At 33.3% G+C, this 43,671-nt stretch carries 49 protein-coding genes and 1 riboswitch; of the genes, 45 read left to right on the top strand and 4 right to left on the bottom strand.

Translation table 11 applies throughout. From position 1 onward, the window contains the following. Positions 1 to 168: 168 nt before the first annotated feature. The 26 genes from RPL90_RS05050 (at position 169) to fabZ (ending at position 22,576) form a co-directional block, all read left to right on the top strand. Positions 169 to 1,428, top strand: a complete 1,260-nt coding sequence (locus tag RPL90_RS05050; protein ID WP_313546218.1) for a UDP-N-acetylglucosamine 1-carboxyvinyltransferase — start codon at positions 169 to 171, stop codon at positions 1,426 to 1,428. A gap of 80 nt (positions 1,429 to 1,508) precedes the next feature. Beyond that, complete coding sequence (locus RPL90_RS05045) at positions 1,509 to 1,832, top strand: winged helix-turn-helix transcriptional regulator (protein ID WP_313546215.1); 324 nt, start codon at positions 1,509 to 1,511, stop codon at positions 1,830 to 1,832. 191 nt (positions 1,833 to 2,023) lie between these two features. Next, entirely contained in the window at positions 2,024 to 3,451 is a 1,428-nt protein-coding gene (locus RPL90_RS05040) for an aldehyde dehydrogenase family protein (RefSeq protein WP_313546212.1), read from the top strand. A 164-nt stretch (positions 3,452 to 3,615) separates the two neighbouring features. Beyond that, a complete protein-coding gene (rho, locus tag RPL90_RS05035) occupies positions 3,616 to 4,932 on the top strand; it encodes a transcription termination factor Rho (RefSeq protein WP_313546209.1) in 1,317 nt (438 codons plus the stop codon). A gap of 152 nt (positions 4,933 to 5,084) precedes the next feature. Next, positions 5,085 to 5,342 (top strand): type B 50S ribosomal protein L31, encoded by a 258-nt coding sequence (locus RPL90_RS05030; protein WP_061855707.1) that lies wholly within the window; start codon positions 5,085 to 5,087, stop codon positions 5,340 to 5,342. 205 nt (positions 5,343 to 5,547) lie between these two features. After that, the gene (locus tag RPL90_RS05025) at positions 5,548 to 6,147 is read left to right on the top strand and encodes a thymidine kinase (RefSeq protein WP_313546204.1); all 600 of its coding nucleotides are present in this window, start codon (positions 5,548 to 5,550) and stop codon (positions 6,145 to 6,147) included. Next, positions 6,148 to 7,227, top strand: a complete 1,080-nt coding sequence (prfA, locus tag RPL90_RS05020; RefSeq protein ID WP_313546201.1) for a peptide chain release factor 1 — start codon at positions 6,148 to 6,150, stop codon at positions 7,225 to 7,227. It begins immediately after the preceding gene. Next, entirely contained in the window at positions 7,214 to 8,050 is an 837-nt protein-coding gene (prmC, locus tag RPL90_RS05015) for a peptide chain release factor N(5)-glutamine methyltransferase (RefSeq protein ID WP_313546198.1), read from the top strand. Before prfA ends, prmC begins: the two co-directional genes overlap by 14 nt. A gap of 80 nt (positions 8,051 to 8,130) precedes the next feature. After that, entirely contained in the window at positions 8,131 to 9,174 is a 1,044-nt protein-coding gene (locus tag RPL90_RS05010) for an L-threonylcarbamoyladenylate synthase (protein ID WP_398573854.1), read from the top strand. Further along, positions 9,171 to 9,596 (top strand): low molecular weight protein arginine phosphatase, encoded by a 426-nt coding sequence (locus RPL90_RS05005; RefSeq protein WP_313546195.1) that lies wholly within the window; start codon positions 9,171 to 9,173, stop codon positions 9,594 to 9,596. Before RPL90_RS05010 ends, RPL90_RS05005 begins: the two co-directional genes overlap by 4 nt. 132 nt (positions 9,597 to 9,728) lie before the next feature. After that, a complete protein-coding gene (locus RPL90_RS05000; protein ID WP_313546192.1) occupies positions 9,729 to 10,256 on the top strand; it encodes a TIGR01440 family protein in 528 nt (175 codons plus the stop codon). Between the two features lie 23 nt (positions 10,257 to 10,279). Then, positions 10,280 to 11,518 (top strand): serine hydroxymethyltransferase, encoded by a 1,239-nt coding sequence (locus RPL90_RS04995; protein ID WP_313546190.1) that lies wholly within the window; start codon positions 10,280 to 10,282, stop codon positions 11,516 to 11,518. A 21-nt stretch (positions 11,519 to 11,539) separates the two neighbouring features. Next, positions 11,540 to 12,169, top strand: coding sequence for a uracil phosphoribosyltransferase (upp, locus tag RPL90_RS04990; protein WP_061855699.1), 630 nt, complete (start codon positions 11,540 to 11,542; stop codon positions 12,167 to 12,169). A gap of 20 nt (positions 12,170 to 12,189) precedes the next feature. Then, complete coding sequence (gene wecB, locus RPL90_RS04985; RefSeq protein WP_313546185.1) at positions 12,190 to 13,320, top strand: non-hydrolyzing UDP-N-acetylglucosamine 2-epimerase; 1,131 nt, start codon at positions 12,190 to 12,192, stop codon at positions 13,318 to 13,320. Between the two features lie 163 nt (positions 13,321 to 13,483). Then, a complete protein-coding gene (locus RPL90_RS04980) occupies positions 13,484 to 13,840 on the top strand; it encodes an ATP synthase subunit I (protein ID WP_313546182.1) in 357 nt (118 codons plus the stop codon). Positions 13,841 to 13,862: 22 nt separating this feature from the next. Further along, positions 13,863 to 14,585 carry a F0F1 ATP synthase subunit A gene (gene atpB, locus RPL90_RS04975; RefSeq protein WP_313546179.1) on the top strand — a complete coding sequence of 241 codons (723 nt, stop codon included), beginning with the start codon at positions 13,863 to 13,865 and terminating at the stop codon, positions 14,583 to 14,585. Between the two features lie 44 nt (positions 14,586 to 14,629). Continuing rightward, the gene (atpE, locus tag RPL90_RS04970) at positions 14,630 to 14,842 is read left to right on the top strand and encodes a F0F1 ATP synthase subunit C (protein WP_002510315.1); all 213 of its coding nucleotides are present in this window, start codon (positions 14,630 to 14,632) and stop codon (positions 14,840 to 14,842) included. A gap of 91 nt (positions 14,843 to 14,933) precedes the next feature. Then, positions 14,934 to 15,461, top strand: a complete 528-nt coding sequence (locus tag RPL90_RS04965; RefSeq protein ID WP_061855695.1) for a F0F1 ATP synthase subunit B — start codon at positions 14,934 to 14,936, stop codon at positions 15,459 to 15,461. Further along, a complete protein-coding gene (locus RPL90_RS04960) occupies positions 15,461 to 16,000 on the top strand; it encodes a F0F1 ATP synthase subunit delta (RefSeq protein ID WP_313546154.1) in 540 nt (179 codons plus the stop codon). The genes RPL90_RS04965 and RPL90_RS04960 overlap by 1 nt, the downstream gene beginning before the upstream one ends. Before the next feature lie 23 nt (positions 16,001 to 16,023). Next, positions 16,024 to 17,532 (top strand): F0F1 ATP synthase subunit alpha, encoded by a 1,509-nt coding sequence (gene atpA, locus RPL90_RS04955; protein WP_313546151.1) that lies wholly within the window; start codon positions 16,024 to 16,026, stop codon positions 17,530 to 17,532. 31 nt (positions 17,533 to 17,563) lie between these two features. Next, positions 17,564 to 18,430 (top strand): ATP synthase F1 subunit gamma, encoded by an 867-nt coding sequence (atpG, locus tag RPL90_RS04950; RefSeq protein ID WP_313546148.1) that lies wholly within the window; start codon positions 17,564 to 17,566, stop codon positions 18,428 to 18,430. Between the two features lie 22 nt (positions 18,431 to 18,452). Beyond that, positions 18,453 to 19,865 carry a F0F1 ATP synthase subunit beta gene (atpD, locus tag RPL90_RS04945; protein WP_313546145.1) on the top strand — a complete coding sequence of 471 codons (1,413 nt, stop codon included), beginning with the start codon at positions 18,453 to 18,455 and terminating at the stop codon, positions 19,863 to 19,865. A 20-nt stretch (positions 19,866 to 19,885) separates the two neighbouring features. Beyond that, positions 19,886 to 20,290, top strand: coding sequence for a F0F1 ATP synthase subunit epsilon (locus tag RPL90_RS04940; RefSeq protein WP_313546142.1), 405 nt, complete (start codon positions 19,886 to 19,888; stop codon positions 20,288 to 20,290). A gap of 210 nt (positions 20,291 to 20,500) precedes the next feature. Continuing rightward, on the top strand, positions 20,501 to 20,734 hold the full coding sequence (locus RPL90_RS04935) for a DUF1146 family protein (RefSeq protein WP_048792848.1): 234 nt from the start codon (positions 20,501 to 20,503) through the stop codon (positions 20,732 to 20,734). 103 nt (positions 20,735 to 20,837) lie between these two features. Then, positions 20,838 to 22,103 (top strand): UDP-N-acetylglucosamine 1-carboxyvinyltransferase, encoded by a 1,266-nt coding sequence (gene murA / locus RPL90_RS04930; RefSeq protein ID WP_313546224.1) that lies wholly within the window; start codon positions 20,838 to 20,840, stop codon positions 22,101 to 22,103. A 32-nt stretch (positions 22,104 to 22,135) separates the two neighbouring features. Beyond that, complete coding sequence (fabZ, locus tag RPL90_RS04925; protein WP_313546137.1) at positions 22,136 to 22,576, top strand: 3-hydroxyacyl-ACP dehydratase FabZ; 441 nt, start codon at positions 22,136 to 22,138, stop codon at positions 22,574 to 22,576. 41 nt (positions 22,577 to 22,617) lie between these two features. On the opposite strand, the gene RPL90_RS04920 is transcribed toward fabZ, so the two are convergent. Continuing rightward, complete coding sequence (locus tag RPL90_RS04920; RefSeq protein WP_313546134.1) at positions 22,618 to 23,061, bottom strand: YwpF-like family protein; 444 nt, start codon at positions 23,059 to 23,061, stop codon at positions 22,618 to 22,620. A 189-nt stretch (positions 23,062 to 23,250) separates the two neighbouring features. Here RPL90_RS04920 and RPL90_RS04915 point away from each other — a divergent pair, with 189 nt between their 5' ends. The 7 genes from RPL90_RS04915 to yidC all read left to right on the top strand — a co-directional run bounded on the left by RPL90_RS04915 (position 23,251) and on the right by yidC (position 29,161). After that, positions 23,251 to 23,637 (top strand): single-stranded DNA-binding protein, encoded by a 387-nt coding sequence (locus RPL90_RS04915; RefSeq protein ID WP_313546131.1) that lies wholly within the window; start codon positions 23,251 to 23,253, stop codon positions 23,635 to 23,637. A 441-nt stretch (positions 23,638 to 24,078) separates the two neighbouring features. After that, positions 24,079 to 24,840 carry a transglycosylase family protein gene (locus tag RPL90_RS04910; RefSeq protein WP_313546128.1) on the top strand — a complete coding sequence of 254 codons (762 nt, stop codon included), beginning with the start codon at positions 24,079 to 24,081 and terminating at the stop codon, positions 24,838 to 24,840. 260 nt (positions 24,841 to 25,100) lie between these two features. Then, positions 25,101 to 25,198: riboswitch (TPP riboswitch) on the top strand. Between the two features lie 76 nt (positions 25,199 to 25,274). After that, on the top strand, positions 25,275 to 25,964 hold the full coding sequence (tenA, locus tag RPL90_RS04905) for a thiaminase II (protein WP_313546125.1): 690 nt from the start codon (positions 25,275 to 25,277) through the stop codon (positions 25,962 to 25,964). Next, positions 25,957 to 26,781, top strand: coding sequence for a bifunctional hydroxymethylpyrimidine kinase/phosphomethylpyrimidine kinase (gene thiD, locus RPL90_RS04900; RefSeq protein WP_313546122.1), 825 nt, complete (start codon positions 25,957 to 25,959; stop codon positions 26,779 to 26,781). The genes tenA and thiD overlap by 8 nt, the downstream gene beginning before the upstream one ends. After that, positions 26,774 to 27,562, top strand: coding sequence for a hydroxyethylthiazole kinase (gene thiM / locus RPL90_RS04895; protein ID WP_313546221.1), 789 nt, complete (start codon positions 26,774 to 26,776; stop codon positions 27,560 to 27,562). Before thiD ends, thiM begins: the two co-directional genes overlap by 8 nt. A gap of 3 nt (positions 27,563 to 27,565) precedes the next feature. Then, positions 27,566 to 28,195 (top strand): thiamine phosphate synthase, encoded by a 630-nt coding sequence (thiE, locus tag RPL90_RS04890; RefSeq protein ID WP_313546119.1) that lies wholly within the window; start codon positions 27,566 to 27,568, stop codon positions 28,193 to 28,195. Between the two features lie 96 nt (positions 28,196 to 28,291). Next, a complete protein-coding gene (gene yidC / locus RPL90_RS04885) occupies positions 28,292 to 29,161 on the top strand; it encodes a membrane protein insertase YidC (protein WP_313546116.1) in 870 nt (289 codons plus the stop codon). 569 nt (positions 29,162 to 29,730) lie between these two features. Here yidC and RPL90_RS04880 read toward each other — a convergent pair. Next, positions 29,731 to 30,372 (bottom strand): HD domain-containing protein, encoded by a 642-nt coding sequence (locus RPL90_RS04880; RefSeq protein ID WP_313546113.1) that lies wholly within the window; start codon positions 30,370 to 30,372, stop codon positions 29,731 to 29,733. A 19-nt stretch (positions 30,373 to 30,391) separates the two neighbouring features. After that, entirely contained in the window at positions 30,392 to 31,876 is a 1,485-nt protein-coding gene (cls, locus tag RPL90_RS04875; RefSeq protein WP_313546110.1) for a cardiolipin synthase, read from the bottom strand. A 139-nt stretch (positions 31,877 to 32,015) separates the two neighbouring features. Between cls and csoR the strand changes: the two genes are divergently transcribed. Together csoR and RPL90_RS04865 are read left to right on the top strand one after the other, a co-directional pair. Continuing rightward, on the top strand, positions 32,016 to 32,309 hold the full coding sequence (csoR, locus tag RPL90_RS04870) for a copper-sensing transcriptional repressor CsoR (RefSeq protein WP_313546107.1): 294 nt from the start codon (positions 32,016 to 32,018) through the stop codon (positions 32,307 to 32,309). A 354-nt stretch (positions 32,310 to 32,663) separates the two neighbouring features. Beyond that, a complete protein-coding gene (locus RPL90_RS04865; RefSeq protein WP_103295720.1) occupies positions 32,664 to 32,804 on the top strand; it encodes an Lmo0850 family protein in 141 nt (46 codons plus the stop codon). A 44-nt stretch (positions 32,805 to 32,848) separates the two neighbouring features. On the opposite strand, the gene RPL90_RS04860 is transcribed toward RPL90_RS04865, so the two are convergent. Then, positions 32,849 to 34,066 carry an FtsW/RodA/SpoVE family cell cycle protein gene (locus RPL90_RS04860; protein ID WP_313546100.1) on the bottom strand — a complete coding sequence of 406 codons (1,218 nt, stop codon included), beginning with the start codon at positions 34,064 to 34,066 and terminating at the stop codon, positions 32,849 to 32,851. Positions 34,067 to 34,320: 254 nt separating this feature from the next. Here RPL90_RS04860 and RPL90_RS04855 point away from each other — a divergent pair, with 254 nt between their 5' ends. From RPL90_RS04855 to RPL90_RS04810, 10 genes are all read left to right on the top strand, one after another. After that, entirely contained in the window at positions 34,321 to 35,391 is a 1,071-nt protein-coding gene (locus RPL90_RS04855; protein WP_313546097.1) for a D-alanine--D-alanine ligase, read from the top strand. A 12-nt stretch (positions 35,392 to 35,403) separates the two neighbouring features. Continuing rightward, the gene (locus RPL90_RS04850) at positions 35,404 to 36,759 is read left to right on the top strand and encodes a UDP-N-acetylmuramoyl-tripeptide--D-alanyl-D-alanine ligase (protein ID WP_313546094.1); all 1,356 of its coding nucleotides are present in this window, start codon (positions 35,404 to 35,406) and stop codon (positions 36,757 to 36,759) included. A 303-nt stretch (positions 36,760 to 37,062) separates the two neighbouring features. Further along, complete coding sequence (gene cshA / locus RPL90_RS04845; protein WP_313546091.1) at positions 37,063 to 38,568, top strand: degradosome RNA helicase CshA; 1,506 nt, start codon at positions 37,063 to 37,065, stop codon at positions 38,566 to 38,568. Positions 38,569 to 38,730: 162 nt separating this feature from the next. Then, the gene (locus RPL90_RS04840; protein WP_313546088.1) at positions 38,731 to 39,210 is read left to right on the top strand and encodes a PH domain-containing protein; all 480 of its coding nucleotides are present in this window, start codon (positions 38,731 to 38,733) and stop codon (positions 39,208 to 39,210) included. Continuing rightward, positions 39,203 to 40,696 carry a PH domain-containing protein gene (locus RPL90_RS04835; RefSeq protein WP_313546085.1) on the top strand — a complete coding sequence of 498 codons (1,494 nt, stop codon included), beginning with the start codon at positions 39,203 to 39,205 and terminating at the stop codon, positions 40,694 to 40,696. Before RPL90_RS04840 ends, RPL90_RS04835 begins: the two co-directional genes overlap by 8 nt. Beyond that, positions 40,689 to 41,171, top strand: a complete 483-nt coding sequence (locus RPL90_RS04830; protein ID WP_313546082.1) for a PH domain-containing protein — start codon at positions 40,689 to 40,691, stop codon at positions 41,169 to 41,171. The genes RPL90_RS04835 and RPL90_RS04830 overlap by 8 nt, the downstream gene beginning before the upstream one ends. 28 nt (positions 41,172 to 41,199) lie before the next feature. Continuing rightward, the gene (gene acpS, locus RPL90_RS04825) at positions 41,200 to 41,553 is read left to right on the top strand and encodes a holo-ACP synthase (protein WP_313546079.1); all 354 of its coding nucleotides are present in this window, start codon (positions 41,200 to 41,202) and stop codon (positions 41,551 to 41,553) included. A 106-nt stretch (positions 41,554 to 41,659) separates the two neighbouring features. Continuing rightward, a complete protein-coding gene (alr, locus tag RPL90_RS04820; RefSeq protein WP_313546076.1) occupies positions 41,660 to 42,808 on the top strand; it encodes an alanine racemase in 1,149 nt (382 codons plus the stop codon). An 86-nt stretch (positions 42,809 to 42,894) separates the two neighbouring features. Further along, on the top strand, positions 42,895 to 43,065 hold the full coding sequence (mazE, locus tag RPL90_RS04815; RefSeq protein WP_048793379.1) for a type II toxin-antitoxin system antitoxin MazE: 171 nt from the start codon (positions 42,895 to 42,897) through the stop codon (positions 43,063 to 43,065). After that, positions 43,062 to 43,421, top strand: coding sequence for a type II toxin-antitoxin system PemK/MazF family toxin (locus RPL90_RS04810; protein ID WP_313546070.1), 360 nt, complete (start codon positions 43,062 to 43,064; stop codon positions 43,419 to 43,421). The genes mazE and RPL90_RS04810 overlap by 4 nt, the downstream gene beginning before the upstream one ends. The last annotated feature ends 250 nt before the right edge of the window (positions 43,422 to 43,671 follow it).

The following is a 43,671-nucleotide window of genomic DNA, read 5'->3' as shown; positions in this document are numbered from 1 at the left end:
AAGTTGCTTTGCAATGGGAATTATAATATTGAGTCAAATTAACAGAGACAGAATTTAAATTTGCTTACTATTTTAAAAGATGTTTTTGCATTGAACATCGATTTATTTTATAATTCTCGTATTGTGTAAAATTAGATTTCAAGTGATTGAAAAAAGGAGAAAGTGCGTATGGCTCAAGAAGTTATTAAAATTAGAGGTGGACAAACACTTAACGGTACTGTAAATAACCATGGTGCTAAAAACAGTGCGGTTGCTATCATACCTGCAGCAATTTTAGCTGAAGACAAAGTGACGATAAATGGTTTGCCTGAAATATCAGATGTAGAAACACTTGTAAGTTTGTTAGGCGATTTAAACATTAAAACTGAACTTGAAGGATCAATATTAAACGTAGACCCAACTGAAATTGAAAATGCTCCATTACCTAATAATAAAGTAGAATCATTAAGAGCTTCTTATTATATGATGGGCGCAATGTTAGGTAGATTTAATAAATGTGTGATTGGATTACCCGGGGGCTGTCCTTTAGGACCTAGACCTATTGACCAACATATTAAAGGATTTAAAGCGTTAGGTGCAGAAATAGATGAATCTAGTGAAACATCTATGCAATTAGTAGCGGATAAACTAGTTGGCGCGAATATTTTCTTAGATATGGTAAGTGTAGGCGCTACAATAAATATTATGCTAGCTGCCGTTCGTGCAGAAGGACAAACGGTTATCGAAAATGCGGCTAAAGAACCCGAAGTTGTCGATGTGGCATCATTTTTAACTTCTCTTGGTGCAAATATCAAAGGTGCTGGTACAAGTACAATTAAAATAATGGGTGTTCCACATTTGCATGGCTCTAATCATCATGTAATACCAGATAGAATCGAAGCGGGTACATATATGTGTATAGCAGCTGCTTGTGGGGAAAATGTTGAAATCAATAATATTATACCTACTCATTTAGAACCACTGGCAGTAAAAATGAAAGAATTAGGCGTCGAGTTAACGATGGAAGACGACAGCGTTAAAATTAAACGCAAACCTACATACAACAGTGTAGATATTAAAACACTTGTTTACCCTGGTTTTGCTACTGATTTACAACAGCCTATTACACCGTTATTATTTTTAACTGATGGCGTGTCATTTGTAACAGAAACAATTTATCCAGCACGTTTTAAACATGTAGAAGAATTACAAAAGATGAACGCAGACATTTACGTTGACAATGGTACAGCAACTGTAAAACCATCTACTTTAAAAGGTGCAGAAGTTTATGCTAGTGATTTAAGAGCGGGCGCTTGTCTTATCGTAGCGGGTCTTTTAGCTGAAGGTGTGACTACAATTTATAATGTTAAACATATCTATCGAGGATATACAAATATTGTTAAAACATTATCAGCTTTAGGCGCAGATATTTGGACTGAAGAAATATAAAAAATGTGGTATAATAATTATATCAAGAATTAGGAACTAACAATTAGTGAATTTAGCGAAGCTGATTAGAGGTGAATATAATGGAGGTTTGTCCTTATCTTGAAGAAACTTTTAAAATCGTCGGTAGAAGTTGGAATGGACTTATCATTAATTATTTATCTAGATGTTCAAGACGATCAGCACACTTTTCTAATATGAAGAAAGACTTAAAAACAATCACACCACGTGCTTTAAGTATAAAGTTAACCGATTTAAGTGAATGGGGACTTGTAGAAAAGAAAATTGTTTCGACAAGCCCGGTAAATATTGTATATGAGTTAACTGATAAAGGTTATGCGCTAGCTCAAGCATTAGTACCAATAGAAAAGTGGGCACAAGATTATATTGAACTTGAAAAGATGTAATAATATATATCGCATATTATAGCTGTTATTATAAGAATATACCGTAGGAATCGAGAAGATGCTTACGGTATTTTTTTATTATGACTTTTATGAAAATGATTGTTGCATATAACCTGTGAGCATTTTGGTTTTATAATTAAATAAACTTGTTAGAATATAACTACAGTAAAAATTTAAGGAGTGAATATATAATGAGAAACTTCACTAAGCAATATATTAACGGTGAATGGATAGACAGCACGAGCGGTGAAACAATTGAAGTTGTTAACCCTGCAACTGAAGAAGTTATCGGTTCAATTGCAAAAGGTAATAAAGAAGACGTTGACAAAGCAGTAGAAGCTGCTGAAAATGTATATATTGACTTCAGACATAGTTCTGTTAAAGAAAGACGCGATCTTTTAGATAAAATAGTACAAGAATATAAAAATAGAAAAGATGACATTGTAGCTGCAATTAGAGATGAACTAGGTTCTCCAGTTACAAATGCAGAAAAAGTACATTATCAAATGGGACTTGATCATTTTGAAGCTGCGCGCGACGCACTAGATAATTTTGAATTTGAAGAACGTCGTGGCAATGATTTAGTAGTTAAGGAAGCAATTGGTGTGGCAGGATTAATTACACCATGGAATTTCCCAACAAACCAAACTTCATTAAAATTAGCTGCTGCATTTGCTGCAGGTAGTCCAGTTGTATTAAAACCATCTGAAGAAACACCATTTGCTGCAATTATTTTAGCTGAAATTTTTGATGAAGTAGGCGTACCTAAAGGTGTATTCAACCTTGTAAATGGTGACGGTGAAGGCGTAGGTAATCCAATTAGCGAACACCCAAGTATTAGAATCGTATCGTTTACGGGTTCTGGTGGTACTGGTTCTAAGATTATGGAAAAAGCTGCTAAAGATTTCAAAAAAGTATCACTTGAATTAGGTGGTAAATCACCATATATTATTTTAGAAGATGCAGATATTGAAGACGCGGCCGCAGCTGCAGTTAAAAAAGTAATTGGCAATACTGGTCAAGTTTGTACTGCTGGTACAAGAACATTAGTACCAGAAAGTATTAAAGCTGATTTCTTAACTGCTGTTAAAGATAAAATTAGCCAAATTAAAGTAGGGGATCCTACTGATGCCTCAACTGAAATGGGTCCAATTATTAGTAAAAAACAATTCGACCAAGTTCAATCGTATATTGATAAAGGTATCAATGAAGGTGCAGAACTATTTTATGGTGGTCCAGGTAAACCAGAAGGCCTAGAAAAAGGATACTTTGCTAGACCTACTGTATTTAATAATGTTGATAATAAAATGACAATTGCACAAGAAGAAATTTTTGGACCTGTAATGTCTATTATTAGTTACAACAATTTAGACGAAGCAATTAAAATTGCTAATGATACTAAATATGGACTTGCAAGTTATATATTTGGTAAAGATAAAGAACAATTAGAAAAAGTTGCACGTTCATTGGAAGCTGGAACAGTTGAAATTAATGAAGCTGGCCGCAAACCAGATTTACCATTCGGTGGTTATAAACAATCAGGTATTGGCCGCGAATGGGGCGACTATGGTATTGAAGAATTCCTAGAAGTAAAATCTATTGCAGGGTTTTATAATTAATAAATAGTTTGAAATATTGGGTGGGTAACCACCCAATATTTTTTTATTTTTTCAATAACTGAAAATCATTTTGTATTTAAATAGAAAATTTGCTATAGTGATTAGATGAATAGTGAACTATTAGGCTATTTAAATAAACTTTTTTATGAAATGGGTGCAAGATAATGCCTGACAAAGTACGTACATCACCTCAGTACGAGTCATTCCACGAATTATATAAAAATTACACTACTAAAGAGCTCACTCAAAAAGCCAAATCCTTAAAATTAACAAATTATAGTAAACTGAATAAAAAAGAACTTGTTTTAGCCATTATGGAAGCGCAAATGGAAAAAGACGGCAATTACTATATGGAAGGGATACTAGATGACATCCAACAAGATGGCTATGGTTTCCTTAGAACCGTTAATTATTCAAAAGGTGAGAAAGATATTTATATATCCGCTAGCCAAATAAGACGATTTGAAATTAAACGCGGAGATAAGGTAACAGGTAAAGTAAGAAAGCCTAAAGATAATGAAAAATATTATGGCTTGTTACAAGTTGATTTTGTGAATGATGAAAATGCAGAAGAAGTTAAAAAGCGACCTCATTTCCAAGCGTTGACACCACTTTATCCAGAAGAACGCGTTGTGTTAGAAACTGAAAAAAATAAATATTCAACTAGAATTATGGATTTAATTACACCGATTGGTTTAGGGCAACGTGGACTGATTGTAGCACCACCTAAAGCGGGTAAAACTTCTTTACTTAAAGAGATTGCAAACGCGATTGCTGTTAATAAACCAGATGCAGAATTATTTATTTTACTTGTCGGTGAAAGACCGGAAGAGGTTACTGACATCGAACGTTCTGTAGAATCTGCTGAAGTCGTACATTCAACTTTTGATGAACCGCCACAACACCATGTTAAAGTTGCGGAGTTATTGTTAGAAAGAGCTAAAAGACTCGTCGAAATTGGTAAAGATGTCATAATTTTAATGGATTCAATTACAAGATTAGCACGTGCCTATAACTTGGTAATTCCACCAAGTGGGAGAACTTTATCAGGTGGTTTAGATCCTGCTTCATTACACAAACCAAAGGCATTCTTTGGTGCGGCACGTAATATTGAAGCTGGTGGCAGTTTGACTATATTAGCTACTACACTTGTGGACACAGGTTCACGTATGGATGATATGATTTACGAAGAATTTAAAGGTACAGGTAATATGGAACTGCATTTAGACCGCAAATTAGCAGAGCGTCGTATTTTCCCTGCGATAGATATTGGACGAAGCTCTACAAGAAAAGAAGAATTATTAATTTCACCAAAAGAATTAGAATCTTTATGGCAATTACGTAATATGTTTAGCGATTCATTAGACTTTACTGAAAGATTTATACGTAAATTGAAGCGAACTAATAACAATCATGAGTTTTTCTTACAGTTACAAAAATCAGCAGAAGAAAGTACTAAAACTGGAGAACCAATCATTTAATTTATTGACTTAAATATAAAGTCATGTTTAAAGCGAAACTTTATAAAGAGGGTTGCGTTTTATATGTATAACAATTATAATGACTTAGTATTGGGTAAAAAACTCACAAACAACTCTGTTCCAGATGGTTCAGGGCAAAGGAGCTGAAAACAATGAAACAAAATACTCATCCTGAGTACCACAAAGTTATATTTTTAGACACTACGACAGATTTTAAATTCTTAAGTGGTTCTACTAAAACATCTTCAGAAACTATGGAATGGGAAGATGGTAATGAATACCCAGTTATTCGTTTAGATATTTCTTCTGATTCTCATCCATTCTACACAGGACGTCAAAAATTCGCTGCTGCGGATGGTCGTGTTGAACGTTTCAACAAAAAATTCGGTTACAAATCAAGCAACCAATAATTGTTGTAATAAAGCATTCTCATATTTATATGAGAGTGCTTTTTTTGTTAGTCTTAAGTATAGATTAACTTTCACAGGTTACATAGCTAAATATTTGTACTATTGTTTTTTACAATTAATAAAAAAACAACTGTGAAAGTACAGATTTCTGTAATGTAAATATGCTATAATAAATCGATTATGTTTTGAAAAGGATGGACTCATTATGTATGAAACTTATCATTCTGGTTGGATAGAATGTATCACTGGCAGTATGTTTAGTGGTAAATCAGAGGAATTAATAAGACGTTTACGAAGAGGTTTATATGCTAAACAAAAGGTAGTAGTATTTAAACCAGCTATAGATGACCGATATCATAAAGATAAAATAGTCTCTCATAATGGGAATGCAATAGAAGCATTTAATATTTCAACAGCTTCTGAGATATTAAGACATGATTTAACAGATGTAGGTATTATTGGTATTGATGAGGTTCAATTTTTTGAAGACGAAGTAGTGAAAATTGCTGAACATTTAGCTTCTCAAGGCCATAGAGTTATAACTGCTGGTTTAGATATGGACTTTAGAGGGAAACCTTTCAAACCGATACCAGAATTACTATCTGTTAGTGAAATCGTTACTAAATTGCAAGCTGTATGTGCAGTTTGTGGCGCATCATCAAGCCGTACACAACGACTCATTGACGGCAATCCAGCTAAAATTGATGATCCAATCATTTTGGTAGGTGCAAATGAAAGCTATGAACCTAGATGTAGAGCACATCATGTTGTAGCGCCAAGTGATAATGACAAGGAGGAACTATAAGTGTTTGATCAATTAGATATAGTAGAAGAACGATACGAACAATTAAATGAATTATTAAGTGACCCTGATGTTGTAAATGATTCATCAAAATTGCGCGCTTATTCGAAAGAACAAGCGGATTTACAAAAAACTGTAGAAGTTTATCGTGATTACAAACAAGTTAACGAAGACATTGGCGAAATCGAAACAATGTTGAATGATACTAAAGATAAAGATGAAATTGAAATGCTAAAAGAAGAGTTACAAAACGCAAAAGAAAGAATTCCTCAATTAGAAGAAGAATTGAAATTCTTACTTATACCTAAAGATCCTAATGACGATAAGAACGTTATTTTAGAAATCAGAGCTGCTGCTGGTGGGGATGAAGCTGCAATTTTCGCAGGTGACTTATTTAGAATGTACTCTAGATACAGTGAAACACTCGGCTACAAAACAGATGTCGTAGAAATGAATGATAGCGATCATGGTGGTTATAAAGAAATCAGTGTCATGATTCAAGGTCAAGGTGCCTATTCAAAATTAAAATACGAAAATGGTGCCCACCGTGTACAACGTGTACCAGAAACTGAATCTGGTGGACGTATTCATACGTCAACAGCAACTGTTGCTGTCTTACCAGAGGCTGAAGATGTAGAAGTTGAAATACGAAATGAAGATATTAAAATTGATACTTATCGTTCAAGTGGTGCAGGTGGTCAGCACGTCAATACTACTGACTCAGCTGTGCGTATTACACATTTACCAACAGGTACTGTTGTAACATCACAAGATGAAAAGTCTCAAATTAAAAACCGTGAAAAAGCGATGAAAGTATTAAAAGCACGTGTATATGACATGAAAGTTCAAGAAGAAGAAGCTAAGTATGCGTCAGAACGTAAATCTGCAGTAGGGACTGGTGACCGTTCAGAACGAATTAGAACTTATAACTACCCTCAAAATAGAGTGACGGATCACCGTATAGGTTTAACTATTCAAAAACTAGATCAAGTTATGGAAGGTAAGTTACACGAAATTATCGATGCACTAACGATGTCTGAACAAACCGAAAAATTGAAAGAATTAAACAATGGTGAAATTTAAAGATTTTATTAGCAATGCAAAGTCAAAATGCGCTGCTAAAGCTATAGACACTTCGAGCGTCGATTGGTTGATTATGGATTTGTTTGACTGGAATCGGACAGATATGTTTATGAAACAAAATGAAATTCCAACTGAGATGGAACAAAACGTATTGAATAATGCTTTTGAACGTTTATATCAAGGCGAACCAGTACAATATATTGTTGGTTTTCAAAGTTTTTATGGTGAACTGTTTGATGTGAATCAACATTGCTTAATACCTAGACCTGAAACTGAAGAGGTTATGCTACACTTTTTGAATGAACTTTCTGATAATAGCAAAGTAGCGGATATAGGCACTGGTAGTGGCAATATACCGGTTATGTTAAAAAAGTTGAATCAATCATTAGCAGTTTATGCTACCGATATTAGTCTAGAAGCTTTAAAAGTAGCCAAAGGCAATGCTAAAAAGCATGAAGTTGATATTAACTTTTTACATGGTGATACGCTTAGACCCCTTATAGAACAGCAAATAACAGTTGATGGATTGATTTCTAATCCGCCTTATATAGATAGAAAAGAAATAGACATTATGACTACTTCTGTTGTTAATTATGAACCTGAGCATGCACTTTTTGCTGATGACAATGGCTTGGCAATTTACAAATCGATTTTAGAAGATTTACCTCATGTATTGAACGATAATGCTAAAGTCGTGTTTGAAATTGGTTTTAATCAGGGTGAAATATTAAAATCTATAATTGAGTCGATGTATGCTCATATAGATGTAAAAATTATTCAAGATATAAATAACAAAGACAGAATCATTTCATTTAATTGGTAAGAGTTATGTGTCTGCGTATTTTACGTAGATGCATAACTTTTTGTTTTATTTTAAAATAACTAAGAGAGGTTGTGATGATAGTGGATACAAAAACATGGGACTTTAGAAATATTAATGCACATTTACCTGCTAATGATGCTGTACAAGAAATAAAATGTATTTACCAACAGGGTGGGTTAATTGCATTACCTACAGAAACAGTTTATGGATTGGGTGGCAATGCCAAGGACGATGAGGCTGTAAAAGCCATATATGAAGCGAAGGGCAGACCTTCAGACAATCCATTAATCGTACATATCCATAGTATGAATCAGTTAGCTGACTTTACTCAAAATATTTCGGTTGAGACTATAACGTTAATGCAGCATTTTTGGCCTGGTCCAATTTCTTTTATTGTTCCACTGAAGTCAGGTTACTTATGTGAAAGAGTGTCCGGCGGATTGTCTTCTATAGCGGTTAGAATGCCTAGTCATAAAGTGGGACGTTATATTTTACAACAAGTTGATTTACCTATCGCTGCTCCGAGTGCCAATTTAAGTGGGAGACCTTCGCCTACATTGTTTGAGCATGTGTATCAAGATTTAAATGGACGTGTTGATGGAATAATAAATGGAGATCAGAGTGAAGAAGGATTAGAAAGTACTGTATTAGATTGCACCGTTTATCCGTTTAGAATAGCTAGACCAGGTGCTATAACGAAACAGATGATTGAAGACGTTATCCCTAATAGCGTCGAGACTTTTACAGACTTTAATAATGATAAACCTATCGCACCAGGCATGAAATACAAACATTATGCTCCTGATACACCATTAACTATTATTCGTAACTTTAATAAAATGCCAACCACGATACAGGAATGGCAAAATATAGCATTTATTGTGCCAGATAATAAAAAGCATTTAGTTCCCCAAAATGCGCAATTTATTTCACTATGTGCAGATACTGATGATTTAAAAGGTGCCAATCATAATTTATATACTATTTTGCATCGACTGGATAACGATACAAATATTAACTATGCTTATATTTATGGCTTTAAGGACACGGAGCAATCAAATGCATATATGAATCGCTTAATGAAAGCAGCTAATCAACAAATAATCGAGGGGGATGATATATGAGGATTATATTTGTTTGTACGGGAAATACTTGTCGCAGTCCTTTAGCAGAAAGTATTGCTAAAAATGTATTAGAAGAATGTATAGTTGAATCCAGAGGTCTTTTTGCTATAGATGGTAGCCCTATTTCTAAAAATAGCCAAGAGATTATAGTGGAAAAAAACTTGCCAGAAAGTAGTACTGCCAAAACATTTTCAACTGAAGATTTAGCGGCGGACTATATTTTTACAATGACGAAAACGCATAAACATTCATTATTTAAGCAATATGGTAAACAAAAAAATATATATACGATTAGAGAATTTATTGGTGAAAAAGGCGATATTTCTGACCCGTTTGGTGGGAATAAAAGCGATTATGAAGCAATTTTTGAAGAATTATCGTCTTTAATTGTAAAGCTCAAACAAAAAATTAAGGAAATATAAATTTACATAATTGGTATAAGTTATCTGAAAAATAAGTTATAATGTTTACGTGTAGCGAGTTTGCTATATATATTTTCTGAAATTGTCTGATTTGCGGAAATTATATAATAATTTTATAGGGGGTGGGTAAAAATGGAAAATGCTTTAGCGTTGTTACTTGAAGAATTGAAAAATCGTGATTTTTTCAAAGAAAACGAACTTTGTATTATCGGATGTTCTACCTCTGAAATCATCGGTGAAAGCATAGGTTCTGTTGGTTCTATGGATGTAGCTGAAAAGATATATAATCAGCTCAAGACAATTGAGCAAGACACGGGTGTGTCATTTGTATATCAAGGATGCGAACACATTAATAGAGCAGTAACAATAGATCGATCTCATTTTAACCCATTAACGATGGAAGAAGTTACAGTCGTTCCAGATATACATGCTGGTGGCAGTATGGCTACATATGCATATCAACAATTAGATAATCCAATGGTCGTTGAATATATTTCTGTACCTAAAGGTATTGATATAGGCCAAACGCTTATTGGGATGCATATAAATCATGTTGCCATACCAGAACGTACTGAGACAAAGAAAGTCGGTGAGGCTTTTGTAACTGTAGCATCATCTAGACCTAAAAAAATTGGTGGCGAACGAGCGAAATATAATTAATTAAAAGTGAGGGAACTATACCAATGTCATTTATCCAAAAGCAAGATAAAGAAATCTATGAAGTAATCCAAAATGAATTTAACCGTCAAAACAACAATATCGAACTTATTGCATCAGAAAATTTTGTTTCTGAAGCGGTTATGGAAGCTCAAGGTTCAGTATTAACTAATAAATATGCTGAAGGTTACCCTAATAGAAGATATTATGGTGGCTGTGAATTTGTCGATGTATCTGAAAGTATTGCTATCGAACGCGCGAAAAAACTTTTTGGTGCTGAACACGTGAATGTTCAACCACACTCTGGTTCACAAGCAAACATGGCTGTTTATTTAGTTGCTTTAGAATATGGTGATACTGTGCTTGGTATGAATTTAAGTCATGGTGGACATTTAACTCACGGTGCTCCTGTAAACTTTAGTGGGCAATTTTATAATTTCGTCGATTACGGTGTAGATAAAGACACTGAACAAATCGATTATGATGAAGTATTAAGTATTGCTAAAAAACACCAACCTAAATTAATCGTTGCTGGTGCTTCAGCATATTCACGCGAAATTGATTTTAAAAAATTCAAAGAAATCGCTGATGAAGTAGGCGCTAAACTAATGGTTGATATGGCTCATATCGCAGGATTAGTTGCTGTTGGTTTACATCAAAATCCAGTTGAATATGCAGATTTCGTTACGACAACGACGCATAAAACTTTACGTGGTCCACGTGGTGGCATGATTTTATGTAAAGAAGAATATAAAAAAGACATTGATAAAAAAATCTTCCCAGGCATCCAAGGTGGCCCTTTAGAGCACGTCATTGCGGCTAAAGCAATTGCTTTTGGTGAAGCATTACAAGATGATTTCAAAACATATCAACAACAAGTTATTAAAAATGCACAAACACTTGCAGATACTCTAAATAAAGAAGGTTTCCGTGTAGTTTCAGGCGGTACGGACAATCATTTAGTAGCGGTAGATGTTAAATCATCTGCAGGTATTACAGGTAAAGTGGCTGAAGAAACGCTTGATGCAATTGGTATCACTTGTAATAAAAATACAATCCCATTCGATCAAGAAAAACCATTCGTCACTAGCGGTATTAGACTAGGTACACCTGCTGCAACGACGCGTGGTTTTGACGATGAAGCTTTTGAAGAAGTAGGTAAAATTATGAGTTTAGTGCTTAAAAAACCAGAAGATGAAAAAGCACTAGCAGAAGGTAAAGAACGCGTAAAACAATTAACTACAAGATATCCTTTATATAATTAAAAATTAGGAGGAAAATGAATTATGGGCAAAGTACATGTTTTTGACCATCCATTAATACAACATAAATTAAGCTATATTAGAGATGTACACACGGGTACGAAAGAATTTAGAGAACTTGTAGATGAAGTAGGTATGCTAATGGCTTATGAAGTTACAAGAGATCTAGAATTACAAGATGTCAAAATTAAAACACCTGTTACTGAAATGGTTGCAAAACGATTAACAGGAAAAAAATTAGCATTCGTACCTATTTTAAGAGCAGGATTAGGAATGACTCAAGGGATTTTAAATCTTGTACCAGCTGCTAGAATTGGTCACATCGGTTTATATAGAGACCCAAATACTCTAGAGGCTGTGGAATACTTTGCTAAATTACCTCAAGATATTGAAGAAAGAGAAATCGTTGTAGTTGATCCTATGTTAGCTACTGGTTCTTCAGCCATTGAAGCAATTAACTCTCTTAAGAAAAGAGGAGCAAAACACATTCGTTTTATGTGCCTAATTGCAGCGCCAGAAGGTGTAGAAAAAATGAAAGCGGCTCATGAAGATGTTGATATTTACATTGCAGCACTAGACGAGAAGTTAGATGACCATGCATATATTATCCCTGGACTAGGCGATGCTGGTGACCGTTTATTCGGTACAAAATAGAACACCAGGAGTGTATTAATATGAAAAAAATTATGACTGTGTTTGGTACTAGGCCAGAGGCAGTGAAAATGGCACCTTTAGTACAAGCTTTAAAAGAAACTGAAGCATTACAGCCTGTAGTGGTCGTTTCTGCACAACACCGTGAAATGTTAGATGGTGTACTTGAAACTTTTCATATAAAACCAGATTATGATTTAGATATAATGCAACAAGGACAAACTTTGTCCGAAATTACATCTAGAGTATTAATGAAGCTAGAAAGTGTCATTAAAGAAGTACAACCAGATATGATTCTTGTTCATGGTGATACGATGACAACTTTTGCGGGTAGTTTAGCGGCATTGTATAATCAAATTCCAATTGGTCATGTTGAAGCAGGACTTAGAACTTGGAATAAATATGCGCCATTCCCTGAAGAGATGAATAGGCAAATGGTAGGAGTAATGGCTGACTTGAATTTTGCTCCTACCAATAATGCTGCTCGAAATTTAATTAACGAAAATAAAGATGAATCATCAATAGTCGTTACTGGTAATACAGCAATCGATGCAATGAGCACAACGATAGCAGATGACTATGACTCGGCAATTATCCAAAAGCATAAGGGAAAACGTGTCATTTTATTAACCGCACATAGAAGAGAGAACATAGGCGAGCCTATGAGGCACATCTTTAAAGCGGTCAGAAGAATCGTTGAACAATATGAAGATGTTGTCGTAGTTTATCCAATGCATAAAAATCCTAAGGTTAGGACGATTGCACAACAGTATTTAGGTGATCACGAACGTATTGAATTAATCGAACCACTAGGTGTTATAGATTTTCACAATTTTGCAAATAATGCTTATTTTATATTGACAGATTCTGGTGGTGTTCAAGAAGAGGCACCATCACTAGGTAAACCTGTGTTAGTTCTCCGTGATACAACAGAGAGACCTGAAGGTGTTGAAGCAGGTACGTTGGAAATTGTAGGGACTGATGAGCAAAATATTTTTAATGCATCCGTACAATTGTTAGATGATGAAAGTCATTACCAACAAATGAGTCAGGCACGAAATCCATATGGTGATGGACAAGCTTCAAAACGGATTTGTGACAGTGTTAAATATTATTTTGGTTTGAGAGATAAAAAAATTGAACCATTTATATAAAAGTATATATTTATTTTTATTTGTGACAATTTAATGACATAAATTAAGATTTTTTAATAACAATTTGAATAGAATTGACAGGCTTTAACCGCTATATTATTATTAAATTTATATGAGTGGAACGGTTTTCATAAATTAGGAATTAATGAAATGAGGCACAGAATTGAAACGTTTTCACATCATCTTCAATCAATACATTCAATACTATATATATGCACTTATTGTATTGGTTATTGTGTTTTTTTTCACAAATTCACCATTTGTATTAGGACTCATGATAGGGACAATAGGATCGCTAATAAATACATTTACTTTCGAATATTATTTAGCTAAGGCTAAAAAGAGTGAAACTATACATATATCTACGGGCAATATTTGGAGATATTTAACGGCGATTTTAGCATGTGTATCATGGGCTTGTTTTAAAGACAATATTAATATTTTTGGTGTAATTGTTGGTTTGTTAGTTTCTTATGTATTAGTTATTTTCAAACCGTTAATTCATAAGAAGAAAGTTTAAGATTAAGAGAGGTGAAAAAAACATGCAACACAAGCAACCTCTTGTCAGTTGGAAAGTGTTTGGTTTAGACATCGTGTTTAATTTATCGTCCATTATGATGTTAATTATTACAGCGGTTATTGTATTTGTAGTAGCTATTATTTGTACGCGTAATCTTCAAAAACGACCAACAGGCAAGCAAAACTTCATAGAGTGGGTTTTTGATTTTGTTAGAGGCATCATATCAAGTAATATGTCTTGGTCGAAAGGTGGACAATTCCATTTCTTAGCAGTTACATTGATATTATTTATTTTTGTCAGTAACATGCTGGGGCTACCATTTTCAGTAGTGACTGGTCATACTTTATGGTGGAAATCACCTACTGCAGATGCAACAGTGACTCTGACACTTTCAACACTCATAATATTGTTGACGCATTATTATGGTATTAAAATGAGAGGTACCAAAAGCTATTTTGGTAATTATACAAAGCCCATATTCTTATTACCGATTAACGTGTTCGAAGAGTTTACTTCAACGTTAACACTTGGTCTACGTTTATACGGAAATATTTATGCAGGTGAGTTATTACTTACTTTACTTTCAGGATTAGTAGTAAATCATTTAGCATGGGGTTGGATTATCGGTTTACCAGGATTAGTTGTTTGGCAAGCATTCTCGATCTTTATTGGTTCCATCCAAGCATATATCTTTATTATGCTATCAATGGTATACATGTCACATAAAGTACAAAGTGACCATTAATTGATTGATTAAACAATTTAAACAAAATTTAGGAGGATTTATAAATGAATTTAATCGCAGCAGCAATCGCAATTGGTTTATCAGCATTAGGCGCAGGTATTGGTAACGGTCTTATCGTTTCAAGAACAGTAGAAGGTGTAGCACGTCAACCAGAAGCTCGCGGACAATTAATGTCAATTATGTTTATCGGTATTGGTTTAGTTGAGGCATTACCAATCCTTGGTCTTGTAATTTCATTCATCGTAATGTTCATGTAATTACACTTAAATAGGCGAAGTCGTTATGACTTTGCCCTTCGTTTTACTATTAAGCAATTCGTTATAATGGATGAAAGGAGTGTAAGGCTAAGTGACTGCTACGACAAATATGTTCGTACTTGGTGCAGCTGAAGCACATGGCGTTCAGTGGGGGACTATTATTGTTACTGCAATAACATTTCTAGTTTTATTAGGATTATTAAAGAAATATGCATGGGGTCCATTAAAAGAAGTAATGGATAAACGTGAACGTGACATTAATAAAGACATTGACGACGCTGAACAAGCTAAATTAAATGCACAGAAGTTAGAAGAACAAAACAAACAAACGTTAAAAGAAACTCAAGATGAGGTTCATCGCATGATTGAAGAAGCAAAAGTTCAAGCACGTCAGCAACATGAAGAAATTATTCATGAAGCTAACGTACGTGCAAATGGTATGATTGAAACAGCCCAAAACGAAATTAATAGTGAAAAAGAACGCGCAATAGCGGATATTAATAATCAAGTTTCAGATCTATCTGTACTTATTGCTTCAAAAGTATTACAAAAAGAAATCAGCGAACAAGACCAAAAAGCATTGGTTGAAAAGTACATTAAAGAGGCAGGGGATAAATAATGGCGACAGTAGCAATGAAATACGCTAAAGCTTTATTTGACGCCTCTCTTGATGCGAATAACTTGGATGTCGTTTATGAAGAATTTTCTGAGGTTGAAAAAGGGATTTTTACTGAAATCCATGGTTTAAAAGAGTTAGACCTAGACCCTAAAAAAAATAAAGTACAACGCGTTCAATTTGCTGAAAAAGTATTTGCAAGTGCCGATGACTATTTATTAAATATGTTAAAAGTACTTGCTTCAAATAGACATCTTGGAATGGTTGGTGAAGTTTATAATTCATTTAATCATCTATACAATAAACACAATAACCGAGATTATGCAGTTGTAGAATCAGTATATGCTTTATCAAATGATGAGTTAGATGAAATCGGAAAATTAATAATACAGCAAACAAAATTATCTAAAGTCTTACTAAAAAACGAAATCAATAAAGAACTTATTGGTGGTATTCGTGTGAAAGTTGGCACTAAGGTAATGGATGCAAGTGTTCAAAACGATTTAGCTCAATTAGAGAAGAAATTTAAAAGTGCGCATTAATTAATAACAAAGGAGTGACATAGATGGCCATTAAAGCTGAAGAAATCAGCGCATTACTACGCTCACAAATTGAAAATTATGAGTCGGAAATGTCTGTAACTGATATAGGTACAGTTTTACAAATTGGTGACGGCATTGCGTTAATTCATGGTTTAAACGATGTAATGGCTGGAGAGCTAATTGAATTTAAAACCGGCGTATTAGGCTTAGCTCAAAACTTAGAAGAATCAAACGTTGGTGTCGTTATTTTAGGACCATATGACGACATTAAAGAAGGCGACGAAGTTAAACGTACTGGTCGTATTATGGAAGTACCTGTAGGTAATGAATTAATAGGCAGAGTAGTTAACCCATTAGGACAACCAATTGATGGTCAAGGCCCTATTCATACTACAAAAACACGACCTGTTGAGAAAAAAGCTACAGGCGTAATGGATCGTAAATCAGTAGACCAACCATTACAAACAGGTATTAAAGCTATCGATGCATTAGTACCTATTGGTAAAGGTCAACGTGAGTTAATTATCGGTGACCGCCAAACTGGTAAAACTACAGTTGCTTTAGATACTATTTTAAACCAACATGATCAAGATACTATTTGCATTTATGTAGCTATTGGTCAAAAAGATTCTACTGTACGTGCAAACGTTGAAAAACTACGTCAAGAGGGTGCATTAGATTACACTATCGTAGTATCAGCATCTGCAGCAGACCCAGCACCACTTTTATACATCGCGCCTTATGCTGGTGTAACTATTGGCGAAGAATTCATGTTTGATGGTAAAGACGTATTAATCGTTTATGATGATTTAACTAAACAAGCTTCTGCTTACCGTGAATTATCATTATTATTACGTAGACCACCAGGCCGTGAAGCTTACCCAGGTGATGTGTTCTACTTACATAGTAGATTGCTAGAAAGAGCAGCTAAATTAAATGACGAATTAGGTGGCGGTTCAATAACTGCATTACCTATTATTGAAACGCAAGCAGGCGATATTTCTGCATACGTACCAACGAACGTTATTTCAATAACGGATGGGCAAATTTTCTTACAATCAGATTTATTCTTCTCTGGAGTAAGACCAGCGATTAATGCGGGTCAATCAGTATCACGTGTCGGTGGTTCAGCACAAATTAAAGCTATGAAAAAAGTAGCAGGAACTTTACGTTTAGATTTAGCTTCATATCGTGAGTTAGAATCATTCGCACAATTTGGTTCAGATTTAGACGAATTTACTGCGCAAAAACTTGAACGTGGTAAACGTACTGTTGAAGTTTTAAAACAAGACAAAAACAAACCACTACCTGTTGAAAATCAAGTATTAATTATTTTTGCTTTAACTAAAGGTCATTTAGATGATATTCCTGTTGAAGATATTACGCGTTTCGAAAATGAATTAAACATTTGGGCTAAATCAAATGCATCAGAATTACTTGATGAAATCAGAACAACTGGTGCGTTACCTGATACAGAAAAATTTGAAACAGCAATTAATGAATTCAAAAGAAGCTTTAGTAAATCAGAATAATTAGTAAGAGTTATGAAAAGGTGGTGAGATAATGGGATCTCTTAAAGAAATTGATACACGTATAAAATCCACGAAAAAAATGAAACAAATTACCAAAGCGATGAACATGGTATCGAGTTCTAAGTTACGTCGTGCGGAAAGTAATACAAAGTTATTTAGACCTTACATGGATAAAATGCAAGATGCTATAACAGCTGTAGCTGGTGCGAATCAACATTCTAACCACCCGATGTTAAAACAACGTGAAGTTAAAAGACGTGGTTACTTAGTCATTACGAGTGACAAAGGTTTAGCAGGTGCATATAATGCCAATGTTTTAAAACATCTAATTAAAGACATGAATGAGCATCATAAAGATAATGATGATTATTCACTAATGGTATTAGGTCAAACAGGCGTGGATTTTTTAACTAATAAAGGCTATCGCATTGATGACTCTTTAACGGAAGTGCCAGATCAACCTTCTTTCAAAAGCGTTCAAGCTATTGCTGAAAAGGCGATTGATTTATATAGTGATGAAGATATCGATGAATTAACGATTTATTTCAGTCATTTTGTCAATGTTTTAGAAAATAAACCTTCGAAGAAAACGGTACTTCCATTATCTCCAGAAGATTCAAGTCTTGGACATGGTCAAATGTCTTCTTACGAATTTGAGCCAGACAAAGAATCAATATTGAGTGTAATCTTACCTCAATACGTGGAAAGCTTAATATATGGAACAATCTTAGATGCAAAAGCAAGTGAACACGCTGCACGAATGACTGCAATGAAAAATGCGTCAGATAACGCATCTGATCTTATTGATGATTTATCATTAGAATATAACAGAGCGAGACAAGCAGAAATCACCCAACAAATCACTGAAATTGTCGGTGGTTCAGCTGCACTTGAATAGAATTAAAAGGAGGATACAAAAAATGGGAGTAGGCCGTGTGACCCAAATTATGGGGCCAGTCGTAGACGTTCGTTTTGAACATAACGAAGTGCCTGAAATTAATAATGCCTTAGTACTAGATGTTGAAAATGGCGAAGAAACGACGTCATTAACATTAGAAGTTGCGATCCAATTAGGCGATGACGTTGTACGTACAATTGCTATGGATGGAACTGAAGGTGTTAAACGTGGGACTGAAGTTAAAGATACAGGTAGAAGTATTAGTGTACCAGTTGGAGATGCTACATTAGGTAGAGTATTCAATGTTCTTGGTGACACGATTGACTTAGATGAAGAAATTGATTCTTCTGTACGTCGTGACCCAATTCATAGACAATCCCCAGCTTTCGACGAATTATCTACAAACGTAGAAATTTTAGAAACTGGTATCAAAGTAGTAGATTTATTAGCACCATATCTTAAAGGTGGTAAAATTGGTCTTTTCGGTGGTGCAGGTGTAGGTAAAACAGTATTAATCCAAGAATTAATTAATAATATCGCACAAGAACATGGTGGTATATCAGTTTTCGCAGGTGTAGGAGAGCGTACACGTGAAGGTAACGACTTATACTTTGAAATGAGCGATAGTGGCGTTATTAAAAAGACTGCTATGGTCTTCGGACAAATGAACGAACCACCTGGCGCACGTATGCGTGTTGCTTTATCAGGATTAACTATGGCTGAATATTTCCGTGATGAAGAAGGTAAAGATGTACTATTATTCATCGACAATATCTTCAGATTTACACAAGCTGGTTCTGAAGTATCAGCATTGTTAGGTAGATTGCCTTCAGCCGTAGGTTATCAACCAACGTTAAGTACTGAAATGGGTCAATTACAAGAACGAATTACTTCAACGAATAAAGGTTCTGTAACGTCAATTCAAGCAGTTTTCGTACCTGCCGATGACTACACTGACCCAGCACCAGCTAACGTCTTTGCTCACTTAGACTCTACTACTAACTTAGAACGTAAGTTAACTGAAATGGGTATTTACCCAGCAGTAGATCCATTAGCTTCTACTTCTAGAGCTTTGGAGCCTAGTATCGTTGGGCAAGAACATTATGACGTTGCTCGTGAAGTACAATCAACGTTACAAAAATATCGTGAATTACAAGATATTATTGCAATCTTAGGTATGGATGAGTTATCTGAAGACGATAAACAGACAGTTGAACGCGCGCGTCGTATTCAATTCTTCTTATCTCAAAACTTCCACGTTGCTGAACAATTTACTGGTCAAAAAGGTTCATATGTTCCAGTTAAACGTACAGTAGCAGACTTCAAAGATATTCTTGAAGGTAAATATGACCATATCCCAGAAGATGCATTCAGACTTGTAGGTAGTATGGATGATGTAATTACAAAAGCAAAAGATATGGGCGTTGAAGTTTAAAAAATTAGGAGGTATGGATAATGAGTACATTAAGCCTAAATATTGTCACTCCTAATGGCTCAGTTTACGACAGGGATGATGTCGAGTTAGCTGTAATGCAAACGACAGCTGGCGAGATTGGTGTCATGTTCGGACACATTCCTACCGTAGCAGCGCTAAAAACTGGCTATGTCAAAATTAACTTTGATGGTGGCTCAGAATTTATCGCAGTGAGTGAAGGTTTTGTTGAAATAAGACAGCATAAATTATCGATTATTGTTCAAACTGCCGAAGCTGCTAAAGACATAGATGTTGATAGAGCACAGACAGCAAAATCAAAAGCCGAAACGCATTTGAATAACGAACAAAATAGCGGTGATTTACATAGAGCTGAACGCGCGCTTGAACGTGCGAATAACAGACTTTATGTTGCTACTTTAAAATAAGCTTATTTAAGAGAAGTTCCTAGAAGGGACTTCTCTTTTTTGTGACTACAAAAAAATTTGTGGTTAAGATGTTTAAAATCGGGAACGTTACATAAAGTCATACGTTAAAGTTATAATAAAAATAATGAGAATATTATTTTAGCGAAAAGTATCTTTTGTAGAATTTTTCGTGTAGAATACTTTATTAGAGACGAATGAGGAGAATTTAATATGGAGTATTTAGGTCAATTTGCGATTATACATTTGATATTACATGTGGTATGTATTTGTATAAGTTATTGGGCACTAAATGTACTCAGATTGGATCAATTTTTTAAAAAAGGTGATCCTTTAAAGGTACAAGTATGCATGATATTTTTAGCAATATTATTAGGTACTGCAGTAAGTAATTTTATCGTAGATTTATTGCAATTTTCTACACAGGTAAAATATTTGTTACAATAATTCAAATAGTTGTTATTTAATTTTGAATATAGATATAATTATATGAAAGAAAATATTCAAATAATAAGTGAGATGAAATTGTAGTTTAAGTGGAGGATAAATGATGGACAAGATAGTTATAAAAAGTGGTAATAAATTAACAGGAGAAGTAAAGGCTTCAGGAGCAAAAAATGCAGTATTACCAGTATTAACTGCGGCTTTACTTGCAGGGGAAGGCACAAGCAAATTACTTAATGTGCCTGCATTAAGCGACGTAGAAACAATTAATAACGTAATTTCTACGTTAAATGCAGAAGTATCTTATGACAAAGATGGAGAAGCCGTTACTGTTGATGCAACTAAAGATTTATTTGAAGAAGCACCTTATGAATATGTAAGTAAGATGAGAGCAAGTATATTAGTTATGGGCCCTTTATTAGCACGTTTAGGACATGCTAAAGTAGCACTCCCTGGTGGTTGTGCCATTGGCTCAAGACCAATAGAACAACATATTAAAGGTTTTGAAGAACTAGGCGCAGAAATTCATATGGATGGTGGTTTCATTTACGCAAATGCGATAGATGGACTTAAAGGCACGACAATTCATTTGGATTTCCCAAGTGTAGGTGCGACGCAAAATATTATTATGGCTGCTTCATTGGCTGAAGGTAAAACTGTTTTAGAAAATGTAGCACGTGAGCCAGAAATAGTCGATTTAGCAAACTACATCAATGAAATGGGTGGTAACATTGTAGGTGCAGGTACTGATACGATTACGATTAATGGTGTAGATAAACTACATGGCGTCACACATTCTATAATTCCGGATCGTATCGAAGCAGGTACTTTATTAATTGCAGGCGCCATTACACGTGGTGATGTGTTAGTTAAAGGTGCAATCAAAGAACATATGACTAGCTTAGTCTACAAATTAGAAGAAATGGGAGTTAACCTTGAATATTCAGATGACGCTATTCGCGTTAGTGCAGAAGATGAGTTGAAACCAGTAGACGTTAAAACTTTACCACATCCAGGCTTTCCAACAGATATGCAATCACAAATGATGGCATTATTGTTAACTGCTGAAGGCAATAAAGTCGTTACTGAAACAGTATTTGAAAATAGATTTATGCATGTTGCAGAATTTCAACGTATGAATGCTAACATTACTGTTGAGGGTAGAAGTGCGAAAATTCAAGGTAAGAGCCAACTCCAAGGTGCTCAAGTAAAAGCGACAGATTTAAGAGCTGCAGCTTCTTTAATTTTAGCAGGACTAGTAGCGGAAGGGACAACACAAGTAACTGAATTAACACATTTAGATCGTGGTTATGTCGATTTACATGGCAAATTGAATTCATTGGGCGCTAATATTGAAAGAATCAACGACTAATTAAAATGTAGATTACTGGAGGATTTAATAAAATGGAAACTATTTTCGATTATAATCAAATTAAGCAAATCATCCCACATAGACAACCATTTTTATTAATTGATAAAGTGGTAGAATATGAAGAAGGTAAACGTTGCGTTGGTATTAAACAAGTATCAGGTAACGAACCATTTTTCCAAGGTCATTTTCCTGAATATGCGGTAATGCCCGGCGTACTAATCACAGAAGCATTAGCGCAAACTGGTGCTGTTGCAATGCTAAATAACGAAGAAAATAAAGGTAAACTTGCGCTTTTTGCAGGTATTGATAAATGCCGTTTTAAACGCCAAGTCGTACCAGGAGATACTCTAACTTTAGAAGTAGAAATTACTAAAATTAAAGGGCCTATTGGTAAAGGAAATGCCAAAGCTACTGTAGATGGACAAGTAGCATGCAGTTGCGAGTTAACATTTGCTTTACAAGATGCAAAATAATAAAAAGCGCTTAACTTATTCAAAAGTTAAGCGCTTTTTATTTAATGTTTATCTGTTTTTTCATCTTTTAGGCGAGGTTTAGATTGCATTAACCTATTGAAAGAAGTTTTTAATTCATCTCCTGATAATCCTTCATCTACAAGTTGTTCTAATAAGCTTTCGGCATAAACTTGTCTTAAAGTATAAATATGGCACTCAAAAACGACCGAAATTGATCCATTTAATTTCGTGATGTGTTTAATAGTCGCATCAAATAAAGCTGGGTCATTTGAAGGGCGGGTAATGACCACACGAATATCTAACAAAGTTTCATTATCCATATATGATTTCATAGTGTCATAATGATAATCTGGAATGACAAGTTCCAACAGCCATCCAGTACCGCTACTTTCTTTATTAATGATTACACCATCTTCCAATTCATATTCAGTTACCCCACCATTTTCTGAAACGATTTGAAATCTAACAGCTTTAAATGTTTTCATTGCCTCACATCCATTAAAGAAATTTAACTTTTACAATAAATAAGATTATGTTGTTATTATAACGTAAATTCAATTTGAGAAGCCAATTTTTATAAAATATAGTAAATCATTTTTCCTTAATTTAAACAATACTGACTTTTGACGATATTGATGAACCCAATTATGATATAGCTAACAAGGAGGTGAACTATGATAAATAATATAGTTGTCGTCGGACGACTAACTAAAGATCCACAGTTTTATAGTAAAGACGACACAGACTACGTCACATTATGTCTCGCAATAGATAGACCAATTAAGCGCAATGAGCAACAGCAAAATTGTGATTTTTTATTTTGTAAAGCTTTTGGAAATAATGCTAAAAATATCCACCGTTACTTATCAAAAGGTGCACTTGTAGGTGTAACTGGTCATATGCGCTCTTCTAAATATGAAAAAGATGGGCAAATGCATTTCGTTACTGAAATCATCATCGATACAATCAAATTTATGTCTTCAAAAGTTAAACAACAGCAAAATCAACTTATAGAACGATGCGATCAAGACGCTACTGATTTAACATTCTCCTTGAATTAATCTATTTAACTTAAATGAATTATCCTCACTTTCAATCACATTAATCAACTAACCACCATTTTTATTAACCATCATATTAAACTTATCAATCCTATTTTTAATTATACTTGTTAACGGCTATTGCATATCTCTATTAATAGATATAGCAATAGCTTATTTGGCTTTATAAATTAAAAATTTACCCTAATAGTTAATCAGAAAAATCTGACTTATTACATATGTATTACATAAAAAAAGTTACATGACAAATTTTCAAAACTGGCATGAACGAAAAAATTAATTTTAAAAGTTTTTAATTAGCCGGTATTTAATGTAATTGTGTTGTAAAAAAATGCCGATTTTTTTTATTTCACTGTAACCTACAGTCTTTTTATAGATGTTACATTGGTAACTGCAAATTAATGATAAAACTAATGACCTTATAGGAGGATTTTTTAAATTATGAAAAAAACATTACTAACTTCAACTATAGCAGTAGGATTAGGCGTAACAGGATTAGCAACAGGACATCATGCAAATGCAGCAGAAACTACTGGAGCTGACCATGCGCACTTAGCACAACTAGCACAAAATAACCCTTCTGAATTAAATGCAAAACCAGTTCAAGAAGGTTCATATAATATTAACTTTGATCAAGATAATACTAACTATCAATTTTCTTCAAATGGCCAAAACTGGTCTTGGAGTTATAATGGATATGGTAATCAAACAGCTAATGCTCAACAAGAACAACCTCAACAAGATGCTCAAACTCAAGAGCAACCTAAACAACAAGAACAATCTCAACAAAATGCTCAAACTCAAGAACAACCTAAACAACAAGAACAGTCTCAACAAAGCACTCAAACTCAAGAGCAACCTAAACAACAACAAGCACCACAAACTGAATCAACTCAACAACCACAACAAGAATCTACTTCAAGTTCAAATGATTCAAGTTCAAGTGAAGACAGCGGTTCTTCAGTAAACGTTAACAGTCACTTAAAACAAATTGCTCAACGTGAATCAGGTGGCGACATCCATGCTACAAATGCATCAACTGGTGCATCAGGTAAATATCAATTCTTACAAACTACATGGGATTCAGTAGCACCTGAACAATATAAAGGTAAACCAGCTTCATCAGCACCAGAATCAGTACAAGATAAAGCAGCAGTGAAATTATACAACACTGAAGGTGCTTCACAATGGGTAACTGCATAATTTAGTTATAAATTATGTAATATAATATCAATTTAAATAGAGTCTGGGATATGCTATTATCCCCAGACTCTATTTTTATATTGACAGAAGATGACTGAACTGAAATTTTAACTGTATTAAACATTTGCACCTCTAGTCATTTTTGCCGGACGGGACGACTAAATCTTCTTATACAAATCAGATTGTTGTTACGCTCCATTTTTCTTATGCTTTTGCAAATTGCAACGGGATTTGTTATCTTTAATAAGAAAACATTATAGTAAAACTACTAGGGGAGCCTATGGCTGAGATGATGTAATTCAGACCCTTACGACCTGATTTGGTTAGTACCAACGTAGGAAAGTAGTCTACTTGCGCTTAATTTATTAATTATGCCTAGCTAGTACTACATTCTTACAAGGAATGTAGTTTTTTTATTAGGAGGGAATTTCACAATGACATTTTCACAAGATATAAGAACGGCAGCACAACCTATATTAGAAAAAATTTATAATGATAACTTCATTCAACATATGCTTGCCGGTGATTTATCACCAGAAGCAGCAAGATTTTATTTAAGAGCTGACGCGTCTTATTTAAAAGAGTTTGCCAATATCTACGCTTTACTTATTCCAAAAGTTTCTACAATGGGAGACGTTAAATTTTTGGTAGAACAAATTCAATTTATTGTAGATGGTGAAGTTGAAGCGCATGAAATAATAGCAAATTATATAGGTGAAGATTATAATGACATTGTCCAAGAAAAAGTATGGCCACCGAGTGGAGACCATTATATAAAACATATGTATTATAATGCTTTTAGCAAAGAAAATGCTGCGCATACGATAGCAGCGATGGCACCTTGTCCATATGTTTACCAATATATCGCGCGCAAAGCTATAAAAGATGATGCTTTAAATAAAGACTGTGTTTTAGCTAAATGGTTCGAATTTTATAGTACAGAAATGGAAGAACTAGTAAATGTTTTCGATAAATTATTAGATAAACTAACTGCAAATATTTCACAACAAGAGCGCGAAGCGATTAAAGAGAGCTATTTACAAAGTACAGTGCATGAACAAAACTTTTTCAACATGGCTTATGTACAAGAATCATGGGACTTTGGAGGAAATAATAATGAATAAACCTAAAATAGCACTAACAATTGCAGGAACTGACCCATCAGGCGGAGCTGGCGTTATGGCAGATTTAAAATCTTTTCATGCTTGTGGTGTCTATGGCATGGCTGCTATAACAAGTATCGTGGCGCAAAATACAAAAGGTGTTCAACACATTCATAATTTAGATCCACAATGGTTGGAAGAACAGTTAGATAGTGTATATGATGACGAATTACCGCATGCATTAAAAACAGGTATGATTGCATCTAAAGAAATGATGGAACTTATTCAATCATATATAGCTAAATATCCAGAAATACCGTATGTTATTGATCCAGTTATGCTCGCTAAAAGTGGTGATTCACTTATGGATGACGAAGGTAAAAACAATTTGAAGTCTATTTTATTACCACTTGCTACTGTAGCTACGCCTAATATTCCTGAGGCTGAAGAAATTACGGGACTCACAATTAATAATGAAAATGATGTATACAAAGCTGGACATATTTTTATAAATGAAATTGGTAGTAAAGGCGTTGTAATTAAAGGTGGTCATGCTAATGATGACAAAGAAAATTCAACAGATTATTTATTTATAAAAGATGAAGTTTACACATTTACCGAGCCAAGATATGACACGCCACACACTCATGGTACAGGTTGTACATTTTCTGCCGTCATTACTGCTGAATTAGCAAAAGGTAAATCAATATATGAAGCGGTACAAAAGGCTAAGAAATTTATAGCACTAGCAATTCAATATACGCCTGAAATAGGTCAAGGTCGTGGTCCAGTGAACCATTTCGCTTATATGAAAAAGGAGGGATTAGATGATGAATAATTTAGCAACGATTCGTCAACAAAATCCTTTAGTTGTGTGTTATACGAATGATGTAGTGAAAAATTTTACTGCTAACGGATTATTGAGTTTAGGCGCTAGTCCGGCTATGAGTGAAGCCCCTGAAGAAGCAAAAGATTTTTTTAAAGTCGCATCAGCATTATTAATTAATATTGGGACGCTTAACAAGTCTCAAAGTCAAGATATGTTGAAAATCGCACAAACAGCTAATAAATCAGGTGTACCAATCGTTTTTGATCCAGTAGCAGTAGGCGCTTCTCAGTTTAGAAAAACATTTTGTCATCAATTTTTAGCAGAAGTAGATGTAACTGTTATTAAAGGTAATGCTTCTGAGATTTTAGCTTTAATAGATGATGATGCTACGATGAAAGGTACAGATAGTGCAGAAAACTTAGATGTTATCGATATTGCCCGACGTGCTCAGAAAAAATTTAATACAACAATCGTAATTACAGGTAAAGAAGACATTATTGCGCAAAAAGACAAAATTATAAAATTATCTAATGGCTCACAGATGTTAACTAAAATAACAGGTGCGGGTTGTCTATTAGGTGGCGTTATAGCTAGCTTTTTAAATCGTAATTTAACGCCATCTATTGAATATGTAATTGAAGCTGTCTCAATTTTTAATATAGCTGCAGAACAAGCAGAGGGTGAAACTTCATCACAAGGCCCCGGATCATTTTTAACACGCTTTGTAGATAAGTTATATTCGATTGAACACTCCGAATATATGCAGTTAAGACAATTAGAAGAGGTGTAAATAATGTTCCAACCAGATGATTTAAGACTATATTTCATTTGTGGTACCCAAGATATAAGTGATGAACGCAACATCGTGGACGTAGTAAAAGAGGCTTTAGCTGCAGGTATCACAATGTTTCAATTTAGAGAAAAAGGTAAAGGGTCATTTAGTGGTAAGGATAAAGAATTACTAGCTATAAAACTAAAAGAATTATGTCATTCCTATAATGTTCCATTTATAGTAAATGATGACGTTTCACTAGCAAAAGCTATTAATGCTGATGGTATTCATGTTGGACAAGATGATGAAGACGTGGAACATTTTGCACAGCAATTTCGACATAAAATAATTGGTTTGAGTGTAGGTAATATTGAAGAGTATCATAATTCTAATTTAGCACATGTTGACTATATTGGAGTAGGACCAATGTTTCCGACTGCTTCAAAAGATGACGCGAATGCTCCCGTAGGTCCCGAAATGATTACGCAACTTCGAAAAAAACTGCATGATTTCCCAATAGTAGGTATTGGGGGCATTTCGTTAGCTAACTATAAAGAAGTTTTACAAGCTAAAGCTAATGGTGTATCAGTGATTTCGGCAATCGCGCAAAGTGATAATATAACATCAACAGTCCACCATTTTTTACAATAGATTGATTAAAAGTGAAAATATTATGTTTTTGATTTTCACTTGTACACTAATATGATAAAATGATTTTTGTGTGAATATATCATTAGAGGTGGAAAAATGAAGAAAAAAGCGCTATTACCTTTACTTTTGGGAGTAATGGTCTTTCTAGCAGGATGTGACTACTCTAAACCGAGCAACAGAAATGGTTTCTTCTTCAATACATTTGTTGAACCAATGGATAAATTAATACATTGGTTAGGGACTAGTTTTAATAACGACTATGGACTAGCAATTGTTGTAATTGTTATTGCTATACGTTTAGTTTTATTACCATTCATGTTATCAAATTATAGAAATAGTCATATGATGCGTGAAAAAATGAAGGTGGCTAAACCGGATATTGATGCGGTTCAAGAGAAGGTTAAACGTTCTCGTACGCAAGAAGAAAAAATGGCTGCCAATCAAGAAATGATGGAAGTTTATAAAAAATATGATATGAACCCTATGAAGAGTATGTTGGGTTGTTTACCAGTATTAATTCAAATGCCAGTCATTATGGGCTTATATTTCGTCTTGAAATTCCCATCAAATGGTGGATTTACTGATCATCCGAATTTCCTCTGGTTTGACTTATCAAAACCAGACATTTGGATCACAATTATAGCTGGTGTGTTATATTTCCTACAAGCTTATGTATCAAGCTTAAGTATGCCAAATGAACAACGTCAAATGGGTTACATGATGATGGTTATTTCTCCAATCATGATCGTATGGATTTCATTAAGTTCTGCTTCAGCACTTGGCCTATATTGGTCAGTCAGTGCCGCATTCTTGATTATACAAACGCATTTTGCGAACATGTACTATTCAAGAGTTGCCAAAAGAGAAGTTGCTCCAATGATAGAAGCAATGAACAAAGATAAAAATGGTGACGGCAGCAAAGCGAAAAATACACAAGTTGTATCTAAAAAAGGTAAGAAAAAATAATTAAACTAAGAGCTTAGAACGTAAAGTTCTTGGACAAATGAAAAAAGGCAATTTCTATTGAAATAATATAGAAATTGCCTTTTTCATTATTGTTTTGATTACAATGAGCACAGCACGTTAAGCCACGGCTATTCTTATATTAAGTGCTAATAATTCAAAATCCAGTTCTCTGTTGACTTTATTTAAGTCTTGAATCGACATTCGAGTGAAAGCTAACATTCTTTCGTAAAACACAAAACTGTCACTACAACAATTTTTTGCTTGTAGAGTGTTGTTGTTTCTGAATCCAAAGCTTTTGAATGAACTGGGCTTTGAGATATTCCCAGTTATAGATTTCTCATTATTTTCTGTTCGACTTTGAATTTGATTTCATATGAATGAGAGGTATTTTGATAAGACGCTTAAGGGAACAGGACAAGCTGAAGACTATAGGCTGAAGTTATTCCCTAAGAAAGCGAGCCGTCAATACGAAGTATTGAATAAAACAGAAGCACGCAGATGAATTGAATGAGCTGCGTGCTATTTTTGGATTTATGTCCCAGTTCTTTTTGTATACGCTATAGCTTAAGTTACCATTCTTCGAAAAATTGGTGTACGAATTGTTGCATGAATTCGTGTCGTTTTTTAGCTATAGCATAAGCAGTTTCAGTATGCATTAATTCTTTTAAATTAAATAGCTTTTCATAAAAATGCTTAATAGCAGAAGGTGATAAATTGGCTACGCTATAATTGCCATTAGTTAATGACGCATAGTCTATTTCGTCACGCCACATAGGTTCATCATAAGCACCTGCAAATTGAAAGGTGCGTGCAATACCGATAGCACCTAATGCATCTAATCGATCGGCATCACGAACGATTTGTCCCTCTTTTGATAACGCTGTATGATGAACTTTAGCATGACTATAGCTCATATTATTGATGATGTGAAGAATAGCTTCACTGTCATTATTGTTAATTTGTATTGATGATAGGAACGTACGAAGTTTATTAGTTGCTTCTGCGTTATTTGTTAATTTTGAATCAACCGTATCATGTAGAAGACTTGCCATATTTATGATGAAGGTATTAACAGGTTGCTCTTGTTCAGCTATATATAATGCTAAACGTTCAACCCTATTAATATGTGCAATATCATGTCCCGAATAATCATTTTTATGAAAGTTAGTCATGAAAATGCGTGTGTTATCCAGTTGTTCTTGTTGATTCATCTAATTTCACCTCTAACATTTATAAAATCGGAGATAATAATCTAGCTATACCCTCTTTGAACTTAATCCATAAACTACGTTGTTCATAAAGTTCTTTAGTTAGTCTATATGATACTAAAAGGTCTTTTTCGAATTCTCCACGTAATTGTTTTGCGACTGCAGTATCGTAAATAAAGGCATTAATTTCAAAATTTAATGTAAAACTTCGATGATCCATATTAGTTGTACCTACACTAGCAACTTCATCATCAATAATGACACATTTAGAATGTAAAAAGCCGTCTCTATATTGGAAAATATTGACACCGGCATCTAATAAACTTGCTACGTTGTTATAAGTCGCCCAGTAAACAAAGGGGTGGTCCGGTTTATCAGGAATCATTATATTTACATTTACTCCACCTAGTGCAGCTATTTTTACCGCATCTAAAAAGGCTTGATCTGGAATGAAATATGGCGATTGTATAAAAATACTCTTTTTAGCTGAGGAAATCATTTTTAAATAGCCATATTTAATTTGTTCCCATTCTTCATCTGGTCCACTCGACGCTATTTGTATACCGATGTTACCATCATAATTGACATCTGGAAAATAACGGTCTTGGTAACTTAAGTTAGAACGTGTGGCTTGTGCATTCCAGTCGAGCATATAGCGTAATTGGAGCGCGTTCACTGCATCACCTACAATGCGCAAGTGCGTGTCTCTCCAATAGCCGAATTTCTTTTTAAGCCCTAAATATTCGTCACCAACATTAAAGCCTCCAACATAACCAATCTTACCGTCAATAACGACAATTTTTCTATGGTTACGATTATTCATTCTTAAATTTATTAAAGGTAGTTTAGAAGGGAAGAAAGCCTCTACTTTACCACCTTTTTGACGAAATGATTTAAAGTCTTTAATTGATAATGATCTCGAACCCATATCATCATATAGCATTTTGACTTCTAAACCGTCATCTAGTTTTTGTTCCAATGCAGCTAAAATACGTTTACCTAAATTATCATGACGAAAGATATAATACTGAATATGTATATAATCTTTAGCGTTATGAATATCCTCAAGTAGTGCATCGAATTTCTTTCTACCATCTGTATAAATCGTTACATCATTATCTGTCGTTAAAAAGGCAGCATTATTATAAAGAAGCATTTGCACCATATCTTTAAATTTAACAATTTGATGATTTCCCTTTGAAAAATTATCATTTTTTAATGCTTCTAACTGTTCATTGACTATCATTTGAATGCCGATTTTATCTTTTTCATCTATTTTAAATATATGATTACGTTGAATTTGTCGGCCAAATAATAAATACAAGACGAAGCCCAATAAAGGCAGTAAAACAAGCACTAAAAGCCAAGCCCAAATAGCTCCAGCAGTCCGTCTCTCCAAAAATATAATTGTAAAAGCAAATATTAAATTTAAAGCAAATGCACTAATAAATATAATGTTCAACACGACATTTGAATGATGAAGTCCGATTGACCACGTTTCCATCATATATATTCCTCCAAAACAACATCACATTTAAATCGTACAAAGTCTTTGCTATTGTAACATGAGATAAAAATTTTATCATTTGACTCATACCCATAATGGGTATACGATAAGCTTAAATATATAATAGGAGAGGGTATTTATGACTGAAGCATCTCAAGCCCATCATTCTACGCAGACTAAAAATAATTTAAAATCACGTTTAAATCGCATTGAGGGCCAAGTAAAAGCGATTAATCGTATGATTGATGAAGACGTATATTGTGATGATGTATTAACACAAATTAGAGCCACACGTTCAGCATTGAATAGTGTAGCTACAAAACTGTTAGATCATCATATGAAAAGTTGTATAATGGAAAAGATCGATAATGGCGACAATGAAGCGGCAATGGAAGAATTGCTAGTTACGTTTCAGAAATTAATGAAAGACTAATAGAGATTATATTATGGAAGAAATTAATTTAGTGTTAGATCTAAATACGACTCAATAGGTAGAAGCGTTAACCAAAAGATTTATTATATACAATGAGAGTTCATCAAGCGCATGTTGATAGTCAAAATAGTTCTATTCAAGTCACGTTAATTACGTCCGGTAATTTTAATAATATAGAAAAAAACTTTATGATAGTGGTTATACATTAATCTATTAAAACATTGAATAACTTATATAAAAATAAACGCATTGTAAAAAATATTCATAAAAATGAAAAAAATTGCAATTTGGTGTAGTAACATATATTAAAATAGGGTATGATGAAGTAGAAGCCATACAGTCAGGAGTGATGATATGAATAAGAACAACGACAAATTACAAAACGTAGTTAAGCTATTATCATCATTAGGGGTGAACATAAAGAAAACTAAATCAAGATTTGAAGTTATGCATACTTTACCAACTACTGTGAAAACCACTAACGAACTGAAATAGTTAAAAAGGACCTAGCGAAGTGCTAAGTCCTTTTTTGTTGCCTATTAATTTGACGTTGATTGTCGTAATGATGTAGTAGCCACATTGTCGTTAAAGCGCTTTGGTTGGTGATAATAGATGGATAGACAAACACCAATGCCACACATTAAACTCCACAACGAACTACCACCATAACTTATAAATGGTAAAGGTATACCAGTAATTGGTAGTAACTGAATAGTCATACCGATATTTTGTAAAATATGGAATAATAACAATGAAACATAGCCAATAAGAAAAATCTTATTGAATGGACTGTGATCAATTGTCGCTAGACGCACTAAATGGAAGATTAAACCTAAGAAAATAAGCAATAGAATAACCGAACCTATAAAACCAAATTCTTCGCCTATGACTGAAAAAATAAAGTCAGTATGGTTTTCTGGAATGTAGACTTCACCGTGATTAAATCCTTTACCTAACAGTTGCCCCGAACCAATCGCTTTTAATGATTCAGTTAAATGATATCCATCTCCACTACTATATGTATAAGGATCTAACCAAGAACTAATTCTTCCTAATTGATAGGTTTTAACACCTAATAAATCTTCTATTAATGAAGGTTTATAAATCATAGTCAATAAAATACTTGAAGCAATAGCAATAATGATTAAAAAGAGTGGTGCTAGCAATTTCCAAGTAATACCACTGACTATAATGACACCAACTATAATTGCACAAAGTACTAATGTAGTACCTAAGTCATTTTGTAACAAAATGAGTGCCATTGGTAAAAATGACATACCAATAATTTTGAATAATAATTTTAAATCTGTTTCGAGTGATTTGTTAAAAGTAAACTTATTATGTTTCATTACTAATTTCGCTAGTGCTAATATCAAAACTATTTTCATAAATTCAGAAGGTTGGACACTAATTGGACCTAGTTTATACCAACTTTTGGCACCATTAATTATAGGAGTAAAAGGTGTTTCTGGAATGATGATTAAGACAAATAAAGCAAAACATAATATAAAGTACAATAAATAACTGTATTTAATTAGTTTTTTAGGAGAGACAATCATTATTAAGCCGGCAATTATGGCACCTAACACATAATAAAATATTTGTCTTTCACTAAAGTTTGCGCTATATTGACCGCCACCCATAGCAGAATGTATTATACTCACACTAATTATAGCTAATAATACGATAACGCCAACTAAAATCCAATCGACGCGTCGCATCCAACTGTGTTCTTTTGAACGACGTGAATTACTCATTGCATACTCCTTAAAATAAAATCTAATTTTATGTATTATAGTTTGATTTTACCGAACTTTCTATTATATTGCTAGAACAATACTAGTTAAGTTTGAATAAAATTAGTAAGAAACATGACTATATTTCTTGTTGTTTAGAAATTTTTTAAAAATACTTTATTAAAATTTAAAACAACCTATTAACATAATCGATGCAAAGATATATATAATCGTGATATGATGTAGTTTAATAATAATATTTGGAGGCAAAAGAGATGGCTAAAGAAAATATTTGTATTTTATATGGAGGTAAAAGTGCCGAACATGACGTGTCAATTCTAACTGCTCAAAACGTACTCAATGCGATTGATAAGGATACATATCGTATAGATATCATTTATATAACAAATGATGGGCAATGGAAAAAGAAAACAGACATCGTAAATGAAATTTCGGACAATGATTTCTTGAGATTAAATGATGTTGAAGCGGGTGATATATCTCGTTTACTATCAACAGAAGCAGGCCAACAACCATATAGTGCAGTCTTTCCTTTGTTACATGGGCCAAACGGAGAAGACGGTACGATGCAAGGTTTATTTGAAGTATTAGACTTACCATACGTTGGTAATGGTGTATTAGCCGCATCAAGTACAATGGATAAATTAGTTATGAAGCAACTATTTGCACATAGAGGATTGCCTCAATTACCATATGTTAGCTTTTTAAGAAGTGAATACCAAAAATATGAAGGTAATATCTTAAAATTAGTACATGACAAATTAGAATATCCAGTATTTGTTAAACCAGCTAACTTAGGTTCAAGCGTTGGTATTAGTAAATGTAATAATGAAGAAGAATTAAAACAAGGTATCGAAGAAGCTTTCCAATTTGACCGTAAACTTGTTATCGAACAAGGTATTAATGCGCGCGAAATAGAAGTCGCTGTACTAGGTAATGACTATCCTGAAACAACATTACCAGGTGAAGTTATAAAAGATGTAGCTTTTTATGATTACAAATCAAAATATAAAGATGGTAAAATCAGTCTGGATATACCAGCCGATTTAGATGAAGAAGTACAAATGACTTTAAGAAATATGGCAATAGAAGCTTTCAAAGCAACAGACTGTTCAGGTTTATTACGAGCTGATTTCTTTGTTACAGAAGATAATCAAATCTTTATTAATGAAACAAATGCTATGCCTGGATTTACTGCGTATAGTATGTACCCTAGCTTATGGGAAAATATGGGGCTATCATACGCTGACTTAATAAAAAAATTAATTGAGTTAGCTAAAGAGAAGCATGAAGATAAGAAGAAAAATAAATACAGTATTAATTGAGGCGAATAATTTATGATCGAAGTAACATTAAAACAAATTCATGAATGGATTGATTGTGAAATTGACGAACGATTTTTAAATCAGTCTATTGCAGGCGTGACAATAGACTCACGACAAATAGATAGCAAAATGTTGTTTATTCCTTTTAAAGGGGGCAACGTTGACGGCCACAAATTTGTGAAACAAGCTTTAAATGATGGTGCAGGTGCAAGTTTTTATCAAAAAGGCGAAACAATAGATGAAACGATTGCCGGGCCAATAATTTGGGTTGATGATACATTAAATGCTTTACAACAATTAGCACAAGCTTATTTGCGTTTCGTGAATCCACAAGTAATTGCAGTTACTGGATCTAATGGCAAGACAACCACTAAAGATATGATCGAAAGTGTATTAAAGCCTCAATTTAAAGTTAAAAAAACACTCGGTAATTACAATAATGAAATTGGCATGCCACTAACGATATTACAATTAGATCATGATACTGAAATCTCTATTCTTGAAATGGGCATGTCGGGATTCCATGAAATTGAACTCTTATCAAAAATTGCTGAACCTGATATTGCGGTAATTACTAATATAGGTGAATCTCATATGCAAGATTTAGGTTCTAGAGAAGGTATTGCTCAGGCTAAGTTTGAAATTACGTTAGGCTTAAAAAATGAAGGATTATTTATATATGATGGTGATGAGCCATTATTAAAGCCACATGTAGAACAATTGAAAAATGTAAAACTTACAAGTATTGGCTTAAATAGCGATAATACGTACGTTTGTGAAATTGACGACTTTGCGACTGAAGGAATTGCATTTTCAATTAATGAGTCAGAACATTACGTGTTACCAATTTTAGGGACGCACAATATGAAAAATGCTGCAATAGCGATAGCAGTAGGTAAACGATTAAACTTAGATTATGAAACGATCTATCAAAATTTAAAACAAGTTAAATTAACCGGTATGCGTATGGAACAACATGTTACTGACGAAGGTTTAGTCGTTATAAATGATGCTTATAACGCAAGTCCAACAAGTATGAAAGCTGCAATTGACACTTTAGCTAATATGACAGGCAGAAAAATACTCGTTTTAGGTGATGTTTTGGAATTAGGTCAAGACAGTAAAAAAATGCATCAAGAAGTAGGTTACTACTTAGCAAACAAAGGTATTGATGTTTTACTGACATACGGTACTGAAGCTTCATATATTAATGAAGCAGGACAGAACTTAGTAACTCAAGCAGTACATTACAACGATAAATCACAATTAATCAATGAAATTAAAGAAAAAGCACAACAAGACGATAAAATTTTAATTAAAGGCTCTAGAGGTATGAAGTTAGAAGAAGTCGTAGACGCTTTAATTTAATTATAACCACAATGGAATTTATATTCTGTTGTGGTTTTTTATTTTAGTACATATCAGAATATCGAAACTTTAAAAAAATATTTAACAAATTAAATGAGAAATATGAATGGAAAATTAACCGCTTACAATCCAACAACTGCAATATTAAATTAATATTTTGAAAAACGGATAATATCAAATTAATTAAACTTATGTAATTTTGCTTTATTGCGATTATATTGTGGAGGTGGTACTATTAAGAAGTTGAAGAAACTTAAATGAACATATATGAAGAGAAATATAGAAGTATAAAGGAGAATTATATTGCAAAATTTTAAAGAATTAGGGATATCGGCTAAAACAGTAGAAACCCTAGAATCAATGGGGTTTACAGAAGCCACACCAATTCAAAAGGATAGTATTCCACTTGCCTTAGCAGGTAGAGACGTATTAGGACAAGCTCAAACAGGTACTGGTAAAACAGGTGCCTTTGGTATTCCTTTAATAGAAAAAGTAGTAGATAAAGAAGGCGTTCAATCTTTAATCTTAGCACCTACTAGAGAACTAGCGATGCAAGTTGCTGAACAGTTAAAAGAGTTTAGTAAAGATCAAAAAGTACAAGTAGTTACTATTTTTGGCGGCATGCCAATTGATCGTCAAATTAAAGCGTTGAAAAAAGGACCTCAAATCGTGGTTGGTACTCCAGGACGTGTTATCGACCATTTAAACCGTCGTACTTTAAAAACTACCGGGATCCATACTTTAATCTTAGACGAAGCAGATGAAATGATGAACATGGGCTTTATAGATGATATGAGATTTATTATGGATAAAATTCCAGCAGAACAACGTCAAACGATGTTATTCTCAGCTACGATGCCTAAAGCGATACAAAATCTTGTTCAACAATTTATGAACTCACCTGAGATTGTCAAAACAATGGATAACAAAATGTCAAATCCACAAATTGATGAATATTATACGATTGTTAAAGAATTAGAAAAATTTGATACATTTACTAACTTCTTGGATGTACACCAACCAGAGTTAGCTATCGTATTCGGTAGAACAAAACGTCGTGTCGATGAATTAACAAGTGCGTTATTATCTAAAGGTTATAAAGCCGAGGGGTTACATGGTGATATCACTCAAGCTAAACGATTAGAAGTCTTGAAAAAATTTAAAAATGATCAAATCGATATTTTAGTAGCTACAGACGTTGCTGCTCGTGGATTAGATATTTCTGGCGTAAGTCATGTTTACAACTTTGATATTCCTCAAGATACTGAAAGTTATACGCACAGAATTGGGCGTACAGGTCGTGCAGGTAAAGAAGGTATAGCTGTTACTTTCGTCAACCCAATTGAAATGGATTATATTCGTCAAATTGAACAAGCGAATAACCGTCAAATGAATGCTTTACGTCCACCACATCGTAAAGAAGTATTAAAAGCACGTGAAAATGACATTAAAGAAAAAGTACAAAATTGGATGTCTAAAGATAATGAACCAAGATTACAACGCATCGCTGGTCAACTGTTAGAAGAATACAATGATGTAGAATTAGTTGCTTCATTATTACAAGAATTAGTAGAAGCAAACGATGAAGTTGAAGTACAACTTACATTTGAAAAACCGTTAGCTAAAAAAGGTCGTCCTTCTAAAGGACCGCGTCGTAATAATAACAATAAACGTGGTAACAAGTTTGATAATAAAGGTCGCCGTGGCAAACCAGCATTTAACAAAAAAGGTAAAAAAGATAGAACTTCAGACAGAAAAGACAACAAAAAGTCGATGAAAGGTCGTACTTTCGCTGACCACCAAAAATAAGTTATCACTTATCATATATAGCAATTTAAGTTTAATCATCTCACACAAGTGAGATGATTTTTTTATATGATTTATTTATTATTAATTTTTATAAAAAGTTAGTTGTTTATATAGACTATGTTATAATGAAGTGAAATTTTATATGGCGAAAGGATTGAGAAGATGGGTCAAAGTAATAATTATATTCGCAGTCCTAAAAGTGTGCTGAGATATTATTATTTCACTGAGGGAATGCTACTTATTGTAGGTCTGATAATTACCGGAATATTACTCTTTATGACGGATTATTTTGACTGGTGGAAGCCGGTTTATTATATCGTTGTGGCAGGAATGATTTTTGATATTCTATATTTTATCGTGACACCAATGATTAAATATAAATTTACTTTTTATAAAATTGAAGAAGATTATGTGGCAATATCAAAGGTATTTTTCTTTCAAAAAACAGAATTAGTTAAATTTGAAAGAACACAACTGATTAATAGAAAAACCAATCCAATATTACATAAATTATCATTGAGTAAAACTTCAATACATACTGCTGGTCATATTGTAGATTTGCCTTTGATTCATAAGCAAGATGCTGAAAAATTTGAAACAACAATGCTTACATATTTGAGAGGAGCAGATTTTGATGTATAACCCTCAAAAATTACACCCGATTTCATATATTTCTGGGATTATTAATGTAATCAAGCAAAACTTTATTTTTGTTTTCATTTTTTTAATATTTAACTTAAAAGATTTTGAGTTTACTAACCCTTATTCATACATCTATCCCGGTATAGTGACGTTTATCTTTGTTATTTCATTTGTTATACATATTTTAAAAGTTTATAAGACAAGATATTGGATCGAAGAAGATCATTTTATATTAACTACTGGTGTTTTCACTAAACAACGTAAAGAAATAAATATTCGTCGAATTCAATCGGTTGATTCTGCACAAGGGATCGTTAATCAGTTTGTTGGTGGCGTAGTATTACAAATTAAAACTCCAAGTGACGGTATAGAGTTGGATACAGTTTCAAAAAAACAGAGTCATCTTATACAACAAGCTATAAAACAACTACAATTAGATTTAGATGACGATGTTGCAAATGATGATGCGTTACAAAATGAAGAAGCGCATAAAATTGACAATGCCAATACTACGACACAACAACTCTATAACTTAAACTTTAAAAATTTACTATTAATGGGGATGACAAGTGGTGCTATTGGTATAGCATTTGCAGCTGTAATGCCTATTGTTGGGAGTATTTCAGATTTAATTCCTTGGAAAGCGCTAGATGATAAGATAGAACATCTTTCGCAAACAGTTTTTGTTACTGTGTTTATTGTAGTTTTTGCCATTCTAGTTTTAAGTTATATTGTTGGGACAATTATTACTATAGTACGTTATTTTAATTACACATTAACGCGAGAAAATAATCAACTTAATATTTCATATGGATTATTTAAAGTTCAAAATATAACTGTTCCAACTGATAGGGTACAAGCAGTTATAGAAAATCAATCTTTTTTACGAAAAATATTTGGCTTCACTGCAATCTATTTTATTATTACAAGTGATATGGACGTTAACTTAGAAGATGAAAATGTGAGTGGCAAAGTTATGGTTTTACCGTTTATTAAACGGAAGGAAGCATTTAGCATAATTAAAGACTTAGTACCATATTTTAAATTTAAAGAAACGCTTAAAGGCATGCCATTAAGAAGTTTCCATCGTTACTTTATAAAAGAATTTTTCGCACTTTTAGTAATTGGTATTATAGCTACTTATTTTTGGTCGGCATGGGCACTTGTGATTGTGAGTGTCGTGTTGCTATTATTTATTATTAATGGCATGTTAAACGTTAAATATGCTGGTCATAAAGTGGAAGAAGAAGAACTTGTAGTCCATAATGTTTCAATTTTTGGAATTAAAAATAGTTATTTTAAACGTGACAAAATTTTAGGTATGGAAAATACACAAACGCCATTTTTAAAAAGGAGCAATTTAACAACTTTTAATTACGTTATAGCTAAGGCAGCTGGTATGCAAAAGATTGGATTAAAATATGAAAATACCGAGACTGTTAATAGTTTAAAACAATGGTATTTACGAGGTGAGCGACATGAATGATTTTAAGCAAATGGATATAATGGGTAAAAAAGTTATGGCGCTACGTTCAATCATTTTATCTGTTATTATATTAGCTATATTTATTGTAGTTCTAGTTGTTAATACGTTATGGTTAGACTTATTAAGCACAAAAGTATGTCTGTGGATTGCAATAATTGGTATAGTAGCTATTATTTTAAATTTAATAATAGGCAGTATCATTATCCCACGATATCAATTTTTAATTTTCAAATATATCTTAACTGGCGAAGAAATCGTTGTACGTAAAGGTTTATGGTTTATTACGACAACAAAAATTCCTTTATTTAGAATTCAAAACGTTGATATTCAGGAAGGCATTATAATGCGTAAATATAATTTAGCTAATGTAAATTTATCTACTGCAGGTGGGAACACTGAAGTTATTTTAATTTCAAAGCAAGAAGCAAATATTATAAAACAATTTATAAGGGATAATAAACAGGAAACTTTATAAAATCCAAAAGATTGTAGGTCGAATAAATATGATATATGGCATTGGTATTGATTTAATTGAGATAAAACGTATAGAAACGTTATATCATAGACAGCAAAAATTCATTAATAGAATTTTATCAGAACAAGAAATTGAGAAATTTAATACTTTTAGCAACCTTAAACGTAAAGTGGAATTTTTAGCGGGAAGATTTGCTTGTAAAGAAGCATTTAGTAAAGCTTTAGGTACCGGGTTAGGGAAGACGATAGCTTTTAACGACATTAATTGCTTTAATGATGAATTAGGTAAGCCTTGCATTGAACATAATGATTATATCGTTCATGTAAGTATAACGCATTCAGAGAAGTATGCTATGAGCGAAGTCATATTAGAATATAAATAAAATATTGTTTTAAAAGTCACTTCTTTGGCTAAAATTATATATTTTTAATAAACTTAAATTAATACATGCTTAAATAAATAACTTAGTGAAAGGATGGAGATAATACATGGCAGATAAATATTATCGATCTACATACGTGAATGTTAACTTAAACGAAATTGCGTCAAACTATCAAATTTTTCAAAAGATACATCCTAAAAAAACAGTAATACCTGTAGTTAAAGCGAATGGTTATGGCCTAGGTAGTATACCTATTGCGAAAAAACTTATGGCAATTGGTGTTGAATTTTTGGCTGTTGCAACATTAGATGAAGCAATTGAGCTAAGAATGCATGGCATTAATGCGAAAATTTTAGTTTTAGGCGTAGTTCCCGCAGAACAAATAAATAAGGCGATTCAACATCGTGTAGCATTAACCGTACCTTCACTAAGTTGGTTATCTACTGCTATTAGTCATATTAGAGATGATAATGAAAAAGATTTATGGTTACATATCAAGTTAGATACTGGCATGGGTAGATTAGGCATGAAAACGATCGAAGAGTATAAAAATACAATTGAAATGATACATGAACAACCTCATTTAATATTCGAAGGTGTATATACTCATTTCGCTTGTGCTGATGAACCTGGAGATTCTATGAATAAGCAACAGCAACTATTTGAAGAAATGGTTGAATCTGTTGAGAAACCTCAATATATCCATTCTCAAAATTCAGCTGGTGCGTTGATGAAAGATACACAATTTTGTAATGCTGTGCGTGTGGGTATCTCTTTATATGGTTACTATCCGTCAGCTTTTGTAAAAGAAACTGTTAAAGTTCATCTCAAACCAAGTGCGCAATGGGTAACAGAAATTGTTCAAACTAAAATGTTACAATCAGGAGATTCTGTTAGCTATGGAAGTATTTATACAGCTACTGAACCAACAAGAATCGGCGTCTTACCAGTAGGATATGCGGATGGTTTTCCAAGATTAATGACTGGCGCTTACGTAAATGTTAATGGCACACAATGTCGAATTGTCGGTAAAGTTTGTATGGATCAAACAATTATTAAAATTCCTGATCATATAGAAGTAAATGATAAAGTTATTTTAATGGATCATCATACAGATTCACCTCAGTCTGCAGAAACACTGGCGAAACAACAACAAACGATTAATTATGAAGTACTTTGTAATTTAAGTAGACGATTACCACGTGTATATTATGATTCTGGAAGTGTAGAAATACACAATGAATTATTGAAATAGTATAGTCACTGATTTTAAAATTTGTTATTATTAGTGTAATCACAAATCAAACAAACTATTTCTTTAGTCATATGGAGGTTTTATTCATGTCAAGCTTTAACCAAAGTAGAAACCATAATATAGAACAATCTTTAAAAGAAGGCTATTCTCAAATGGCTGATTTGAATCTCTCCCTTGCAGCAGAAGCTTTTCCCTTTGAATGTGAAGCTTGTGATTGCAATGAATCTTATCTTAGTTCAAATAATACAAGTGATTGATGAGAAGAGGAGATGTATATCTAGCTGATTTATCACCAGTACAAGGGTCTGAACAAGGGGGAGTAAGACCTGTAGTTATCATACAAAATGATACTGGGAATAAATATAGTCCTACCGTAATTGTGGCCGCAATTACAGGTAGGATTAATAAAGCTAAAATTCCAACCCATGTAGAAATAGAAAAGAAAAAATATAAGTTGGATAAAGATTCGGTTATTCTGCTTGAACAAATCAGAACGTTAGATAAAAAGAGACTAAAAGAAAAATTAACGTATTTATCAGATGACAAGATGAAAGAAGTCAATAATGCGCTTGATATTAGTTTAGGATTACATAATGTTAGAAATCACAAATAAAACCCTTTTATCAATTTAAAATGGTAGAACAATGAAATCAAAATTTATGAGTAGCCATTATTGTTTGTTATTCGCATTTAAAATATACGTATATTAAATGTGTAACGCAAAAGGGTCCATGAATTAAGGCTTTAGGATCTCCTAAAGCTTTTTTAGTTTTTAATATTCACTTGTTCGCTATATATTTTAATATAATATAAATACTTATTACTTATAATAATTTCGATAATAAATATAATTGTTGAGGAGG

This window comes from Staphylococcus kloosii, from assembly GCF_032139365.1.
Taxonomy (GTDB): Bacteria; Bacillota; Bacilli; order Staphylococcales; family Staphylococcaceae; genus Staphylococcus; species Staphylococcus kloosii_A.
Note: the sequence above shows the minus strand (reverse complement) of the source record. Positions and strands in the feature narration are given on the sequence as shown.

Coding starts and splice junctions, on each gene's coding strand:
- RPL90_RS05050 (WP_313546218.1), top strand. CDS start 169: ATGGCTCAAGAAGTTATTAAAATTAGAGGTGGACAAACACTTAACGGT.
- RPL90_RS05045 (WP_313546215.1), top strand. CDS start 1,509: ATGGAGGTTTGTCCTTATCTTGAAGAAACTTTTAAAATCGTCGGTAGA.
- RPL90_RS05040 (WP_313546212.1), top strand. CDS start 2,024: ATGAGAAACTTCACTAAGCAATATATTAACGGTGAATGGATAGACAGC.
- rho (WP_313546209.1), top strand. CDS start 3,616: ATGCCTGACAAAGTACGTACATCACCTCAGTACGAGTCATTCCACGAA.
- RPL90_RS05030 (WP_061855707.1), top strand. CDS start 5,085: ATGAAACAAAATACTCATCCTGAGTACCACAAAGTTATATTTTTAGAC.
- RPL90_RS05025 (WP_313546204.1), top strand. CDS start 5,548: ATGTATGAAACTTATCATTCTGGTTGGATAGAATGTATCACTGGCAGT.
- prmC (WP_313546198.1), top strand. CDS start 7,214: ATGGTGAAATTTAAAGATTTTATTAGCAATGCAAAGTCAAAATGCGCT.
- RPL90_RS05005 (WP_313546195.1), top strand. CDS start 9,171: ATGAGGATTATATTTGTTTGTACGGGAAATACTTGTCGCAGTCCTTTA.
- RPL90_RS05000 (WP_313546192.1), top strand. CDS start 9,729: ATGGAAAATGCTTTAGCGTTGTTACTTGAAGAATTGAAAAATCGTGAT.
- RPL90_RS04995 (WP_313546190.1), top strand. CDS start 10,280: ATGTCATTTATCCAAAAGCAAGATAAAGAAATCTATGAAGTAATCCAA.
- upp (WP_061855699.1), top strand. CDS start 11,540: ATGGGCAAAGTACATGTTTTTGACCATCCATTAATACAACATAAATTA.
- wecB (WP_313546185.1), top strand. CDS start 12,190: ATGAAAAAAATTATGACTGTGTTTGGTACTAGGCCAGAGGCAGTGAAA.
- atpB (WP_313546179.1), top strand. CDS start 13,863: ATGCAACACAAGCAACCTCTTGTCAGTTGGAAAGTGTTTGGTTTAGAC.
- atpE (WP_002510315.1), top strand. CDS start 14,630: ATGAATTTAATCGCAGCAGCAATCGCAATTGGTTTATCAGCATTAGGC.
- RPL90_RS04960 (WP_313546154.1), top strand. CDS start 15,461: ATGGCGACAGTAGCAATGAAATACGCTAAAGCTTTATTTGACGCCTCT.
- atpA (WP_313546151.1), top strand. CDS start 16,024: ATGGCCATTAAAGCTGAAGAAATCAGCGCATTACTACGCTCACAAATT.
- atpG (WP_313546148.1), top strand. CDS start 17,564: ATGGGATCTCTTAAAGAAATTGATACACGTATAAAATCCACGAAAAAA.
- atpD (WP_313546145.1), top strand. CDS start 18,453: ATGGGAGTAGGCCGTGTGACCCAAATTATGGGGCCAGTCGTAGACGTT.
- RPL90_RS04940 (WP_313546142.1), top strand. CDS start 19,886: ATGAGTACATTAAGCCTAAATATTGTCACTCCTAATGGCTCAGTTTAC.
- RPL90_RS04935 (WP_048792848.1), top strand. CDS start 20,501: ATGGAGTATTTAGGTCAATTTGCGATTATACATTTGATATTACATGTG.
- murA (WP_313546224.1), top strand. CDS start 20,838: ATGGACAAGATAGTTATAAAAAGTGGTAATAAATTAACAGGAGAAGTA.
- fabZ (WP_313546137.1), top strand. CDS start 22,136: ATGGAAACTATTTTCGATTATAATCAAATTAAGCAAATCATCCCACAT.
- RPL90_RS04920 (WP_313546134.1), bottom strand. CDS start 23,061: ATGAAAACATTTAAAGCTGTTAGATTTCAAATCGTTTCAGAAAATGGT.
- RPL90_RS04915 (WP_313546131.1), top strand. CDS start 23,251: ATGATAAATAATATAGTTGTCGTCGGACGACTAACTAAAGATCCACAG.
- RPL90_RS04910 (WP_313546128.1), top strand. CDS start 24,079: ATGAAAAAAACATTACTAACTTCAACTATAGCAGTAGGATTAGGCGTA.
- tenA (WP_313546125.1), top strand. CDS start 25,275: ATGACATTTTCACAAGATATAAGAACGGCAGCACAACCTATATTAGAA.
- thiD (WP_313546122.1), top strand. CDS start 25,957: ATGAATAAACCTAAAATAGCACTAACAATTGCAGGAACTGACCCATCA.
- thiM (WP_313546221.1), top strand. CDS start 26,774: ATGAATAATTTAGCAACGATTCGTCAACAAAATCCTTTAGTTGTGTGT.
- thiE (WP_313546119.1), top strand. CDS start 27,566: ATGTTCCAACCAGATGATTTAAGACTATATTTCATTTGTGGTACCCAA.
- yidC (WP_313546116.1), top strand. CDS start 28,292: ATGAAGAAAAAAGCGCTATTACCTTTACTTTTGGGAGTAATGGTCTTT.
- RPL90_RS04880 (WP_313546113.1), bottom strand. CDS start 30,372: ATGAATCAACAAGAACAACTGGATAACACACGCATTTTCATGACTAAC.
- cls (WP_313546110.1), bottom strand. CDS start 31,876: ATGATGGAAACGTGGTCAATCGGACTTCATCATTCAAATGTCGTGTTG.
- csoR (WP_313546107.1), top strand. CDS start 32,016: ATGACTGAAGCATCTCAAGCCCATCATTCTACGCAGACTAAAAATAAT.
- RPL90_RS04865 (WP_103295720.1), top strand. CDS start 32,664: ATGAATAAGAACAACGACAAATTACAAAACGTAGTTAAGCTATTATCA.
- RPL90_RS04860 (WP_313546100.1), bottom strand. CDS start 34,066: ATGAGTAATTCACGTCGTTCAAAAGAACACAGTTGGATGCGACGCGTC.
- RPL90_RS04855 (WP_313546097.1), top strand. CDS start 34,321: ATGGCTAAAGAAAATATTTGTATTTTATATGGAGGTAAAAGTGCCGAA.
- RPL90_RS04850 (WP_313546094.1), top strand. CDS start 35,404: ATGATCGAAGTAACATTAAAACAAATTCATGAATGGATTGATTGTGAA.
- RPL90_RS04840 (WP_313546088.1), top strand. CDS start 38,731: ATGGGTCAAAGTAATAATTATATTCGCAGTCCTAAAAGTGTGCTGAGA.
- RPL90_RS04835 (WP_313546085.1), top strand. CDS start 39,203: ATGTATAACCCTCAAAAATTACACCCGATTTCATATATTTCTGGGATT.
- RPL90_RS04830 (WP_313546082.1), top strand. CDS start 40,689: ATGAATGATTTTAAGCAAATGGATATAATGGGTAAAAAAGTTATGGCG.
- acpS (WP_313546079.1), top strand. CDS start 41,200: ATGATATATGGCATTGGTATTGATTTAATTGAGATAAAACGTATAGAA.
- alr (WP_313546076.1), top strand. CDS start 41,660: ATGGCAGATAAATATTATCGATCTACATACGTGAATGTTAACTTAAAC.
- mazE (WP_048793379.1), top strand. CDS start 42,895: ATGTCAAGCTTTAACCAAAGTAGAAACCATAATATAGAACAATCTTTA.